This is a genomic window from Methanohalophilus sp. DAL1, assembly GCF_001683555.1.
GTDB classification, from domain to species: domain Archaea; phylum Halobacteriota; class Methanosarcinia; order Methanosarcinales; family Methanosarcinaceae; genus Methanohalophilus; species Methanohalophilus euhalobius.
The window spans coordinates 1-56772 of sequence record NZ_MAFX01000057.1 but is presented as its reverse complement, the minus strand read 5'-3'; the positions used below and the strand labels follow the sequence as shown (position 1 = coordinate 56772).

Annotated in this window: 64 protein-coding genes, 4 tRNA genes, 1 pseudogene and 1 CRISPR repeat array (1 of these 70 only partly in view); of the genes and pseudogenes, 32 read left to right on the top strand and 37 right to left on the bottom strand. The window is 39.7% G+C overall.

Translation table 11 applies throughout. The features are described 5' to 3' along the window. A CRISPR array of direct repeats spans positions 1–647; the repeat unit is 37 nt; unit sequence GTTTCAATCCTTGTTTTAGTGGATATTGAATTTTGAC; it reaches 566 nt to the left of the window's first position. 106 nt (positions 648–753) lie between these two features. The 10 genes from cas4 to A9957_RS10200 form a co-directional block, all read right to left on the bottom strand. Continuing rightward, the gene (gene cas4 / locus A9957_RS10245) at positions 754–1344 is read right to left on the bottom strand and encodes a CRISPR-associated protein Cas4 (protein WP_096713054.1); all 591 of its coding nucleotides are present in this window, start codon (positions 1342–1344) and stop codon (positions 754–756) included. A 20-nt stretch (positions 1345–1364) separates the two neighbouring features. Next, positions 1365–1655, bottom strand: a complete 291-nt coding sequence (gene cas2, locus A9957_RS10240; RefSeq protein ID WP_096713055.1) for a CRISPR-associated endonuclease Cas2 — start codon at positions 1653–1655, stop codon at positions 1365–1367. A gap of 8 nt (positions 1656–1663) precedes the next feature. Continuing rightward, positions 1664–2620: a CRISPR-associated endonuclease Cas1 gene (gene cas1 / locus A9957_RS10235; protein ID WP_279387842.1), complete on the bottom strand. Its 957-nt coding sequence runs from the start codon at positions 2618–2620 to the stop codon at positions 1664–1666. A gap of 24 nt (positions 2621–2644) precedes the next feature. Beyond that, positions 2645–3295 carry a CRISPR-associated endonuclease Cas6 gene (locus tag A9957_RS10230; RefSeq protein ID WP_096713057.1) on the bottom strand — a complete coding sequence of 217 codons (651 nt, stop codon included), beginning with the start codon at positions 3293–3295 and terminating at the stop codon, positions 2645–2647. Positions 3296–3304: 9 nt separating this feature from the next. Next, positions 3305–5698 (bottom strand): CRISPR-associated helicase Cas3', encoded by a 2394-nt coding sequence (cas3, locus tag A9957_RS10225; RefSeq protein ID WP_292344126.1) that lies wholly within the window; start codon positions 5696–5698, stop codon positions 3305–3307. Further along, positions 5661–6341 carry a type I-B CRISPR-associated protein Cas5b gene (cas5b, locus tag A9957_RS10220; RefSeq protein WP_096713047.1) on the bottom strand — a complete coding sequence of 227 codons (681 nt, stop codon included), beginning with the start codon at positions 6339–6341 and terminating at the stop codon, positions 5661–5663. Before cas5b ends, cas3 begins: the two co-directional genes overlap by 38 nt. Before the next feature lie 17 nt (positions 6342–6358). Further along, positions 6359–7237: a type I-B CRISPR-associated protein Cas7/Csh2 gene (gene cas7b / locus A9957_RS10215; protein WP_241645968.1), complete on the bottom strand. Its 879-nt coding sequence runs from the start codon at positions 7235–7237 to the stop codon at positions 6359–6361. After that, positions 7234–8877, bottom strand: coding sequence for a TIGR02556 family CRISPR-associated protein (locus tag A9957_RS10210; protein WP_096713046.1), 1644 nt, complete (start codon positions 8875–8877; stop codon positions 7234–7236). The genes cas7b and A9957_RS10210 overlap by 4 nt, the downstream gene beginning before the upstream one ends. A gap of 503 nt (positions 8878–9380) precedes the next feature. Next, the gene (locus A9957_RS10205; RefSeq protein ID WP_096713045.1) at positions 9381–9803 is read right to left on the bottom strand and encodes a phosphate-starvation-inducible PsiE family protein; all 423 of its coding nucleotides are present in this window, start codon (positions 9801–9803) and stop codon (positions 9381–9383) included. Between the two features lie 310 nt (positions 9804–10113). Beyond that, positions 10114–10187: transfer RNA gene (locus A9957_RS10200), tRNA-Thr, on the bottom strand. Between the two features lie 91 nt (positions 10188–10278). On the opposite strand from A9957_RS10200, the gene A9957_RS10195 reads away from it, so the two are divergent. The 8 genes from A9957_RS10195 (at position 10279) to hisC (ending at position 17332) form a co-directional block, all read left to right on the top strand. Beyond that, the gene (locus A9957_RS10195) at positions 10279–10824 is read left to right on the top strand and encodes an aldolase (protein ID WP_241645970.1); all 546 of its coding nucleotides are present in this window, start codon (positions 10279–10281) and stop codon (positions 10822–10824) included. A 46-nt stretch (positions 10825–10870) separates the two neighbouring features. Further along, positions 10871–11482 (top strand): CDP-alcohol phosphatidyltransferase family protein, encoded by a 612-nt coding sequence (locus A9957_RS10190; RefSeq protein ID WP_105460385.1) that lies wholly within the window; start codon positions 10871–10873, stop codon positions 11480–11482. Between the two features lie 44 nt (positions 11483–11526). Then, positions 11527–11955 carry an archease gene (locus A9957_RS10185; protein ID WP_096713042.1) on the top strand — a complete coding sequence of 143 codons (429 nt, stop codon included), beginning with the start codon at positions 11527–11529 and terminating at the stop codon, positions 11953–11955. 17 nt (positions 11956–11972) lie between these two features. Continuing rightward, a complete protein-coding gene (locus A9957_RS10180) occupies positions 11973–13433 on the top strand; it encodes an RtcB family protein (RefSeq protein WP_292344124.1) in 1461 nt (486 codons plus the stop codon). Between the two features lie 198 nt (positions 13434–13631). Next, entirely contained in the window at positions 13632–14105 is a 474-nt protein-coding gene (locus A9957_RS10175; RefSeq protein ID WP_096713049.1) for a PUA domain-containing protein, read from the top strand. Positions 14106–14236: 131 nt separating this feature from the next. Next, positions 14237–15082 carry an acyltransferase gene (locus tag A9957_RS10170; RefSeq protein ID WP_096713040.1) on the top strand — a complete coding sequence of 282 codons (846 nt, stop codon included), beginning with the start codon at positions 14237–14239 and terminating at the stop codon, positions 15080–15082. 71 nt (positions 15083–15153) lie between these two features. Further along, positions 15154–16260: an acetylornithine transaminase gene (locus A9957_RS10165; protein ID WP_243641557.1), complete on the top strand. Its 1107-nt coding sequence runs from the start codon at positions 15154–15156 to the stop codon at positions 16258–16260. Then, entirely contained in the window at positions 16247–17332 is a 1086-nt protein-coding gene (gene hisC, locus A9957_RS10160; protein WP_128754500.1) for a histidinol-phosphate transaminase, read from the top strand. The genes A9957_RS10165 and hisC overlap by 14 nt, the downstream gene beginning before the upstream one ends. Here the strand turns inward: hisC and A9957_RS10155 are convergent. Continuing rightward, positions 17327–17689, bottom strand: a complete 363-nt coding sequence (locus A9957_RS10155; RefSeq protein ID WP_096713037.1) for a dihydroneopterin aldolase family protein — start codon at positions 17687–17689, stop codon at positions 17327–17329. The two genes, hisC and A9957_RS10155, sit on opposite strands and share 6 nt — an antisense overlap. A gap of 103 nt (positions 17690–17792) precedes the next feature. Here A9957_RS10155 and A9957_RS10150 point away from each other — a divergent pair, with 103 nt between their 5' ends. Next, entirely contained in the window at positions 17793–18284 is a 492-nt protein-coding gene (locus A9957_RS10150; protein WP_105460381.1) for a rubrerythrin family protein, read from the top strand. A gap of 215 nt (positions 18285–18499) precedes the next feature. Here the strand turns inward: A9957_RS10150 and A9957_RS10145 are convergent. Both A9957_RS10145 and A9957_RS10140 read right to left on the bottom strand, forming a co-directional pair. Then, positions 18500–18574 (bottom strand) — tRNA-Glu (locus A9957_RS10145). A gap of 71 nt (positions 18575–18645) precedes the next feature. Beyond that, a complete protein-coding gene (locus A9957_RS10140; protein ID WP_128754501.1) occupies positions 18646–19872 on the bottom strand; it encodes a proteasome-activating nucleotidase in 1227 nt (408 codons plus the stop codon). A gap of 504 nt (positions 19873–20376) precedes the next feature. On the opposite strand from A9957_RS10140, the gene A9957_RS10135 reads away from it, so the two are divergent. From A9957_RS10135 to A9957_RS10105, 7 genes are all read left to right on the top strand, one after another. Next, on the top strand, positions 20377–21126 hold the full coding sequence (locus A9957_RS10135) for a hypothetical protein (protein WP_128754502.1): 750 nt from the start codon (positions 20377–20379) through the stop codon (positions 21124–21126). Positions 21127–21149: 23 nt separating this feature from the next. Continuing rightward, positions 21150–21398, top strand: a complete 249-nt coding sequence (locus tag A9957_RS10130; protein WP_096712800.1) for a DUF131 domain-containing protein — start codon at positions 21150–21152, stop codon at positions 21396–21398. Positions 21399–21424: 26 nt separating this feature from the next. Beyond that, positions 21425–21706, top strand: coding sequence for a TIGR00304 family protein (locus A9957_RS10125; protein WP_292344122.1), 282 nt, complete (start codon positions 21425–21427; stop codon positions 21704–21706). Between the two features lie 33 nt (positions 21707–21739). Continuing rightward, positions 21740–23716, top strand: a complete 1977-nt coding sequence (gene uvrB / locus A9957_RS10120; RefSeq protein ID WP_292344120.1) for an excinuclease ABC subunit UvrB — start codon at positions 21740–21742, stop codon at positions 23714–23716. A gap of 85 nt (positions 23717–23801) precedes the next feature. After that, a tRNA-Gly gene (locus A9957_RS10115) sits at positions 23802–23873 on the top strand. Between the two features lie 127 nt (positions 23874–24000). After that, entirely contained in the window at positions 24001–24189 is a 189-nt protein-coding gene (locus A9957_RS10110) for a hypothetical protein (protein ID WP_292344119.1), read from the top strand. A 174-nt stretch (positions 24190–24363) separates the two neighbouring features. Next, positions 24364–24448, top strand: a tRNA-Leu gene (locus tag A9957_RS10105). Positions 24449–24865: 417 nt separating this feature from the next. Here the strand turns inward: A9957_RS10105 and A9957_RS10100 are convergent. Together A9957_RS10100 and A9957_RS10095 are read right to left on the bottom strand one after the other, a co-directional pair. After that, entirely contained in the window at positions 24866–25582 is a 717-nt protein-coding gene (locus tag A9957_RS10100) for a flavodoxin family protein (protein WP_096712801.1), read from the bottom strand. 166 nt (positions 25583–25748) lie between these two features. Next, entirely contained in the window at positions 25749–26501 is a 753-nt protein-coding gene (locus tag A9957_RS10095; RefSeq protein WP_096712802.1) for a winged helix-turn-helix domain-containing protein, read from the bottom strand. A 142-nt stretch (positions 26502–26643) separates the two neighbouring features. Here A9957_RS10095 and A9957_RS10090 point away from each other — a divergent pair, with 142 nt between their 5' ends. From A9957_RS10090 to A9957_RS10085, 3 genes are all read left to right on the top strand, one after another. Next, positions 26644–26796 carry a hypothetical protein gene (locus A9957_RS10090; protein WP_164909049.1) on the top strand — a complete coding sequence of 51 codons (153 nt, stop codon included), beginning with the start codon at positions 26644–26646 and terminating at the stop codon, positions 26794–26796. A gap of 115 nt (positions 26797–26911) precedes the next feature. Beyond that, a complete protein-coding gene (nrtS, locus tag A9957_RS10610) occupies positions 26912–27181 on the top strand; it encodes a nitrate/nitrite transporter NrtS (protein WP_096712803.1) in 270 nt (89 codons plus the stop codon). 160 nt (positions 27182–27341) lie between these two features. After that, a complete protein-coding gene (locus tag A9957_RS10085) occupies positions 27342–28193 on the top strand; it encodes a DUF1638 domain-containing protein (RefSeq protein ID WP_096712804.1) in 852 nt (283 codons plus the stop codon). Positions 28194–28361: 168 nt separating this feature from the next. Here the strand turns inward: A9957_RS10085 and A9957_RS10080 are convergent, their stop codons facing one another. Next, complete coding sequence (locus A9957_RS10080; protein WP_096712805.1) at positions 28362–28766, bottom strand: DUF2115 family protein; 405 nt, start codon at positions 28764–28766, stop codon at positions 28362–28364. A gap of 161 nt (positions 28767–28927) precedes the next feature. Continuing rightward, positions 28928–29140: a hypothetical protein gene (locus A9957_RS10075; RefSeq protein ID WP_241645971.1), complete on the bottom strand. Its 213-nt coding sequence runs from the start codon at positions 29138–29140 to the stop codon at positions 28928–28930. Between the two features lie 215 nt (positions 29141–29355). On the opposite strand from A9957_RS10075, the gene A9957_RS10070 reads away from it, so the two are divergent. Further along, a complete protein-coding gene (locus A9957_RS10070; RefSeq protein ID WP_128754799.1) occupies positions 29356–29853 on the top strand; it encodes a flavodoxin family protein in 498 nt (165 codons plus the stop codon). Between the two features lie 114 nt (positions 29854–29967). Here the strand turns inward: A9957_RS10070 and A9957_RS10065 are convergent, their stop codons facing one another. From A9957_RS10065 to A9957_RS10050, 4 genes and pseudogenes are all read right to left on the bottom strand, one after another. Next, on the bottom strand, positions 29968–30663 hold the full coding sequence (locus A9957_RS10065) for a 4Fe-4S binding protein (RefSeq protein ID WP_292344118.1): 696 nt from the start codon (positions 30661–30663) through the stop codon (positions 29968–29970). A gap of 102 nt (positions 30664–30765) precedes the next feature. Then, positions 30766–31422, bottom strand: a complete 657-nt coding sequence (locus tag A9957_RS10060) for a flavodoxin family protein (RefSeq protein ID WP_292344116.1) — start codon at positions 31420–31422, stop codon at positions 30766–30768. 96 nt (positions 31423–31518) lie between these two features. Continuing rightward, on the bottom strand, positions 31519–31683 hold the full coding sequence (locus A9957_RS10055; protein WP_128754800.1) for an MTH865 family protein: 165 nt from the start codon (positions 31681–31683) through the stop codon (positions 31519–31521). Continuing rightward, positions 31683–32044, bottom strand: a pseudogene (locus A9957_RS10050) (ISH3 family transposase); the annotation flags it as partial. The gene A9957_RS10055 and the pseudogene A9957_RS10050, both read right to left, overlap by 1 nt. A 277-nt stretch (positions 32045–32321) precedes the next feature. Here A9957_RS10050 and A9957_RS10045 point away from each other — a divergent pair. The 3 genes from A9957_RS10045 to A9957_RS10035 all read left to right on the top strand — a co-directional run bounded on the left by A9957_RS10045 (position 32322) and on the right by A9957_RS10035 (position 33089). Continuing rightward, positions 32322–32522, top strand: a complete 201-nt coding sequence (locus A9957_RS10045; protein ID WP_292344115.1) for a hypothetical protein — start codon at positions 32322–32324, stop codon at positions 32520–32522. Positions 32523–32737: 215 nt separating this feature from the next. Then, entirely contained in the window at positions 32738–32863 is a 126-nt protein-coding gene (locus tag A9957_RS10040; RefSeq protein ID WP_258082633.1) for a hypothetical protein, read from the top strand. Next, positions 32835–33089 (top strand): hypothetical protein, encoded by a 255-nt coding sequence (locus A9957_RS10035; RefSeq protein ID WP_128754707.1) that lies wholly within the window; start codon positions 32835–32837, stop codon positions 33087–33089. Before A9957_RS10040 ends, A9957_RS10035 begins: the two co-directional genes overlap by 29 nt. A 369-nt stretch (positions 33090–33458) precedes the next feature. Here A9957_RS10035 and A9957_RS10030 read toward each other — a convergent pair whose 3' ends face one another. The 4 genes from A9957_RS10030 to A9957_RS10015 form a co-directional block, all read right to left on the bottom strand. Continuing rightward, the gene (locus A9957_RS10030) at positions 33459–34184 is read right to left on the bottom strand and encodes a hypothetical protein (RefSeq protein WP_096712813.1); all 726 of its coding nucleotides are present in this window, start codon (positions 34182–34184) and stop codon (positions 33459–33461) included. Continuing rightward, positions 34181–34474 carry a hypothetical protein gene (locus A9957_RS10025; RefSeq protein WP_096712814.1) on the bottom strand — a complete coding sequence of 98 codons (294 nt, stop codon included), beginning with the start codon at positions 34472–34474 and terminating at the stop codon, positions 34181–34183. Before A9957_RS10025 ends, A9957_RS10030 begins: the two co-directional genes overlap by 4 nt. Before the next feature lie 81 nt (positions 34475–34555). Next, positions 34556–35299, bottom strand: coding sequence for a hypothetical protein (locus tag A9957_RS10020; RefSeq protein WP_128754709.1), 744 nt, complete (start codon positions 35297–35299; stop codon positions 34556–34558). Continuing rightward, on the bottom strand, positions 35296–35727 hold the full coding sequence (locus A9957_RS10015) for a UDP-N-acetylglucosamine 2-epimerase (protein ID WP_292344113.1): 432 nt from the start codon (positions 35725–35727) through the stop codon (positions 35296–35298). The genes A9957_RS10020 and A9957_RS10015 overlap by 4 nt, the downstream gene beginning before the upstream one ends. Before the next feature lie 134 nt (positions 35728–35861). On the opposite strand from A9957_RS10015, the gene A9957_RS10010 reads away from it, so the two are divergent. From A9957_RS10010 to A9957_RS09985, 6 genes are all read left to right on the top strand, one after another. Beyond that, complete coding sequence (locus A9957_RS10010; RefSeq protein ID WP_128754710.1) at positions 35862–36821, top strand: NAD-dependent epimerase/dehydratase family protein; 960 nt, start codon at positions 35862–35864, stop codon at positions 36819–36821. Between the two features lie 124 nt (positions 36822–36945). Continuing rightward, on the top strand, positions 36946–38313 hold the full coding sequence (locus A9957_RS10005; RefSeq protein ID WP_292344112.1) for a mannose-1-phosphate guanylyltransferase/mannose-6-phosphate isomerase: 1368 nt from the start codon (positions 36946–36948) through the stop codon (positions 38311–38313). A 32-nt stretch (positions 38314–38345) separates the two neighbouring features. Then, positions 38346–39014 (top strand): acyltransferase, encoded by a 669-nt coding sequence (locus A9957_RS10000; RefSeq protein WP_292344110.1) that lies wholly within the window; start codon positions 38346–38348, stop codon positions 39012–39014. Positions 39015–39067: 53 nt separating this feature from the next. Then, a complete protein-coding gene (locus A9957_RS09995; protein ID WP_292344109.1) occupies positions 39068–40141 on the top strand; it encodes a DegT/DnrJ/EryC1/StrS aminotransferase family protein in 1074 nt (357 codons plus the stop codon). A 4-nt stretch (positions 40142–40145) separates the two neighbouring features. After that, on the top strand, positions 40146–41084 hold the full coding sequence (locus A9957_RS09990; RefSeq protein WP_292344108.1) for a UDP-N-acetylglucosamine 3-dehydrogenase: 939 nt from the start codon (positions 40146–40148) through the stop codon (positions 41082–41084). Positions 41085–41104: 20 nt separating this feature from the next. Continuing rightward, positions 41105–42535 carry a nucleotide sugar dehydrogenase gene (locus A9957_RS09985; protein WP_292344106.1) on the top strand — a complete coding sequence of 477 codons (1431 nt, stop codon included), beginning with the start codon at positions 41105–41107 and terminating at the stop codon, positions 42533–42535. A 71-nt stretch (positions 42536–42606) separates the two neighbouring features. Here A9957_RS09985 and A9957_RS09980 read toward each other — a convergent pair whose 3' ends face one another. Next, the gene (locus tag A9957_RS09980; protein WP_292344105.1) at positions 42607–44091 is read right to left on the bottom strand and encodes an oligosaccharide flippase family protein; all 1485 of its coding nucleotides are present in this window, start codon (positions 44089–44091) and stop codon (positions 42607–42609) included. A 300-nt stretch (positions 44092–44391) separates the two neighbouring features. Here A9957_RS09980 and A9957_RS09975 point away from each other — a divergent pair, with 300 nt between their 5' ends. The 3 genes from A9957_RS09975 (at position 44392) to A9957_RS09965 (ending at position 47318) form a co-directional block, all read left to right on the top strand. Further along, positions 44392–45009, top strand: a complete 618-nt coding sequence (locus A9957_RS09975; protein WP_292344104.1) for a bifunctional 2-polyprenyl-6-hydroxyphenol methylase/3-demethylubiquinol 3-O-methyltransferase UbiG — start codon at positions 44392–44394, stop codon at positions 45007–45009. 623 nt (positions 45010–45632) lie between these two features. After that, positions 45633–45761, top strand: a complete 129-nt coding sequence (locus tag A9957_RS09970) for a hypothetical protein (protein WP_292344103.1) — start codon at positions 45633–45635, stop codon at positions 45759–45761. Between the two features lie 585 nt (positions 45762–46346). Beyond that, positions 46347–47318, top strand: a complete 972-nt coding sequence (locus A9957_RS09965) for a glycosyltransferase family 2 protein (RefSeq protein WP_292344102.1) — start codon at positions 46347–46349, stop codon at positions 47316–47318. 62 nt (positions 47319–47380) lie between these two features. On the opposite strand, the gene A9957_RS09960 is transcribed toward A9957_RS09965, so the two are convergent. The 11 genes from A9957_RS09960 to A9957_RS09910 all read right to left on the bottom strand — a co-directional run. Continuing rightward, on the bottom strand, positions 47381–49279 hold the full coding sequence (locus A9957_RS09960) for a glycosyltransferase family 39 protein (protein ID WP_292344101.1): 1899 nt from the start codon (positions 49277–49279) through the stop codon (positions 47381–47383). A 27-nt stretch (positions 49280–49306) separates the two neighbouring features. Continuing rightward, the gene (locus A9957_RS09955) at positions 49307–50296 is read right to left on the bottom strand and encodes a glycosyltransferase family 4 protein (RefSeq protein ID WP_292344099.1); all 990 of its coding nucleotides are present in this window, start codon (positions 50294–50296) and stop codon (positions 49307–49309) included. 143 nt (positions 50297–50439) lie between these two features. Next, complete coding sequence (locus A9957_RS09950; protein WP_292344097.1) at positions 50440–51081, bottom strand: PHP domain-containing protein; 642 nt, start codon at positions 51079–51081, stop codon at positions 50440–50442. Further along, positions 51071–52279 (bottom strand): ATP-grasp domain-containing protein, encoded by a 1209-nt coding sequence (locus A9957_RS09945; protein WP_292344095.1) that lies wholly within the window; start codon positions 52277–52279, stop codon positions 51071–51073. Before A9957_RS09945 ends, A9957_RS09950 begins: the two co-directional genes overlap by 11 nt. Continuing rightward, the gene (locus A9957_RS09940) at positions 52254–53303 is read right to left on the bottom strand and encodes a polysaccharide deacetylase family protein (protein ID WP_367121914.1); all 1050 of its coding nucleotides are present in this window, start codon (positions 53301–53303) and stop codon (positions 52254–52256) included. Before A9957_RS09940 ends, A9957_RS09945 begins: the two co-directional genes overlap by 26 nt. Positions 53304–53321: 18 nt before the next feature. Then, positions 53322–53507 (bottom strand): hypothetical protein, encoded by a 186-nt coding sequence (locus A9957_RS09935; RefSeq protein ID WP_292344091.1) that lies wholly within the window; start codon positions 53505–53507, stop codon positions 53322–53324. Continuing rightward, positions 53507–54577 carry a non-hydrolyzing UDP-N-acetylglucosamine 2-epimerase gene (gene wecB, locus A9957_RS09930; protein ID WP_292344089.1) on the bottom strand — a complete coding sequence of 357 codons (1071 nt, stop codon included), beginning with the start codon at positions 54575–54577 and terminating at the stop codon, positions 53507–53509. Before wecB ends, A9957_RS09935 begins: the two co-directional genes overlap by 1 nt. Beyond that, positions 54574–55692: a DUF354 domain-containing protein gene (locus A9957_RS09925; protein WP_292344087.1), complete on the bottom strand. Its 1119-nt coding sequence runs from the start codon at positions 55690–55692 to the stop codon at positions 54574–54576. The genes wecB and A9957_RS09925 overlap by 4 nt, the downstream gene beginning before the upstream one ends. Then, a complete protein-coding gene (locus A9957_RS09920) occupies positions 55689–55937 on the bottom strand; it encodes a hypothetical protein (RefSeq protein WP_292344086.1) in 249 nt (82 codons plus the stop codon). Before A9957_RS09920 ends, A9957_RS09925 begins: the two co-directional genes overlap by 4 nt. A gap of 2 nt (positions 55938–55939) precedes the next feature. Continuing rightward, positions 55940–56311 (bottom strand): acyltransferase, encoded by a 372-nt coding sequence (locus tag A9957_RS09915; protein WP_292344083.1) that lies wholly within the window; start codon positions 56309–56311, stop codon positions 55940–55942. 173 nt (positions 56312–56484) lie between these two features. Beyond that, on the bottom strand, positions 56485–56772 hold a 288-nt coding region (locus A9957_RS09910; RefSeq protein WP_292344081.1), incomplete at its 5' end, for an SDR family oxidoreductase.

Genomic DNA, 56772 nt, shown 5'->3' with positions numbered 1-56772 from the left:
GATATCCTTCCTCTACGGCCTGGTTTCAATCCTTGTTTTAGTGGATATTGAATTTTGACTATTGAAGGATTTAAGTCATTTAGTGCTACATCCCTGTTTCAATCCTTGTTTTAGTGGATATTGAATTTTGACAAGCGGTCACAATCCTGCCGGATGGCAATGGTGGGCTGTTTCAATCCTTGTTTTAGTGGATATTGAATTTTGACTGATATGTGATTCCCACAAATTGACATGCCAAAGTAGTTTCAATCCTTGTTTTAGTGGATATTGAATTTTGACGGTAGAGTATTTCCCCAAAAAGCGCAATGTAGAACAGTTTCAATCCTTGTTTTAGTGGATATTGAATTTTGACCAAATATTAATTCTTTCTTTTTTGTGACTGTGATATTGTTTCAATCCTTGTTTTAGTGGATATTGAATTTTGACTCACATTTAATCCGGTTGATGCATATCACTGGATCAGTTTCAATCCTTGTTTTAGTGGATATTGAATTTTGACTATCAATTTCATCAACAACCCTATAGTCGCCAATCGGTTTCAATCCTTGTTTTAGTGGATATTGAATTTTGACCTCCTGTTGTCGGAATCTGTTAGATTATTCTAAATCAAGTTTCAATCCTTGTTTTAGTGGATATTGAATTTTGACAGCACAAATTTCACCCTCTTTTGTCCAAAAGAAGCCCTAATATCCCTCCTTTTCAAGTATCTCAATTCTTGAACCATTTCTATCAGATCCCTTATAAATACAAGAATTATACGCAAATATTTCTATAACAACAATCAATGCATTTGGATTTATACTTTGTTGCCTTTGGATATACTCCCTTTTCTATTATATCAATTGTCTTTTTGGCAACTTTTATAGCCTCATCCACATCCTCAGGTTCAATTTTAATAGACTTGACCATATTATTACTTCGTGTATAACAAATATAAGCTCTATTGACTTCTACATCATAATTCTCAGAAATCATCAATGCCTGCAAATAAAGCTGATATTTATGAGTCATATAAATTTTGTCTTTATATTCTGCAAACTTATATTCAAGAGGAGCAGCGGTCCCGTCTTCGAGAAACAATACTTCATCAACAATTCCTTTAATGTGATTTACTTTTGAGGCAACAAAAACATTTCTTTCTTTAGATATACAGCCAAGTTTCTTTCTCATATAAGATGTATTGGTAATTCGACGTATTTCATGTACATCTCTTCCTCTTAAAACTTTAAACCGCTTTTCTTCATGCTGCGGGATACCAAGGCAATAAATAAAATAAATAAAACGGGGACAGAAAAGATATTCAATCACATCAGAAATTGTAATTATGACACTACTATCTCTCATTGTACCCCAAATATTTCTTCTTAAAAGAAAGTAGTTAAAACTTCGTCACTCACCAGATTTTTATCAAAAGCCTGCCCCAGCAATTTAACTTTTTTGAATGACTGGTCATCCATTGGAAAAATATATACAGAATCTACATCTTCATCAATTTCTTCTTCACACTCGATTGCAAGAGAATCTCTTTCATTTGCGTTCAATTCCCCCAGGAAAACACTTTTTTGAACCCTGTAGAGTCCATAATTCTTACACGCATCACTCACATGTTTTCTGCAGGTATTATCTGATATATCATATACCACCCAGGCAAGCATAAAATTCCTCACTTAATCAAACTATTAGCAATTTTATGACAGTCATATTGCATGGTGTTTTTCAATTTAATATTTCTGCCATTATAGGATATCTTCTTTTCCATTGTTTCATTGAAAACCTGCAAAAGGACAGCTTTTCCCTCTTTATTTAAAGTAAGCCCGTTTGGAATAGAATCAAACATTTCATCATTGACTTTCCTTTTTGAAAATAAGTTCACTACTGTCCTGTCCGCATGTATTCTGTACAGTTCAATAAGATCAAAAACAAGGGATTTCTTATTGTAATTGTCAGTATGCAAAAAACCCACATATGGATCAAGGCCCGATATAATACAGGCTTTTTCAACCATTGAATAAAGGACGCCATACCCATAGTTGAGCAGGCAATTAAATCCATCAACTGCAGGGTTGCGACTTCTGCCGCTAAATTGCCATTTATCAGGCATTATTAGATTGATAGCTTCAAAATAGTTTCTGGAAGCCATTCCTTCAATTCCCATGATGGTTCCCCTTACTTCTTCAAGATCGCCTTTGACTTCCTGAAGCTGGGACTTCAGGTTTTCAATATTATCTACATATTCCTGTAAGTCAGCTTTCAATTCAGGCCTGTTTTTCTTAAGATCTTTGAGAAAATCTACCTGATTATTGATTTTTTCGTTAACCCATCCTTTTGCCATTCTGGCACCCTTTGTATTATCCGAATATTCAAGCTGGCGCCTTCTTATTAAAACAGTACTTCCGAGTTTTGAATGCCATACTCTGCCATAAGGGTAACCAAAATGGTCCAGAAAAATGATATCGATATTGTTTTCCACAGCGAATTTGATTGCATCGGTGCTTATTGTAGCTGCCGTGGTAATCATTATACTTTCAACTTTACCGGCGGCTACTTCGAATTTTTTATCATCGTTTTTAACAAGAAAACAGTTCTTGCTTTTTTTCAGGTAGGAGCCGTAACTGTTGATTACAATTTGTATTTCATCATCCCCTCATTGTTTTTCAATCGAACCATAGCCTCTGGATACGGATTTCCCTACTCCTAAGTAATCAGGAATATCAAAATTTGCTTTGAATCCTCCTTTGAAAGCAATCATACTTTTTCCTTTAAAATTAACTTTGATCGGTATTACATTTAATTTTATGCGGATTTCGTCATTCACCCAACAATCAAGGCTTTTTGCCATTGAAAGTAAGTTGCCAATTAAAATTTTAGATAATAGGGAATCCTTTGCTAGTTCGTCTGCATTTCTATATTTTTCACTGTTATTTTGATTTAAAGCAAGCCAGGGTGTCTTGAAAATATATTTATGTATATCGTTGCATGTTCCAAATGAGGCCGAATTTGTGTTAATTTCTGCTCTCTCCAAACAAAATCGTGTATTTTCAATATTAATCTCTTCTGTACATATTCCCACGTCTAATATCAAATTAGCACCATCAGCAACACCTACCAGAGTAGGAATACCTTCGATTACTTTATACTGCACAACCGGGTACCTATAAATTGGCCCTGTATCGGTGTGATTATGCATACGGTCCTCTGAAGAATATGTCTTAGCAAAAAACCCTCGAATTTTGGCTCCGTCTCGCATACGAAGGCGGACATCAGGATATTGTACACATGTATAGTTTATATGCAAGTTTACTCCTCAAAAAATTTCAATTTGTGAGTTATCTAAAATGATACCTCTTTCTTCAGAATATAGTTGAGTTGAATCGCAATTCTTCGGGAGATATTCTACATCAAAGCCTTTTATTTCTTGAAGACTATCATGTAACGAAGAATAGGTTTTATTATTGATTGATATTTTATATTGGTTCAAACGCCTAAATAAATTTTTGATTTCGAAGTTATATTCCCATTGTGTTTTATTTTCTTTCCAGTTATTGTGCAAATGAACTAGACTATTAATTATACTAGAACATGTGGAATCAGCTTCAATTATAACATCATGCTTTGGAATATCTTTGTTATCAATAAGCTCGAATGAATTCCTTAATTTCTTAAAATCAAGAACTTGTATATGCTTGGATATTTCTGTCGATATGTCATGGCTCACTTTTTTCATTATATTTTGAGCATATTTCTCATTTAATGAATAGATGTCCTTTTCTTCAACTATATTCTTATCTTTAAGGATGTCTTGTGTAATATCTATCAAAAATGGGGGATAAATATAGTTGTGATAATAATATCCGGTATTTTCATCTTTCAGTCTATATAAATGAACTTCACTTGGTTCTTCACTCTTTCCATTTCTATTAGCACGCCCTGAGGTTTGATTTATAGAATCAAGTGGACAAAAATCCCGATATATAACATCCATATCAATGTCTACACCGGCTTCAATTAATTGTGTCGACACAACTACTAAATTTTCTTCACTTCTTTTAATAAAATCGATTTTTTCAAGTCTGGCCTTTGGGTAAATTTCGGTGGACAAATAAACACACTGTCTGTCTGTATTTTCCTGTAGTAGTTCAAATATATCCTTTGAAGTTTTGATTGTGTTCAAAACAATTAAAAAACTCTTATCTGGTCTTTTTTCAATATCTTCAAGCAATAAATCCCCAAAATTATCCAGAGAAGAACTTTCAGATAAATGATTGCATATTTTTATTCGATTTAAATCTTCAAAATATGTTTTTTTATTTGGTACAAGTTCATGGCTATCAATTAGTATTGGCATTGTAGCAGTAACAAAAATAAATTTTACATTGTATTCACTGGCCAATTTATTGAAAAATTGCCTTATTATTGGATAATATTTTTCGTCTACTTCTTGTATTTCATCAAGAATAATTATGGAATTAACTATTCTATGGAAACGATGGCCTATCGAATGGTTGCCAATCTTAAATATAGTATTGAATAGTTGCACGAATGTAGTGGTTACTATTTTACTTTGCCAGTTATCAAAGCAAAATCTGGCATCATAGTTCTCATAATATTTATCTTCGGATTCATATTTTATTTCTGAAAGTGAATGGTACTTTAAGATTTCCGTATCTTTTGGTTCTGAATTTTGATTATATTTAACTATGTTAGCCAGTTCTCTGTAATTTTGATCTATGATACTTAAGAACGGAAGGGTATAAACGATATCAGGAGCATATCCATATTTTTTCTCAAGTTTGTTTGCCATGTAAAGAGCTGAATAATAAGCAAGGAAAGTTTTACCTGAACCAGTAGGGATATTTATGGAAAAAAAACTTTCAGATTTCAGATCAATTGATTGAAGCTCTTTTTTCAGTTCATCAAATATTTGTTCACGTATATTGAATATGTGTGATTTTTCAAGAAGGGGATTTTTTGACAACAATTCTTCACGTACATGATTTTTATATTTCTCAACGGCAAAACTTGGTTTTTGAGATGGTAAATCCGGCGTTTCGTCTATGAGCTGCATTTTGTCTGCCGTTAAAAGTAATGAGTAAAAATAGCTGAATTCTAAAATGTAGTCAATCGTATAACCATTATTTGTCCGCTTTTCTTGACTCCAATTTTTCCTAATTTGACGGATGTTGCCTCGATTAGCAAACTTCAAGAAATCATCTAATTTCATATCATAGATGCGTTCCAGTTCACATTGACTATTTTCTTTTATATCTGCAAGTTGTTTTTCCAAAATATCGTATTCGTCTAATAATTCAGTTTCATCTTTAGTATTTTTGATACTTCCATGATGTCTCTTTATAGCCAGATAACCCATTAGTTTGTAAGGTTCTGGAAGCCACCAGTATGCGAAAATAGCAGATAGTAAGGAGTGATTTTTCTCAGTTCCAAATTTTCTGGATTGTCTTGATGATTTTTCATCATAAGTTATATAGTCCTGGAAAAATGAAGTTGCTTTACCAAAATCATGTGCCATACATATCTTTTTTATGGCCTCTCTTTTCTCGGAGTTTTCCGTTTGCTTATCGAATATACCTAAAGCAATTGATGTAACACCCTCAAGATGCTCTTTTAAAGACTGGTGAGGGTGTGATTTCAAATTGAAATCTTCATTGGAAAAAGAAAACGTTTTGTCCGACAACTTCATGGAGTTCTCCTGTAGCATTTCCTTTCAATGCACATGGCCTATCATTCTTGAAACCAAACATTATTTTTTCATATTTAGTGTATTCCCGTTTTTCATTATTTGAAACTGGAATATTGTCAGTAAATATTTTTAAATCGCAATGATCAAGATCAAAACAATTAATTGGAATTATACTATCCACATTGTTTCGGGTTTGTGTACGTATACTTTCACACCGGGTTTCAAAAATAATTTTAGCTACATGTTCACTTACACCAAGATAAGGAGTAAAAACTGGTTTCTGATTTTTCAGATGGTCTTCCAGTTCATCAAGTTTCTCTGGTCTCCATGATACAAAAATTCTATATTCAGGGTTTCTCAGGAATTCGGCATTAACTGGAAAGCTAAAAAGGTCATTTTCATTTTTCATGCTAACTAACTTTATTGTCTGCATATCTTTATGAATTGGAGACAGTACCTGAATACCAATCCTCATATCTTTTGTACTTTCATAAAGATCGCCCCTATCTATACCAACAATTGCTCCAATCAGCCCTTTTATTGCTGGTGGATGAATGCATAAAAAAGTAAGAGCAGAAGTAGTGGTATATGGTTTTCTGAATTTTGCATATCCACTTTTCACTCTAAATACCAAGCAGTCCATAAGGAACCTCCATCTCATTAGAAATTAATTACTTCAAATTCTTCTGGGAGGTTGACAATTTTGGCCGTATTGTGCTTATAAATGACAATCTTATCGATGAACTCTTTCTTGGACTCATAATATTCATTTAACTTTTGAAGATCAAGAGTTGTCTGGGAAATATCTCTGACCTCATCTTTAGATGTATCAAAATTGACATCTACGTAATTAAGTTCTCCATCTATTCTATGTTCCTTATATATCACTTCCACCAGTAAACGTGGCATCTGGTTTTTTGAAGTACTCCTGTAATTTATAAGGCCATTAATCAACGCCGTAGTAAATTCACTCAGGTCATTTTCACTTACTTCAATTCCTTGTTTTCTTGCAACATTGTCATTATAAACTGCATATGTTTTAAACAAAGCATAAGGTGTTACATATTTGGACCAAATCGTTGATTGACTTTTATCTTCCCCACCCGCATAAGCAGAATTTCCTTGCATGAATTTTATTTCCGCAGGATTTACGGATTTGCTCCACATGACCTGCAAAGGACCTGTAATGTCATATTTTGGTTTGGTTATGACTGCACCAAAAAGTCTTACATCAATATATTGCTTCAAAATGTATTCTGGTAAATCATTTTCTTTTAGATCAGCATTTTTCATTATCTCTTTGATCAAATTGGTGCAGGACATTACTTTTCCTTTGTCATCCTTTTTTGTTCTTACCAGTACATTGTGGCCCGTAGATTGCCATTCATCACGAATAAACCGCTTTATTCTGACATCTGAGACTTCAAGTTGCCCTGTTATTTCATCATGTCTTGGCTTATTGTCGTTAAGCATATCCCCATTAGGATTTGCCATTGTGCTATCCCATACCAGTAAGTATTCTCGTGTGTTTGCCATCATTCATCCACTCCTTCAACTTTTAGATTATCCTTGGGTTTTCCGATCCACTGCTGCATTCCCCAGAAGAAAATATATTTCGCTTCATCATTTGGAATTTTTTCATCCCCTGCTCCCATAAGCTCTTTTGATGAAGAAAGATAATTATTCAGATATTTTTTGTTTTGAACTCCGTACTTATACATTAATTCTGAACATTGATTTGCAATATATACAAAAGTCTTGAAATCGAATTTCCTTCCAAAGAAAAAGTTCTTTTCAAGATGGGATGTTGCATTCTGCAGATCATCACCACTTTTGTATTTTTTTGACTCGTATATCATGGCATTGTACAAGTGCCCTAACAAGAACCATGCCTTTTTAACAGAGTTGTCAAAGAATTCTGAATTTTCTTCGAAAAACTGGTCTTCAGTTTCATATTCTGCCATTTCATAAACTCCTTTCTTTTTCTCAACTAATTTCCATCCATTACTCAAACATCCACAATCAACAAGGAAATTATACACCCGATGAATTGAAGAGATTTGTTTGTAGCCTTCATAATAATCATGTCTGTATTTTTTCATGGCTCTGGAAAAGAATATTCTTCGATTGATTTTATTGCCATGAAAAATATCACGAAGGTAATTTTTAGCTTCATTAGTTCCAAATATTTCATTAATCTTGGAATTCCCGCCCAAAAGATAAAGTAAAATCTGCCACAATTGAAGGTTGTAACCTGAAGCCGCATATTTATGCTCAAGTTCTGCAATTTTTGTAAAACAAGAAGGCATTACATCTCTTATATGGTATGTGATTTTCCATTCTGATTTTTGTGAAGAGAAAAATATAATGTCTACATTGGTGTGGGATTTACCAATTTGTTTCATCACCAAATCTTCATGATAACGGATATTATTAAGGAGGTTTCGATCCTCTAAATCACCGATATCCGCGTCCTCAAATATCTCTTTTATGTCTTTGTTATAATCGTGAGGCAAGAACAACATTTTACTTCCGCCCCACCATGTTTCCAGATAATTATGGATATATTTGCGACCCGCTAAAATGTTGATTAAGCAATCATAGCAGATGCCATAAGATAAACCGTCGGTGTTTGAAAAGATATTTTTGTCATTGGTATAGCACTTATAAATAATACTGTCATATAATGTATCAGCAAATTGGTTGCACATTTGGCAATATCCGGAATAGTTGACTTTTTTCAGGCCATTTTTTTCAATTTCTTCCAAAAACTTGCCCTTTGCTATATCTACTGGAGTTTTTCCATCCTTCTTGAAAAGAATCACAAAATTTGACCCTTTGTACTCTTCTATTTTTTGATCAAGAGTGTCTTTTATATCATCATACTTTTCTTCAGGGATATCGAGAAAATCAAGAGATTTTTTTATATTTTTTTCTTTGTAAGAATCTTTTTTCACAAGAGCTCCAACAAACCAATTTCCTTGTGTATAAAGCAATCCATCTCTGAAGACCTTCTTTTCAAAATCTCTAGAATCTACCGAAATTGAGTCACCAGAAACATCTATTTCAAGGATTAAATCATAATCTGCACCTTCTTCTTTTTGCCACAAATCAATTATATCCTGTTCCCCATCAATATTCTGGACTGTTTTTCCAATATTACATATGGTTTCTATCATTTTGACATATACCCCAACATAATGATTTTGGCAAGAGATATCCTCCTGTCAATATATATTATATCCCCTATGCATTGAATATTTAGTAAGAGTAAAAAGGTAATGGACTAAAAAAGTTTTTCGGTATGATTACATTATAGCATAATGTTTCATGACTTCAGATTCTTAATATCTGAAATAAACAAGAATATAGTTGATTTTAAATCTGCAAAAAAAGAACTAATCCCCAGCGAGAGACCTGCTTTCAGATGTCGTGGCAATTAATGTTATATTTTTCATTTAAAGGCACCTTTGTCAGGTGAGAGTGTAGTTGACATACAGTACTTAATTGTTAATGGTCCTTTCAGTAGAATCGTTGTAAGTAAAATGGCTACTCTTTTTTTAAGTAAAGACATTTATAATTTTAAAAATTCTTCTTAGAATTTATTATTTGCCCGTATGTGAAACATTATATCAAAAAGCCCTATACTTGCTAATGCACTGCAAATAACAAGGACAGAAACTTATACTTTATCAGCAGGATATTTTATAGCTAGAATTCTTATTAGGCCCAATACAAGTAGTAAGATTGATAAACTTAAAATAAATTCATATTGGATTCGATTTACATAAACTCCAGCTGCTATTTCACGCATAACTATCAAAATAGTAGCATCCGTTATATAGACAATTCTAATGCGTTTATGCTCACGATAATCAACGAAAGTCCTGAAAAGGTCAATAAGAATAAAAATTGTAAGAACGCCAACAACTACGTCGATGAAATTTATATGGATGAAATTACCGCCAAGAAGTTCATATATAATATATCCAACATCATATATAATTTTTAGTAATCCTACAATTATTGCTATTATTAGTATATAAAGGACGGAAAAAGTGACATACCTTATAACTGTATCAAATACTTCATCATGATCTATCATGTTTCCCTTCACGCCCAAATTAGACTATTAGTAATTGGAATGGCATCGATATAACATGTTTGCTCTAAAATATCAATGTTAGCTATTAAGAGAAAGAAAAGGTGCCTTTGTAAAATTCCTCATAGAATAATTTCTAAAGAAATATGCCTGTCCATATTGAATTAGTAACTTGAATCTGGTCCTTTAACCTAATGCAGTTTCAACTTGTTTTTCATGGTCGTATAAGTCCAGATCTAATACCTTAATCTTGTATGGGTAAATAATCAAAAAACCTATATAAAAGGATTAAGGCCTATTACTTGTAGTAGAAAGCCCCGGGCGTGATTTGAACACGCGACCTAGTGATTACAAGTCACTCGCTCTGCCAGGCTGAGCCACCGAGGCGCTTATGGTATCGAATGCAACCCATAGATACCATAATGGCACATAAATTTTATGGCTGGTTGCACTATATCTAACTCTTATGTGGCAGGAAATGGCAAGAATCGGGAAAAAACTCGTGGATCACGGGCTTGTTGAGTCTCATTTTGGAAATATAAGTGTACGTCGGGGCAACAGCATGTTGATAACCCGCAGCGGTTGTCCGCTTGATGAGATCTGTGCGGAGAATGTGGTGGAAGTTCCCATCCATACCTCATGTGAATTTGACAGTCTCGCGTCGTCGGAAACCCGGGTTCATCGGCGTATCTATCAGGAAACTGATGCCGGATGCATCGTGCATGGGCACTGCCCCTTTGCAGTAGTTATGTCACTGCTGGATGAATCTGGCAGCATTGAGCCACTGGATAGTGAAGGTGTGTGCTTCCTCGGGCCCGTGCCGATTGTTGAAGGCAGCATAGGCAGTGAAGAACTTGCCGCAAACTCCGCTGAGGCCTTGGCAGAATCCGACGGGGTTATCGTCAAAAGCCACGGCACCATATCTACAGGGAAGACTCTGGCCCATGCCTACATCAATACTACCCAGATTGAACACACCTGTAAGGTGCGTTATTACTATGATCTTGCTAAAAGTTCATTATGAAAGTAAAAGATTAAATCATGGAAGGAACAACTAAGGGGACTATACAATGACCCTGGACCGTTTCAGGCCTGTTTTTGCAGGTCCCATATCAAGACTCGCAAAGATATTTGCAGACATGGGCATAACCCCCAACCAGGTAACACTTGCTTCCCTGCTTTTTTCTGCAGCCGCAGGATTGTGCTATGCCCTGGGAGCGTCCAACATTTTTATGATAGGGGCGGCACTTATATTTGTGGTCCTCAACTCCCTGTTTGACGCGCTGGATGGCAGCATGGCCCGCTATCTCCTCATAAACGACAAGGCCGGGGATTTCCTTGATCATCTGGTCGATCGCTATGCAGATGTTTTTATTGTCGGCGGCATGATCTTCGGGGGATACGCAGGCTGGGGTATTGGCCTGTTCACAATGGTAGGCATTCTGCTGACAAGTTATCTCGGTACACAGGCCCAGGCATTATCTATCGGTCGATTCTATGGTGGAATTATGGGCAGGGCGGACCGTCTTGTACTGATCATGGCAGCGTCGCTGTTACACATAATATATCCACAGGCTATATTTGGCTACACCCTGCTTGGCTGGTCCCTTATCCTTATGGGTATTGCTTCCCATGTAACCGCCCTGCAGCGTATACATTTTATCCACACACACCTGGGCTGAAACAGACGCATGATTTAAATTACTCCCCGTAATTGGTTGTCTTCATGAAAAAATACGAATTCATCGAACATACCGCAGATGCGAGGTTCAAAGCCTTTGGGGCCACCGCAGAAGAAGCCTTCGCAAATGCTGCCCAGGCAATGTTTAACGTTATGATCGATACTTCCGACATTAATCCCCAGATTACCGAATATATTGAATTGCAGGCACCTGATCTGGAAAACCTCCTTGTGGACTGGCTTTCTGAACTTCTTTATCTCTTTGAGGTTAATATGGTTGTATTCAGTAGATTTGAAGTGTTTGCGATTGAGAAAAAAGGCCTTGAATACCTACTTTCAGCAAAAGCAGAGGGTGAACCTCTGGATCTTGAAAAACACGTATTTGACACCGAAGTCAAAGCAGTAACATATAATGACCTTGGTGTACAAATCACATCACAAGGAGTTACGGTACGCATTACAGTGGATACATGAAAAGGGGATTCGATAGGATGGATACAGAAGGACCGGAAATAGAAGGACTTGAACGGATAGATGATGATATATGGGAAGTTCCCATGGGATATAAGCCCGGGATGAGGGTACCGGGCAGGATATATCTTTCAGATAAATTGTTCACCAATCTGGAAAAGGAAGCAGTGGACCAGGTAGCCAATGTGGCCACGCTGCCAGGAATACAGAAATTCTCAATGGCAATGCCCGATGCTCATGTAGGATATGGTTTCCCAATAGGGGGAGTTGCCGCTTTTGATGCCGAGGAAGGTGTCATCAGTCCCGGTGGTGTGGGATTTGACATCAACTGCGGTGTACGTCTGATCAGGTCCAATCTGGTAAAATCCGATGTGGACGGTAAAATCAATGCCCTGCTGGATTCCCTATTCAAGGCCGTACCTTCGGGTGTGGGTTCCAAAAGCCGAATACGGGCATCGGAAAGTGAACTTGAAGCAATCTTCACCCAAGGCTCCCGCTGGGCTGTGGAGCAGGGGTATGGTGTAGAAGCTGATCTCACCCACTGTGAGGGTGAAGGCTGCATTGAAGGAGGCGACCCTGCACAGGTCAGCGCCAAAGCCCGCAAAAGAGGCAGGCCGCAGCTTGGAACCCTGGGAAGCGGCAATCATTTCCTGGAATTACAGTATGTGGATGAGATATATGATCCGGTCGCGGCTGAAGCTTTTAATCTCAAACAGGGCCAGCTTACTTTCATGATCCATTGCGGATCACGGGGTGCGGGTCATCAGGTATGCACCGACCACCTGCGCAATCTCACCCGTGCAGTGGAGAAATACAAAATTAACCTGCCTGACAAACAGCTTGCCTGTGCACCGGCACAATCAGAAGAAGCACAGGCCTATTTCTGTGCAATGGCCTCAGCAGCCAACTATGCCTGGACCAACCGCCAAATCATAATGCACCACTGTCGTGAAGTGTTCGAACAACAAATGAATATGGATGCAGATGAATTGGGTCTGAATCTGGTCTATGATGTGGCCCACAATGTCGCCAAACTGGAAGAACATGATGTAGACGGTGGAAAAAAACAGGTTTATGTACATCGCAAGGGTGCCACCCGTGCTTTTCCTGCAGGCCATCCCGATGTTCCACAGGCATACAGGGATGTAGGTCAGCCGGTGCTTATCCCGGGCAGTATGGGTACCCCCTCCTATGTGCTCTGCGGTAAGCAGGCAGCAATGGATGTATCCTTTGGAAGCGCCTGTCATGGTGCCGGCAGGATAATGAGTCGCTCCGGTGCGAAACGCACTTTCAGGGGAGAACAGATTCAAAAAGACCTCAGTGGCCAGGGCATCTCTGTCAGGGCAGCCCACCCGTCGGTCATTGCCGAAGAAGCACCCGGGGTTTACAAATCCAGCAGTGAGGTGGTGGATGTTGTTGACAGGCTTGGTATTGCAGGCAAGGTCGCCAAACTCATGCCTCTGGGTGTTGTAAAAGGTTAAAATTGAGAGAATATGAGGAAGGGAACACATTGTTTGAGGGGATGAATGGTTTTGCTTGGTTACAGTAATTCTGTATTAAACCATATGACAGGTTCCGCTTCCTCATATTCCAATGGGTGACTATAATATTTAAAATGTTTGATTAATCCTCGTGTATTCACCGCTACTCATTTAATGTCCTAGTACTTTTTTATGGCCATGACAAAAGAGGTATCACGTATTAAACAGGTCCGCATTATGGCTGATTACCAGTTCGGGAAGGGGTGTGGGAACATTCTCTTTGCCGGTGACATCACATTCAAGTTATCCCGTACCAAAAGAATCAGGCAGATATTTTCCGAAGGGAAACGTATGGCCACGGTACGTGCGAGAGACGGAATGTTCACTTTAAGTATTGAGGGGGCCTCATTGATTCATTCCCATCTTCCAACACCGGGCTATCGCGTGATGATGTGTGAGGATGCGATCCCCTTTGTCTCAAAAGGCAAAACTGCCTTTGCCAAGCATGTGGAGAACATAGACCCCGATCTGAGGGCTGGAGATGAAGTTTTGCTTGTGGATAAACAGGACAATCTTATTGCTACAGGGCAGTTATTACTTGCCCCTGAAGAAGTTCTTGCCATGCAGAACGGCCCGGCTGTTGATGTCAGGGTTGGGGTTAATAGCAGCTGATATGTAGCTGCAATCAAAATCTAAATATATATTCAAAATAAGCATGTAAATTATATTGTACTTCCTCAGAAGGTGAAACTATCGAAGACGACCAGCTCCTGAAAACCTTTGTAATTCCTCCAAATACGAAAATGGAAGAACATAATATTGTTCTGGATGAGGATATCATAGTAGGGAACCATTCCGATATACGCTACGGTATAATTGCTGATTCGGTTATAATCGGAGAAAGGGTATCAGTATCAGGTGATGTACTTGCCAGGTCTGATATTCGCATAGATATCTGGTCAAAAATCGGTGGCAATGTGCGCTGTGGCGAAAATGGCTATATTGGCGAGTTTGTGAATATAGATGGCAAACTTTTCGTTAATGGAGATCTTGATGTTGGTAATGATGTGAAGATCAACAGAGGGTTTGAAGCTCATGGCTGGATAGTTGTTCGTAATCCTGTGCCTGTAATCACTTACATTTTCCTCTATATCTCCGAACTTCTACGTATGGGTAAGGGTGAAGAAGTAGAAAAGGCTATGAGTGAATTCTTTGAAGAGGAAGCAAAAGAGATCAGTTATGGTGCTATGGTAGTTCCCAACGGATCCCGTATATCTGCAGACTCTATCAGGGTACCCGGGGCAGCTACCATAGGAGATAACTGCAGGCTCGTAGGTAATATAAGGGCTGAATCACTGGAAATGGGCGATGCTACTACTTTGTATGGAAGTATCCGGACAGCCAGTGATATCGAGATCGGTGAAAATAATGCCATCCACGGTAACATTGTCTCCCGGGGCAGGGTTGTAGTGGGTAAAGGCACCCATATACTGGGAGAGATCAATGCTTACTCTATCAGGATTCATGAGGATTCAAGGGTCGATGGTGTTATGCGAGCCACCGGTGGCACCACTTTCATACGTGAAGAAGAAGAGGTCGCCCGGGACAGGGAACTGATAAAACTGGACATAGCAGACCAACCACAATAAAAAGGTGTTCTTTTTTGAGTGAAACTACTGAGATTTATAACTCTATTGTAGAGAAAGATTCAAAATACGTTATGCAAAACTACGGTCGTTATCCTATTGCACTGGAAAAAGGAGCCGGCGCTCTTGTATGGGATATTGCCGGCAAACAGTACATCGATTGCGTTGCAGGAATAGCCGTAAACAATGTGGGACATTGCCACCCCAAAGTTGTTAAAGCAATACAGGAACAGGCAGGCAAACTCATCCATGTATCCAATCTCTATTATACCGATGTACAGGCTGACCTTGCAGAAAAGCTGTCACAGGTTACCGGCATGGATCGCCTGTTCTTCTGCAATTCCGGCACCGAGGCCGTAGAAGCTGCTATGAAACTGGCCCGTGCCTATTCTGGGAAAAAGAACTTCGTGGCCGCAGAAGGCTCATTCCACGGCAGGACAATGGGGGCACTTGCGGTAACTTCCAAAGAAGCCTACAGGAAACCCTTTGAACCCCTTCCCGGCAGGGTTGATTTTGTACCTTACGATAATTCCCCGGCAATTGCAGATGCCATTGATTCGGATACAGCAGCTGTAATTGTGGAGCCCATCCAGGGAGAGGGTGGTGTCAATGTTCCTTCCTCAAATTTCCTTAAAGAGGTCAGGGAAATCTGTGATGAGACCGGTACCCTGTTAATATTCGATGAGGTCCAAACTGGTTTCGGGCGTACGGGCAAGTGGTTCTGTAAGGATTATTTCAATGTGGCTCCGGATATAATGACAATGGCCAAAGCACTGGGTGGCGGATTTCCCATGGGTGCCATTGCAAGCAGGGGAGATATTGTTTTCCAGAAGGGCCAGCATGCCGCAACCTTTGGTGGAGGTCCCCTTGCCTGTGCAGCAGCCCTGGCATCCATTAATGCAATTGAAAAAGAAGGACTCGTGGAACGCTCCCGCATTATGGGTGAGTATTTCGTGCAGAAACTGGAAGGTTTAAACCGTGAGGATTTCCTGGAAATCCGGGGTAAAGGATTGATGATAGGCGTACGTGTGAAGGACTCATGTACGGAGATGGTAACTGCGGGCCTTGGGAAAGGTGTGCTGCTCAATTGCACAGCAGGCAATATCCTGCGTATGGTGCCTCCTCTTGTCATAACCGAAGAACAGGTAGATTCGGTGGTGGATATAATTGGCAATTTATGAACTGGTAAAACCTGAGATCAGGTCGATAGCTCCCTATGTGCCGGGCAAATCGGTTGCCGAGATCGCTGAAAAATATAATCTGGAACCCGATTCAATCATCAAATTAGGGTCAAATGAAAATCCTCTGGGTCCTTCTCCGGCAGCAGTCAGAGCTCTGCAGGAAGCTGCCGGTAATGTGAATATTTACCCTTCGGCAGATGCCAGAGAACTTGTGGATGCGATCTCTGCTTATGTTGGTATGCCCCAGGCCAATATTGTGGCATCCGGTCCGGGTATGGATGGTTTACTTGACGGCCTGATGAGAATGCTCATATCTGCAGACTCGGAAGTTGTGATTACAACTCCCACCTTTTCCTATTACGAGATATCTGCAACTGCATGTGGTGCACAACCGGTATTTGTGAAACGCAATGAAAAATTTGATGTGGATATTGACAGGGTCATTGCTGCTGTAAATGAGAACACAAAAGTAGTCTTCATTTGTTCCCCAAACAATCCCACGGGTAATATCACTGCTGAAAAAGAACTGCGCAGGTTGCTGGATTCTGTTGAGTGCCTGGTCTTTGTGGATGAGGCCTATGTGGAATTTGCAGACTCAGATATTGTATCTCTTGTAGGGGAATATGATAATCTTGTTGTTGGAAGGACCTTTTCCAAAGCCTTCGGACTGGCAGGTTTAAGACTTGGTTACGGTATAATGCCTGCCTGGCTTAAGGTCGAATACATGAAAGCTGCTACTCCCTTCAATGTAAGTGCACCGGCTGTTGCAGCAGGTATTGCTGCCCTTTCGGACAAAAAGCATCGGGAGGCCAGCCAACAAATGGTAATCGATGGTCGTGATTATTTGAAGGTAAATATGCCTTTCAATGTATATGAATCCCAAGCTAATTTTATGCTTGTGGACGTTGCCCCCCATGGTGCAAAGGATGTATGCGACCACCTGTTGCGCAGGGGAGTAATTGTCAGGGATTGCACTTCATTCCGTGATGCAGGGGATTCCTTTATCAGAGTCACAGTAGGTACAAGAGAACAAAATGAAAGAGTAGTGGAAGGCTTTTCGACCTATTTATGAGAGGCTTTCGATCTCATTTATTTTCATGAGTGGGTAATCCAGTTCTTTGTTGTATTTCATAGATGCCCGGATTCTGATATCTCCGTGAATTACTACCAGATGCACTGTCAACATTTTTCCTTCAAGTTCGCAGTATCCGAATTCACCATTTAATTCTTCGGCTATAATGTCCCTGTTTATAGTTACGTTGATCTCTTCAACAAACGGCTGTACAGAAATACTTTCAGCAATGGCTTTTTCCAGGCTATCCACATTTTGCAGGTTAAGGGGTGAACCCGTGAACTGGTGATAGAGGGCTCCCAGTTTGATCCCCGCTTCAAAAGCGGCCATTTGCGCATCATCAGGTCTCTTTTCCATGATTGGTGGGATGGCAGAGTGCTATTTATATTTGTGGATGGGGTACATTTTTACATAGTATCAGGTATAAGGTGGTATGGTTACAAAATAAGGAGTATATTCTATGAGTACACTTGAAAACCTTGAAGGAGCATTTGCCGGTGAGTCCATGGCAAACCGGAAGTATCTGGCCTTTGCAAAAAAAGCTGATGAAGAAGGCTATTCCCAGATAGCGAAACTGTTCAGGGCTGCCGCAGCAGCTGAGACCATTCATGCTCACAACCATCTGGGAATTATGAATGGTATTAAGAGTACTGAGGAAAACCTCAGGGAGGCCATTGAGGGAGAAACCTATGAATTTGAGGAAATGTATCCAGAATTCATAACACAGGCAAAAGAGGAAGGTAACGGTAAGGCTGTCTGGAGTTTTGATGTTGCCAATCAGGTAGAAGCAATTCATGCCGAACTTTACAAAAAAGCCCTTGATAATGCAGGCAACAATGAAGAAGTTGCGTATTACGTATGTGAAGTTTGTGGCAATACTGTAGAAAATGGTGCACCGGACGTATGTCCAATTTGTGGTGCCCCAGCTTCTAAGTTCAAGAAAATTGATTAAAGTGTCCTGTTGATTGGGACATGTTCTTCTATTTTTTATTTATTGCTGCTACCTGTTGGTTAAAGTGCTGTCATTTTATTTGTTCCAATTAATATTTAGGGCATTTATAAATATGTTTATTGTACAAAAAGGACAAAAAACGCTTTCTTTGTAAATTATATTTTACACTAAGGGGTTAGTGTATATATAGAAAAGAGTATGAAAACGGGAAAAAATGCTCCGATCGGGATTCGAACCCGAGTCACAGGAGTGAGAGTCCTGTATGATTGGCCGTGCTACACTATCGGAGCGCATTGGCATGTGGGCACAATTCTAAAGCAATTTATGCTATATTAAGCTTTTGTAAAAACAAGAAGCGGGGTTAGGCAAACATCCCGCTTGCTGTGTTCTGTTCTTCTTCAGTTGTGACTTTGTTGAAGGCCTCAGTCAGATCCTTCATGGTGATCTGTTCGCCTCTGCGACGCAGGACAAACATCCCTGCCTCTTTGACAATGATCTTGAGGTCTGCTCCGCTCAGGCCGTTGGCCATCTTAGCAAGTTTGGTCATATCCACATCATCTGCAAGATTCATATGGCGAGTATGGATCCTGAAGATATCCTCGCGAGCTTTTTCATCGGGTATTGGGACCTCGATCACCCTGTCAAACCTTCCCGGGCGAAGAAGTGCCGGGTCAAGCAGGTCTATACGATTTGTGGCCGCTATGATCTTAACTTGGCCGCGTGGCTCGAATCCATCCATCTCGGACAACAGTTGCAGCATTGTACGATTTACTTCTGCAGAACCTGTGGTGCCGTCATGGGTACGCATTCCGCCCACGGCATCGATTTCATCAATAAACAGTATGCACGGGGATTTGTCCCGGGCCATCTGGAATACATCTTTTACAAGCCTTGCTCCTTCTCCGATGAATTTCTGGACCAGGTCCGAACCGGACATACGTATGAAACTTGCATGTGCACGGGATGCCACTGCTTTGGCAATCAGTGTTTTTCCTGTGCCGGGGTCACCGTACATAAGGACACCGGATGGGGGTTCGATACCGATCTTATCGAATAGTTCGGGTTCGGTAAGAGGCATCTCTACGGATTCGATAACCTCGTTGAGGACGTCATCCAGCCCGCCTATCATATCATAATCTACATCAGGGGAACTGATAACTTCCATTATCTGGGCGCGCATGTCGGTTGCTTTGCGCATTACTGATACAATGGAAAATGCAGCATTGATGGATACTCGCACACCTGGTTCGATTTCATCCTTGAATTCTGCGGGGATCTGTGTAACGACTTCCTGGTTGTTGCCATGCTGACGGATAAGCGCCATATCATCTTCTGTTTCCACGACAGTTGCAATGAAAAGGGGGGGTGATGTAATACGCTCGAGTTGTTCCTTGAGTTTTTCCATTTCCTCGAGGTAGTTGTTTGCCAGCATATTTGCTTCAAGAAGCTTTGCTCTCATAGATTCACTCTGGACTCGTAGTTCTTCATTTTCCTTTTTGAGTGATTCGATCTCAGAGTCCATCTCCTCTGCAGTATCAACAGTGTTATTGGTATTTTCAATAGGAGTATTTGCAGTTGCATCGGACATAATGCGTCCCTATGCATATCATCGAATATAAATCCACTCCTGTTTTCAGGTATTATCTGGGCGTGTATTATGTATTTTCATCTATGTTTTTATGATTCTTATCTGTGTTTTTGCGCATATTGTCTTCCTATATGACCTGTTTCACACTTCTATACAGATAAAAACAACCCCTTTATTTCCATTGGAGCAAAAGGCAAGATATGATAATATTTATATCACATTGTTCTCTTTGCTTGTTATGAATAAAGAGAAAAATGGGTCTTTAAATTGTTTAGTTTCATTTTATTGTTATTCACAAGTAAAAAACAGTTTAAAACAAATATATAACAAAAGACTTATATACGATCTTATCATACCAACTATTGCATATAATGGATATGTGTGAAACTGTAATAACGCTTCACAAATCAATCTAAACAATGCAGACCATAAATCTGAGGGGATGAATGGCTTTGCACTCCATTACATCTGAGGGGATGGATGGACTTATGCAGAGGCTGAAAGATGAAGATTCGACTCGAGTTATTCGATGATGATGACAACGAGGTTGCCAGAGTCCAATTTGAAGGGGATACTTGGCAGAATCGCTCGATCCAGTTTATCAACATGTTCGGAGAGGCGCAACCTCCATCGGAAGAATCTTCATCTTTTAACCTTTCTTCACAATCACAAAACAGTAATGAAGTAAATACTCCTTCACATTCCGGTGTTCAATATCCACCACAGCATCAACAGGTTCCGCCACAGATGGTACCTCCAAATTATCCGCCTGTGCCTGCACAACATTACTATAATCCAATGTATTACCCACCGGTTTACTACCCGTCGATGATGCCACAACCATTACCTCCCATGCAACCCACCACCCAGGCACCATCGATGTCCCAGCCACCTCATGTCCAGCAGGGACAGCAAGGTGGTAGTGTAAACCGGTCCTTTCCTTCTCAACAGGTGAATAAATCAAAATCAGATCCCTCGTTGACAATAAGTGAAAGACTTGAATTGTTCCTGAAATACGAGTTTCCACGTATGTGGGGTACTTCTCAGGAAATACAGCATCAGTATGAGCAAGTGTATGGCCCAATCAAACTGAGCACTGTGTCCACATACCTTTCCCGGATGTATCGTAAAGGTCTCCTCCAGAGACGGGGCAATCGCACCAATCGGGAGTATCTTTATGTGGGCGATATGGAAGAGCAATCTTCAGTTCATCAGTCTTTTTCTCCGGGTTACATCCAGAGGAATGATATTTAATATCTGAAACCTAATCTTTTCTCATGAACTCAGCAGAAAATTCTATAATAAAGGGTTTCGTGCTGGTTGCAATCGGCTTTTTTCTATTGTCCTTAGGTCTTATTATAAAAGCGATTTATGAAAATGCAGGTCACGCAGAATTTGGCGGGCTTGTGCTTATAGGTCCTATCCCCATTGTGATAGGGTCTTCTGAAGGTGTTTCCTATTCAATGCTTCTATTAGGACTTTTAATATTTGGGATTTACATTTTGTTATGGAGGACTAACCGTTGATCGGGAATATACTAGTTTACGGAGGTATGGTTCTTATTGGGTTTGGCATTTTCCTGATAATACGGGGTATCAGTGAACAAAATGTATTTCACAAAAAACAGTCGTTATCACAGGCACATGGTACTGTGAATGGAGTTCAAAAAGATGACAAGGGGGATTATTTTCGCTCCAATGTCAAAAGTGGAGGAGTGATCATGATCGGCCCCCTGCCGATAATTTTTGGCTCAGACAGCAATGCTTCTAAAAAGGCGATGGTGCTTGCCATCATTCTGATGCTGATTTACCTTTTGGTGGTAATATTGGTATAATTATATACGTTTTCACAACAGACAGGATGTAGTATGCCGGAGTTTGAACTTGTATCAAACTACAGTCCGCGTGGTGACCAGCCACAGGCGATCGAAAACCTCTCGAATGGTATAAACGATGGTTTCACACACCAGACACTGCTGGGTGTGACCGGTTCAGGTAAAACCTTCACAATGGCAAATGTCATTCAAAATGTGCAGAGGCCTACCCTTGTAATTGCTCATAACAAAACCCTTGCAGCCCAGTTGTTTTCAGAATTCCGCGACTTTTTCCCGGACAACGCGGTGGAATATTTTGTCAGTTATTACGATTATTACCAGCCTGAGGCCTATCTTCCCACAACTGATACCTACATTGAAAAGGATTCTTCCATCAATGAAGAGATAGACAGGTTGAGGCTGTCTGCCACCAAGTCGCTTATGGAGCGCAGGGATGTGATTGTTGTATCCAGTGTGTCATGCATCTACAATCTGGGTTCTCCCAGGGAATGGCAGGAAATGTCCCTTTTTATGAAACCGGGGGATGAGGTTGACAGGAGCTGGATATTCAGTAAACTTGTAGATATCCAGTATGAAAGGAATGATGTGGAATTCACCCAGGGTACTTTTCGTGCCCGTGGGGACACTGTTGAGATTTTCCCGGCGCAGGATAATGTAGCAGTGCGGGTAGAGATGTTCGGGGATGAGATTGACAGGATATCCTATTTTGAACCACTTACCGGCAAGGTTGTACGTGAAGTGGAAGACGATATGCAGGTTGTGATATATCCTGCCAAGCATTTTGTTATGCCCCAGTCACAGATTGATCGTGCCCTCGTATCTATTGAAGAGGAATTGAAGGATACAGTTGCCGAATTTGAAAAACAGGGTCAATTACTGGAAGCCCAGCGTATCATGCAACGCACAAGGTTTGATATCGAAATGATAGAAGAGCTTGGGTATTGCAGTGGTATTGAAAATTATTCCCGTCATTTTGATGGCCGCAAACCAGGTGAGGCTCCTTCTTCACTGCTGGATTTCTTTCCGGATGATTATTTGCTCATCATCGATGAATCCCATGTGACTATCCCGCAGATAGGGGGGATGCATAACGGGGATCGGGCACGCAAAAAATCTCTCATTGAATATGGGTTCCGTTTGCCTTCTGCCTATGACAACCGCCCTCTGAATTACAGGGAATTCGAGGAGAGAATCAATCAGGCTGTTTATGTTTCCGCCACACCTGCGGATTATGAGCTGGGATTGAGTGATCAGGTAGTGGAGCAGATCATTCGTCCGACAGGGCTGGTTGACCCACCGGTCCAGGTCAGGCCTGTGGCAAATCAAATCGATGACCTGATGGAAGAAGTCCGGAAGGTATCGGAAAGCGGTTACAGGACTCTTGTGACAACTCTGACAAAGAAAATGGCTGAGGATCTGACTGACTACCTGCTGGAGATGGGTATCAGGGTGCGCTATATGCATTCGGATATTGATACCCTGGAGCGGGCTGAGATCGTGCGGGAATTGCGTAAGGGCACCTTTGATGTGCTTGTGGGGATTAACCTGTTACGTGAAGGATTGGACATTCCCGAGGTCGCTCTTGTGGCAATACTTGATGCAGATAAGGAAGGTTTTCTCAGGTCGGAACGCTCTCTTATCCAGACGATTGGCCGGGCTTCTCGGAATGTGGATGCTTATGCTATTATGTATGCGGACAGGATTACCGGTTCAATGTCCCGTGCAATGAGTGAGATGGAAAGGAGGCGTAATCTGCAACTGGAATTCAATCGCAAGCATAACATCACACCGACCAGTATCATGAAGGAAATTCAGCGTGAAATTGTGGAGGCTGAAGAGGTATCCACTCCTGCTACCGGAGTTGACATGGGTCTTTCCAAAATGGAGGCCAATAGCATGCTTATTGATATGGAGGCGGAGATGCATGAGGCTGCCCGCAACCTGGAATTCGAGGAAGCAGCCCGGCTGAGGGATGCTATCAGGGAAATGAGGGAAACCTATTCCCTGTAATTGTATTCTGTTGCTGGCAAAACCATGTGTTGTGGCATGGCCGAAAGGGTTATATCTAAAAAATACTATCAAGAGGTTGCAGTGAGCGTTGATGGTCTAGTGGCTATGACTGGGGCCTTCCAAGCCCTAAACCCGGGTTCGAATCCCGGTCGACGCACTTTTTCTTACAATCCTGTTTTGGACAAAGATTTTTATTAGTAAGTATTTGATGTCTTTTCATTACAATAACAGATACCATTCTTGAAAAGTTGCATGAGAATGCAAATCCAACTGCTGTGGATGGTATGGAAAAGTATGGTATTACACCAGAAGCAGTGGGAATTTCAATACCGGTTCTGCGCAGCATTGCAAAGGAGATCGGAAATAATCATGAACTGGCCCTTAAGCTGTGGGAAATCGATTTGCGGGATACTCGCATCCTTGCCAGTATTGGTGGACGAACGCAAAGGTACTTTCTTCCGGCTGGGCTATGACCCGCATGAGTTGCCGGATTCCCTGAAACGTCATGAAATTGCCACAAGGATTGAATGATATTTTTGCGCAACATTAATATCTATGTGTGCCCATGTAAGACCACTTTCCACACAGTCGTAAGATAAGTACAGGTTGTAGATATGGAAATATGTGCAATACTTTTCAATCTTTTTGCGGGGGTTGCCCAGCCAGGCCAAAGGCGCAGGGCTTAGGACCCTGTCTTGTAGAAGTTCGTGGGTTCGAATCCCACTCCCCGCATCTGTTTTTTTTGGGTTACAGGTATCCTGAAAAATAGATACTCAGAATCTTAGAAAGTTAGTAGTTCAAATTTAAGTTCCTTCAAGATTGTTAGGAGACATTCTAAAATAATTATTTTTTTGCAAATCTAACAATTAGAAAATTATTATAACCAATACATCAGAAAATAAAAATAATGATTTGTTTTAATAAGGGTATAATTTGTTATTTGAAAAAGATGCGATAAAAGGTTTCTATGACCTTTTACTTTTTAGTACTTATTTTGGAATTGGCTGGTCAGGCGTGACACCATAGTAATTAGTTCTAGCCTTACCCCATGGACAACCATTTGGACCTGTTATCTTCAGTTCAATGTTCTGTAGTGTTTTACATAGACTGTTGCCAGCACGTGCACCTTTGCAGATGGGGCAGAGCTTTTCACAGAATATTGGAGCGTTCTGCTTTCATGGCTTCCATCATTTGCATTAGTTCCTGTACGGTTTTCCCACGGCTGTAATCAGGTGAACGGAGCATATCGCCAAGTTTCTTCCCTGCATCTTCGGCTGCCTGCATTAATTCTTCATCTTTTGTAACATCGGGAGTTGTTTCCAGGGTGATAGGGGCAACATCAGGTCCTTGTAGAAGGTAGGGTATGCCAACCTTGCAGGTTTCACCGTATCCGCAATAGTGGCAGCCAGCAGCACCTATTCCCTGAACATTGTCTACGACTTTAATCACGTTAGCGAAACAGATTTTATTTAGAACATCAGTAGCTGGTGCAGGATTATGGCCACCAAGACTCATAGTAACTGCAAGTTTTCCCCAAAGGATATCAGCTTCACGGTGCCTGAACTGATACCATCTTTCCATGAAAGAAAGCATCGCTGCGTTCAATGTGTCAAAATAGTTGACACCACCCAAAACATATGCGTCGGCTTCAACAATTTTATCACGCAGGGTTTCCATGTCATCATGTACTTTACATACGTTGTCCTCAACGCATGCCATACATGCGATGCATCCACCTATGTTTTTACCGTGCAGTGAAATAAGTTCATATTCACATCCTGTATTCTCCACGATCTTCTTTACAACTTTAATAGAGCCTGAGCGTGATTCTGCCCTTGGGCTTCCTGATATTCCGAGTATTTTCATCTTTTAAACTCCTTATCTATGAATTATTTTACCGATGAATAAAATGCAACAACGCATCGAATTAACTATATGATAATTAACTTGAACATTAAAAAAGATTCGGGGCACTGTTAAGTAGTTAGTATAATATAGTGACCTTAAAAGTTATACTATGGAAAATTGGAAATCAGTTTTCTCCTGGAGCGAGAGAAGAATAAATGTCACCGATACCTTCCATCACCTTGAATCCTTTACTGGTGATCATATAATCACCCCTTTCATGCTGTTGGAGGATCATGCCGCTATCAGTAAGTTTCTGAAGATGGAACAAAAGGTTCCCTCCACGAAGGTCTGTAAGTTTGGAAAGAGCAGAGAAACTCATCGTTTGACCAGAAATAGCTTTTAAGATCTCGAAACGTTTTGCATGACATAAAGATTCCAGCATGTCATCGACTACATCTTCTGTTGGAAGCTGTGATATATACTGCTTCTTATCCTTGTTTACTTCATAGATTCTCATGGACTTCATGAGATTGACCTGTTTTTCAAAAAGGTCGCCTGTCTCGGCGAGACAGATGTCACATTTCTTGTAAGGCAGGATTTCTCTCATGTGTTTAATTTCCGCACGGTTGCTATCAATAGTTTCACTGTCAACCGAATCCTGTTTGATAAGAGCTGCATTCTTTTGCAACATACCTGTAAAGTACGGTCTGCATACTTCGAGCCTTTCACATTTTTCGACCATATTCTTTGCAAGGCCTTCTTTTATATCGTTAGAGAGGTGTTTTTCCAGGGCATTGGAATAGTCATTTCGGACAAAAGCCAGAATGGTTTCGAGGTGTTCCCTGTTGGAATCTTCAATGAATGCCTTCATATCATTCTGTATCTCATCGAGTTTTTCCTTGATGTCATTTAATTCGGACTCTGATCTTTTGCTCATAATAGTGATTTAGGCGCATCGTTAATAAGAGTTTTCAGTGAAACTTTAAGAGTTATTCAAGTTACCTGAATATACTATGTATAGTGCAGTGCCGATTAAGTATATATGAATAACTTGCATATAGCATATTGAGGTAAAATATATGCCAACGTGGAAATATACAGATAAAACAGTTACTAAGGAAGAGCTTGAAAAGTCATTAGAAAGTGTGAAAGGTGCATGCTTTGCATGTGAGACACATAGCGATGATTGCCCCATTGCAAAACTTGGTGGAGAGATTGCATCACTTATGTAAACAGAAAAATGCTGTGGCTGTAATTGCTGAAAGGACAAGGTTCTGAAACCTTTTCCTTTTTCCCCTCTCTTCTGAAAAACTATTTAAATTATGCGATTGAAGTTAGCAAGTTCTATTGGAGGATTTTTTGAAAGGTACCGAATGGAAAGCATGGATCGAAGCATTTCGACTATTTTTTAATGGAGAAGCTCTGCGCTTCTGCATCCCGGTAGTACTTGTTGTTGGCTTACTATTGTCAGCCATTAATCAAGGTGATGTCATTGCAAGTGGAGCGGCAACTACTTTTACATGGTTCAAAGTCGGGATGAACTTTGTAATACCATTTTGTGTTTCCAGCTATGGATATCTTAGAGCGTGTCGGTCAAAAACTCCAATAACTTATTGATAGTGTGGAATTTCATAAAAGTAACAGAGAATTGCATAAATAAATTCGGAGAAAAATATGTCTGCATTAAGTGTATTGGCCTGTAAAATACTCTAGGATGAACTTGTCTAGATCCTGAAGAATGAAATAAGTAGCAGCAATTAATAAAACTGATCTAATCATGCCTGTTCTGAGTATAGTTGCATGTGAAATGCTTGAAGATGAACTTGTACATGTCCTCTCAATTGATCATGACATCAGACAATTGTATTTAGTTGAAGATACGAACAGTTTCAGATTGACGAGGAAACTGAAGTCCAGAGGCATGCGACCTTTCATATTTCCTTTTGATAGGTTATCTGCTATTGTTATGGAAAATAGTAGAAATCTGTTCTCTGAAGGCATTTTGCGTTTTCCAAAGTTTTCTATTTTCAAGAAGATACACTATGCTCTTAAAGCAGGAAAATGTGATCATCTCATTATTGTAGTGAATCTCCTTCCAAAAGACCTGCATGCTGATACGGATCGTCTGCATTCTGAAGTATACCGCAATGCCAGAGATATGGCAAAGTTTTCGGATGGAATCCTGCTTTTCTACGGGAAATGCGCTTACAGTTATGAATCCAAGACCAAGTTAAAGTCACTTGATTGTCCTGTTTATTTCCTGAAAGACAATAACAGTGAGGTTGTGGAAGATTGCATCAGTACCGCACTTGGTGGCAACGATGCGTACACGAAAACCGATCAACTAGGAAAAGGTGTCTTCTATGCAACCCCGATGTGGATTACTTACATGAAAGAGAGGATAAAGCCGGATAGACCATCCAATGATTACAACTATCTGAATGATCCAAATTACAGCCATCTCTTCAAGATAAACAGACTGGATTCTGACAATGCTGACTTTTCCATAAACGCATCGGAGTTCGCAAAAACCTTTGACATGGATATCATCAATATTAACGGCACTATGAAAATAGCAATTGACTCCTATATGAATGCGAAACTTGCGGTATGTAAAGACTCAGATTGATATTGTTTTTAACATAGTTGGAGTTACCCAAGTGAATTAAGTATAGTGCTGATTAAGTATGTACTAAATAGCTACCTATAGACAGGCAATAGTTATGTTGCTCTGCAAACACAGTATTTGCACAGGGACATTTCCTCTAATATATGCTCACTCTTTGCAGGACAGTAATTAAATGCCATCGTTTTCAAAAACCGTCTGATTTTCATCCATGTACATTCCTGGCGGATGAAGTGGTTCTTTCACTATAAAAGTCAGATATGTGGAAATAATACGGGTATATTCCTTCAAATACCTTTGATCGGGAGCATACTCATCCATATACTTGTTAATCCTGAAACTAAAATCTTCAAGCTTTCCAGTATCAATCTCCTCGGACAAATCTGTGCAATTTCTTTCTTTTAATTCATAAAATTTCTTACGGTTATATTTTGCAAGATATTCAATATTATACTGAAGACTCCCACGAGGACCCTGAATATCCCCTGTTTCTTTTTTATTAACCCTTGCTAGATACCCTGAAGATAAATTGGAAGCTTCTTTTTGTAATAAAAATAATAGTTCACATGAATTCATATGAAATCCCTCCTCATTTTTTTATATGAAACATCTTTCAAGCTATAGTTTCGCTTAGTTTGTCTTTTGTGTCCGTCTGTTCTGTCTCTTGTCTGTCGCCTACATTTGTCTCCTGAATTCCCACTCAAAGAGACAAAAAGGACAGCTAAGCGACACCAAATTCAAGCATTTGCAACAAGTTTTTCCCATTGTTCTAAACGTTCTCTTACATGAGCATTAAGTTTAAAAGGCTTGTCTGCTTTTGCATTTTGTTTCATGTAATGCAATGTTCCTTTTGAAAAACCTAGATTTTTCCACTCAACATAGGATATATCAAGAATCAACTTCCTTATTTCCATATTGTCCTGTCTTTCAATTTCATATCCTTGTGACACAAAATCAACGGTTTTCTTTTTACCAACAAGGTATTGAGCCAGTTATCTTGTCTCAATCCCCATAAGGCCTCTAATTGTACCTGATTTCATAAATCTACATTCTCATCTATACTTGAGTTGCCATACTGTACCGAAAACGAAAAAAGGCATTTCACTAACCCATATCTATATAAGATAGGAACAAGTAATTTTTAAGTAATTATAGGAGGGATTATATGAAAACATTAGTAACATATATGTCACAGACAGGAAATACAAAGAAAATAGCTGAAGCAATATATGAGGAAATTACCGGTGAGAAGGATATCAAAGACATCAAAGATGTAAGCAACTTCGAAGGTTATGATCTCGTGTTTGTGGGTTTTCCGGTCCAGCAATTCAACATTCCAGAAAATGTCTCTGAAGTTGTAAAAGAGAATGTAGCTGGTAAGAATATAGCATTTTTCATGACCCATGCTGTTCCCGAAGGAACCGAAGCCATTCATTCATGGACCGGCTCCTGCAAGGATATCGCAGCCACTGGAAATTATCTTGGTACATTTGATTGTCAGGGTGAGTTGGCACAACCTCTAATCGACAGGTTGCTGGAATCCGATGATCCACAAATGAGAGAGTTTGCTCAGATGGGTCCTTCCACAAAGGGTCAGCCTGACGAATCTCGTGTACAGAAGGCAAGGGAATTCGCAAAAGAAATTCAGGCAAAGGTTCAGTGACTGGATATTTCTGATTTCCTGCAATTCATCGGGGGTTCAAGTGCTATTAACAAAGATTAATCACAACTCAGTTTGAGCTTATTTTATCTTTTATTTTTCCCATACTTGAATCAATTAGAAATTGTTCAAAGGGCACACTTTAATGCATAGTCCGCATCGAAGTCCGCCAAGAACATTAAACATATACTCAGCGCATTTTTCTCTATGAATGACCCCTTCTGATGTAAGAGCATCAACCGGACACACTTCGATACACTTCATGCATTCACTGCATGCATCATTTATAAATGGCAAATCGGTTTTTTCTTCTGTATCCAATGGTGCATCCGTCAGTATAGCAGCCATACGTACTTTAGATCCAAAGTCCTTTGTTATCAGAAGATGATTCATACCAAAGTTCCCCACGCCTGCACGATAAGCAGCATATTTGAAAGATAAATCTGCTTTAAGTGTCTCACGATTGGCATACCAGTAACCGTACTCACTTCCTTCACTTGGAGCAATCGTTGCCATATAACCTTCTTTTTCAATAAGTTTGGCTAACTTGAATGCAATGACTCTCAATGTAGTTGTAGCTGCCATAAGTGTATTTGTATATTCGCCTCTGCCCTCTGGTAACGTTTCAAATGCTCCTCGTGGTACAGAAACCCCCAGGATTATTACTGATTGTAAATTTTCCATTACATCCTGGGGTTTGTTTCCAGTATAATCTGAATCTTCAAAGCAGGATTTATTGGTTATACTGATAAAATCTACACCTAACTCAGAGGCCATGTTTCTCAAATCTTCTGTAATATTGTTTTCTGTCATTTTTATCTCCTTTTGACAAGAACTATTTATGATACTATTCAAAAATACCACAGTAAAACATTGTACACAGCGTTTAAAAAATATACTGTAAGCATTTCTGGTTTATTCTTTTGACTTCAGGTATTCTGCAATATTCTTGCCCAGTTCTTTTGCGGCATTGACAGCTTCAGGTTGGTCCTCAAATTTGTTTATTCCTACAGACTCTTTTGTTGCATCTGGACCAAACATCATCTTGATACCGCTCATGTCACATTCGTCTCCAAATCTGCATCGAACACATGGATTATTGCCAAGGATCCTAACAGAGCCTACAGCCTCCATCCCTTCTTCCATCATGTAATATGTAATTGCATTGATACCGTTATCAGAGGCGGGTGGCATCATCTCAAAATCCTTCGGGATTGCAGATGTGATTATTGCTCCCCCGGGTTTTCCTTGCATGAATCCATATTGATGGCGGAGTGGATACAGTCGTTCAATAAATGCTTTTGTGCGCGAATCAAGGGTGGAATATGGTGTAAAACCTGCAATAATAAGAGCATCTGCTTCTTTAGCTTTTTCTGCCAAAGCAATGCCGTCGTCTTTAATTACACAGACATTCGTTTTTACACAGCCCAGGCAAGCCTTACAGGGAGCAACAGTATAATCAATAAGCTTGACAAATTCGTATTCCATGCCTGTTGCTTCAAGGGCTGCTTTTAGAGCACGATCCGCATTACTGTCTTTGATAGGGGAACCTGATACACCAAGAATTTTCATTATTATTCCCTCCTATTGACAATCAGTTTGTAAACATCTTAAGTGTTGTGTGCAAAAGGGTGTGGTTATTACAACCCAGCCCTTTCAACGAGGGTGTCAGCGACCTGCTTCTCCTGCGGTAATCTCGACATCTCCTGCTTTACATTTAGTGTCTGCACCAGCAGGCATTGCTGCAAGAAGCTCTTCAGGTGAGTTTATAGGGAATGATGCATCTGCCAGTGCTCCAACAATCTGGGAATGGATTTCTTCTTTTACGCTCATTTTGTTTTATTCCTTTCAACAGGAAGAACTGCAAGAGTAAATCTCTCGTTCTTGTTTATAATGGACAGTGATACATATGAATAAAAAGAGTTTGTTGATTTCTTGGCCTGACTACGTATAACGTAGTCTTGATTGAATGAATCAACTTTTCCATAATATGGATCATTTGTAAAATCGATAGCAAACTCATACTTTTTTTCTGGTTTCAGAGTACCGACAGAACTGTGAAGAAGAATGCTTTGATTTGTCAGGATAAGTTCTTCAAGACTTAGTTTCCTGAGATGATATCTCAAAGATGTTTCACATGGAATCTCTTGATAGTGTTTTGATGCGAATGAACCGAACTCTTATCCACTGCCATACACATGGCAGTGTAAAATAGATCTTTAGAGGTAAGTGAACCGTTTATCCTGAGATCGATATTCTTTAAAAGTGGTTTAAGAGCAGCATCAATACACTGTTTTGGTCTTAATTCAACCTTCTCACATGTCCTTGAATTGGATGGTGGAAATGACATATGGCGGCGTTCTCGCCACATATAAAGCTATCGGGAGGTGTTGTTAAGTTCAGGTGCTCAAAATTAGCTAAGTACTGTATGTATATATTCAACTTTTAGAGCAGGAGTATCCTTTCGTAATGTGTGTGGACATAGCGTGATCTTTGCAGGCCACAGGCCGTATTATTCTCTGTATCCCGGGCAGTTGCAGGAGTTGTCCGGACAGACACATCCTGTTATCGTGGATGGCAGGAATGTGGGGGAGCCGGATGCTTTCATTGATGCAGGGTTTGTGTATAAGGGGATTGGCAGAGGAGATAAGAACGGGCATGAAATATTTTGATTAATTTAGTGTTATCAACACCTCAAATTGTGGCTATCATATCTGAGCCACAAATCAAATTTTATTTTTATTTCGAGGTTAAAAAGGCCCGCGCCGAGGCCATAGCGCGCAATGTTGCCATTATCTAAAGGGCCGCGGCTAAAAACTGGCGGGCGGCTGCCTGGTGGCTGGAGCGCAGTTGTCCGGAACTTAGTGAAAAGGGTGTGGAGGTCAATGTGAACCAGAACGTTTCCCGCACGCAGGTAAATCTTGCCAAAATCGCCAATTCACCGGAGGTGCTGGAGAAGGCCAACGAGTTGTCCAGAGAACTGAATGAACTATACGAGGAGGACAAGGACTGATCTTCTTGCAGGAGGTGGCTTTCTGAGGGCAATTATCCATACAACCGTGGATAAAAATACTCTTTCGGTAATCCACAGGGTGATGAAGGAGAGGAAGTGCAAGAAAAGTGCGGCAGTTGATCATATTGTTGGAGAGTATGAGAGACGTAAACGGAAAGGTCGGATCGATGAGGTTGCGGAGAGGGTTATTGAGAAACTTGCGGATAGGGGAGGGACGAGGGTATGAGTTTTGTCGGACAGCCTGTTTAGTTATGGAGTTATGTCAGACAAGAGCATTAGACATCTGTATTCTATTTGCACAATTAATATATTATATCAGGGTTTTGTTTAACAAGACCTGGGCAAACAACGACTACAAAAAGAACAATCCATCTCTCCTCCAAAATATACGACTCTTCAGATGTAGGTTCTGGTTCCATTATTCTTGAAAACACAACCTACGGCTATCCCGAACAGTGCATCCTGGTGAAGATCAGGGCTGAACTACTATTTTGTCCGAAAATTCGATTTGACCGATAATTCACATCGCTGACCAAAAAATAATTCAAAATGATATTTTCATATCATCAGTATCAATTTTATGAAACAGGATAAATTAAGATTCAAGTTTCGAAAAAAGATATGTAACAACCCAGCGTGGTAACTGATTTTCAGTTTTTATCAAAATTGTTCCATCAACATCTTTTTCTGCAATTAAGACAGCTGAACCTTCAGTTGAATTGTCGAATACATATGCTCTTCTGCATAGCTTTGATGCGTCATATAAAAAGTTATTTGATTTTATATATCGATCTATTATTTTTTGATCAGGAACACTATGCTCTCCTTTCTCAGCACGTTCTTTCACTCGATCTTGATTAATTGTAATATCTGATGTACTTACAAAATAAAGGTATAGGCTCCAACCTTTTTGCTTAGCTCGTTCCATGAATTCAAGTTTAGATTCATGTGAAAATACTGTTTCAAATGAAAATAAATTGATATCTGACTCAACTAGCTGATCTCTAATGAAATCTGCTACCAGTGAACCAACATATGGATTGTTTAGATCATTGATAAGACAATTGTTTCCAAATTTGATATCTTCAATATCAATATTACTTTTTGGGAATAGGGTTGATTTTAAAAGATGGTCTTTGAATTCGGATATATTTGTTTGTATCCCAAATTTTCCAAAATCAATAGTGTCTGTGATATTAAGTTTGTCAGGATCAACATGCAATTGTTTATTTAGTAACCAGGGCTTACCTTCAGTAAATTGTTTGACCAGGGTAGATTTGCCTGATCCATTTGGACCCGCGATTATTCGAATCCGTTTCATATCTTATAAACACGTTTTTTTGGGGTTACAAATGCATTTTCAAGTGTTTTTAGTACTTCAATCCTACCATCCGGATGTTTCCTGACAATAGCATTACCCTGTTGGAATGTAATAGACCTGCCATTTTCGAGAGCATCCTTTGCTGCACGGGTTGTTGCCTTCCGTGCCATTTCTTCAAGGCGTTTAGATTGTTCATCCCGTGGCAAATCCGCGAAGTCTTTACATGTTGGTGCACCGATTTGTCCATCAAAGATAGAATGAACAGTTGGTAGTTTGCTTGTGTTTGACATGTAATTTCCTCATTGCTTTGGTATACTCAAATATGTCGTTAGGCTATAAATAAATTGGTTTTTATTGCAATTTGTCCGAAATCAGATTTTTCCATGGCGGATTGCACTCAGGAGGGACATGAGCTGCATCGAGTCTCTACCAGGATGCCCTTTTGATGTAATATGGGGTTCAAATTCCCCATGGGAATCTGCATATCCCCCGCCAGAGATATATCTCAATTCATTACGGTTCCATGTCCACCTGTTCTCCAGAAGGTGACACCCGAGACTGTCCTCAATCTCCGCCAGAGCGAACGAGAGTACCACCCGGACTCCCTGAAGGATATTCTCAACAGCCTTTTCTTCCCGCATACCACCAGGCGGGATACAGTCTACATATCCATCAGAGGGATGGGCATCTCGTGGGATCAGAAACCGTGTCACACTCCCCATCTTTGTATGGCTTTTATCAGAGAGAGCCGCATAGATCTCGTTTCGGTCTTTGATGGTGATTCTCTCCGTATTCCCGAGGTTCTTTCTGATCTCGAATGGTCGTTCCAGCTGGATCAGTTGTTTTTGTGTGGCATCGTTTCCTACACCAAAAGCCCAGAAGAGCCCCATCTCACGGTTTCTTGTGAGGATAATTCCAATCCACTCGCTTTCCAGTCCCATCCTCAGACAGTTAAATGACGGGGTGTTCAGCCCCTTCTCAGCCAATATGGTTCCTGCGAGGAACTGATTATAGGCGTTCACAAAGAGACATCGTATGATCTTCGGGTTGAACTCCGTGGTTTCAATGAATTTTTGATATTTAAGAAGACATTCATTCGTTGTTGTTGATGTCAAGTATCATCTCTCCTTCCCATAGAAAATAATTGGATAATCGGGATAATTTTAACAATCTTCTCACAAGCATCTCCACACCCAAATGCATCCGTCTTCACAGCAGCGCCTTCAAATTCCCTGATCTGCTTGAAAATCTCCCCATACTCCGCTCCCACCAGCACATTCCAGCCGGCTTCCACGGTCTCCACCCACTCGGTATTCTCCCGCAGGGTAATGCAGGGCACACCCAGCATGCAGGCCTCCTTCTGCAACCCTCCGGAGTCGGTCAGCACCTTCTTTGCATTACCCGTGAGTTTGAGCATGTCCAGATAGCCCACGGGTTCTGTGAGCACCAGATTTGCACTGGCTTTTTCCCACAGGCCGTACTGCTTCATGTATTTGGCCGTCCTGGGATGTACCGGAAACACTATTTTTTCTCCGCAGTCCACAAAAGCATTATAATATACTAAGGATGCATATTTTAATTCAAACGTTTTATGTCCAATAACACCTCTTCCGAATACATCTTATACTATAAAAAAATATTATAAGCAGCATTCATCATTGTTGTGAGGCTCAAATAGTGGCGGAGAAACAGATACAAAAGATACTGATAACAGGCGGTGCAGGTTTTATCGGCAGCCATCTGGTAGACAGTCTAGTCTCTGAAGGCTATGAAGTCACAGTGATTGACAATTTAAGTTCAGGTAACAAGGAATACATAGGACCCCATCTCGACAAACCAAATTTCACATTTCTGGAAGCAGACCTGCTTGACGAACCCGCTATCAATGAAGCCTGCAGTGAAATTGATCTGATATATCATGTGGCTGCCAACCCCGATGTCCGGCTGGGTGCGGAAAATACAAAGGTACACTTCGACCAGAACATTCTTACTACCTATAATCTGCTGGAGGCCATGCGTAAGAATAATGTAGAGAATATTGCTTTCACCTCTACATCCACGGTGTACGGGGAGGCAAAAGTTATTCCCACGCCCGAAGATTATGGGCCACTTGTCCCAATTTCCCTTTACGGAGCATCCAAACTTGCAAGTGAGGCGCTGATCACATCATACTGCCATACGTTTGATATGAACTGCTGGCTATTTCGTTTTGCCAATATCATTGGAAGCCGTAGTAATCACGGTATAATCTTTGATTTTATCAGAAAACTAAAAGACAATCCAGAAATACTGGAGATCCTTGGAGACGGTAAACAATCCAAATCCTATCTCCATGTTAGGCAATGTGTAGAAGCCATTCTTTTCGTGGTGGAATATGCAAAAGGTGTAGATTCTGAAAACGTGAACATCTTCAATATTGGTTCAGAGGATACCATCAGTGCCACTGAGATAGGTGAGGCCGTGGTAAAAGAAATGGGCCTGGCAGATGTTACATTCAATTATACCGGAGGCTCCCGCGGCTGGAAAGGCGATGTACCGAAAATGCGCCTTGCTGTGGAGAAACTTAAGAATCTGGGCTGGAAGCCCGAAATAGATTCTGGGAAAAGTGTCAGGCAAACTGTGCGAGAATTACTTTGAATGCTTAGTTCCGATACATAATTCCAATATTTATGTGTATAACATTTGCAAATGATTCTTATTATATAACAAAATATAGGGAACTATTTCCCTAATTCCCACTCAATAATTTTGGTGAAACAACATGAAGTCCATCATTCTTGCAGGAGGCTGCGGCACCCGTCTATGGCCGCTCAGCAGAGAGCATTATCCGAAACAGTTCCTGAAAATCGGGGAACATTCTCTCTTCCAGCAAACTTTCCTGCGCTGCTGTGAAGTATCTGATGTATCGGAAATATTCGTGGTTACCAATGCGGAACAGAAATTCTATGTCATCGGCCAGATACAGGAATTGGGTTACGATTTTCCCAGAGAGAATGTACTCATCGAGCCTGAAGGCAAAAACACCTTACCTGCAATCTGTTTCGGGATGAAAGAGATTCGAAACCTGTTCGGGCCGTCCAATGTAGGCATTTTCTCTTCTGATCATGTACTGGATTCCGGGGCCATGCAAACGATCTCAGATGCCGAATCCCTGGCAGATGATGGCTATCTTCTAACTTTTGGTATTCAACCCACATCCCCGAATACCGGTTATGGGTACATTAAACCCGCTGAAAGTCTCAGTATCGGCATGAGAGTTTCCGAATTCAGGGAGAAACCCGATGAAGAAACGGCTTGCAAATACATTGAGGAAGGCTGTCTATGGAACAGCGGGATGTTCCTGTTCAATACGGAAACCTTCTTCAGTGAACTGGCAATGGCTACACCTGAAATCTATGAGTCATTTGAACAAAACGAGGATATAAACCAGGTTTATACAGAGATTCCTTCCATATCTGTGGATTACGGTACCATGGAAAAATCGCAGAAAGTGGCCGTAGTCCCCCTGCAATACAAATGGAGTGACCTGGGTAATTTTGCTGCGCTTTACGATGAACTGGATAAAGATTCTGATGACAATGTGGTGTATGACTGCGAACTTCTGCCTCTGGATTCACAGAAGAATCTGGTACATTCCAGAACAGGCAAACTTGTCTCCCTTATCGATGTAAATGATATGGTAGTCGTGGATACTCCGGATGCTTTGCTGATAAGCCCTAAAGAGAGCAGCCAGAAGGTCAAGCAGATTGTGAATCAGCTTAAAGAAAAAGATGATCCACGTGCCAAAATCGGACAGACGGTGTATCGCCCCTGGGGTTCCTATACAGTCCTCGAATCTTCCGATAACCACGTGATCAAAAAAATAATGGTTATGCCAGAGCAGAAACTCAGTCTCCAGTTGCATTACCACAGGAGTGAACACTGGGTGGTTGTAACAGGTATGGCAGAGGTTCACGTCAATGGCGACGATTATTTTGTCAGACCCGGGGAAAGTACCTTTATCCGTGCAGGGGAGAGGCACAGGTTGGGTAACCCGAGCAGGATTCCACTGGAAATCATTGAGGTGCAGCTGGGGGAATATGTGGCAGAGGATGATATTGTCAGATTTGATGATGTGTATGGTAGGTAAATTAATAAATCTCTATTTTGTAGATATATAATATGGTTTCATGTAATAATATAATTCTTTCATCTTCCAAAATATATGGTTCTTCCACGATTGGTGAAAATTCCATCGTTCTTGAAAACACTATTCTCGGCTATCCCGAACACAGCATCCTGATGGAAATCCTGGACAATGACCGCCGAATAGAGGATGCTGATTTTACAGGCTGCAGTATTGGTCCTGAATCCATAATCAGACCGGGAACCACCATCTTCAGCAATGTTTCCACGGGTAGTAAATTCAAGACGGGTCATAACGTGATAATCCGGGAAAATACCACTATCGGGGATAATGTGCTGATTGGTACCAATGTTATTATCGATGGCAATGTAACGATAGGTAATAATGTGAGTATCCAGGGTAATGTTTACATTCCCACGGATGTTGTGATCGAGGATAATGTCTTTATCGGGCCATGTGCAGTGCTTGCCAATGATAAGTATCCCATACGCAAACAATTTGAGAATAAGGGTCCTGTGCTGCGAAAAGGAGCATCCATAGGTGCCAATGCCACCCTGATGCCGGCAGTGGAAGTTGGAGAAGGGGCAATGGTCGCAGGGGGTGCGCTTGTCACAAAGGACGTTCCTCCCTGGAAACTTGCCATGGGTGCACCGGCTACAATTACAGATTTGTCCGATGATTTGAAAACTTTAAATAATATTTGAATTGTCTAATACAACAGTACCTGTAAACTCACTCATGAAGGCATGATATTCTAATGATCCCCATAGCAAAACCCCTGATTGGAGAGGCAGAAGTTGACGCTGTCTCTTCTGTATTACGGTCCGGAATGATCGCGCAAGGCCCCAAAGTAGTGGAATTTGAAGAGGCGTTTGCCAGATATACAGGGGTGGAGCATGCCATTGCTGTGAATTCAGGGACTGCCGCCCTGCATGTATCCTTATTGGCTAATGGTATTGGTCAGGGGGATGAGGTGATAACATCTTCTTTTTCTTTCATTGCAACCGGTAACTCCATCCTTGCCACAGGTGCAACACCTGTTTTTGCGGATATCCGGCCGGATACGTTCAATATAGACCCTGATTCGATCCTGGAAAAGATCACTCCTAAAACAAAAGCCATCATGCCGGTTCATCTGTATGGGCAATCTGCTGACATGCAGGCAATTATGGAAATTGCAGAAGATCATGATCTTGCAGTTATCGAGGACGCATGCCAGGCACATGGGGCTGGTTTTAATGGGAAAAGGGTAGGTTCTTTTGGTACAGGGGCTTTCAGTTTCTATCCCACCAAGAATATGACTACCAGTGAAGGTGGTATGATCACCACCGATGACGTGCAGGTGGCAGAGAAGGCACGAATGATCAGGGCGCATGGCTCAAAACAGCGTTATATGCATGAACTTTTGGGGTATAATTACCGGATGACCGATATTGCCGCAGCCATCGGCCTGGTTCAACTTGACAGAATTGATGAATTCAATTCCGCCCGTCAAAAGAATGCGTCTGTGCTTACAGATGGTTTGCAAGATCTCGACTATATCACTACCCCTGTTGTAAGGCAAGGGTGTGAACATGTCTATCATCAGTATACTGTCAGGACGGAGAATCGGGACACTCTGGCAGACTACCTGAAGGATAATGGCGTGGGTTGCGGTATCTACTATCCAATCCCCATTCATCAGCAGCCCCTGTACAGGAACTTAAGTTATACGGATAATCTGCCGGAAACTGAAAAGGCTGCTGAAGAAGTACTGTCCCTGCCGGTGCATCCGGCAGTGGAAAAGGCAGATATTGAACACATAATTACAACTATTAGAAACTGGGAATGATTCGATGTTACGAGTAGGTGTTGTGGGTACAGGTGCCATGGGGCAGAACCATGTGCGTATCTACCATGAGATGGAGGGTGTGGAACTTGCCGGGATTGCGGATGTGGATGAGCAACGAGTGAATTCTCTTGCAAAACAGTATAATACTGCAGGATTTACCGATTATAAGGAATTATTTGCTCAGGATCTGGATGCCGTGAGTATCGTTGTGCCCACCAAGTTACACCGTCAGGTGGTATTTGAGGCACTGGAAGCGGGGCTGGATGTGCTTGTGGAAAAACCCATTGCGGATACCATTGAGAATGCCAATGCCATGATCGCAAAGGCAAAGGAAGTAAATAAGAATCTCATGGTGGGTCATATCGAGCGATTCAATCCGGCAGTAATGCGGCTGAAGGAAATAATTGAATCGGGTATCCTGGGCAAGATCGTATCAATATCCACACGCAGAGTGGGTCCCTATAATCCGCGTATCAGGGATGTGGGTGTTATCCTGGATATCGGGGTGCATGATATCGATATAATTTGCCATCTTTATGATAGGAATGTCAATCAGGTGCATGCGGTGGCAGGGGCAAATATCCATCCTTTCGAGGACCATGCCAGTGTACATTTGCGCCTGGATCATGATCTGACAGGGCTGGTGGAGGTCAACTGGCTGACTCCCCACAAGGTACGTAAATTGACCGTGGTGGGACTGGAAGGTGTGGCCTATCTGGATTATATCGACCAGACCGTGGAGATCCATGATAAAGGCTGGATTAGGTATGCGAAAGTGGAAAAGGCCGAACCCCTGAAAAACGAATTGAGTCATTTCATTCATTGCGTGGCAAACGGAGAACCTGCTCATCCCTGCGGAGAGGAAGGCAGGCATGCGCTGGAAGTGTGCCTGGGTGCCATCCGTTCTTATACTGAGGAGAAATTGGTGCAGATCGAATACTGAAATTTTAATGGAGATTCATCATGACCGACAAATTACAATCATTACTTGAAGAACGTGGGCCGATCAAAAAAATAGGAGTTATCGGGATGGGTTACGTGGGTATTCCCGCAGCAGCCCTGTTTGCCGATTCCCCGAAGTTCGATAAAGTGCTGGGCTTCCAGCGCAATTCTGCCACTTCCGGTTACAAGATCGATATGCTCAACCGCGGGGAAAGCCCGCTGAAAGGTGAGGAACCGGGCCTGGAGGATTTATTGGAGAAGGTAGTTGAAAAAGATAAATTCGAATGCACTCCCGATTTTTCCCGGATCACTGAGATGGATGCTGTAACCCTGGCCATACAGACCCCGTTCAAGGACCCGAAGGATCTGCTGCCGGATTTCTCGGCACTTGAGGCCGGGATTCGCCATGTAGGCCAGTATCTGCAACCCGGTATGCTGGTGGTACTTGAATCCACCATCACTCCCGGAACCACTACAGGGATGGCCAGAGAAATTCTGGAAGAGGAATCCGGCCTGAAGGCGGGTGAGAATTTCGCCCTGGCCCATGCACCGGAGCGTGTCATGGTGGGCCGTCTGTTGCAGAATATTCAGGAGCATGATCGTATCGTGGGCGGCATCGATGATGTCAGTACCCGGAGGGCTGTGGACCTGTACGAGCCGGTGCTCACAAAGGGTCGTGTTATCCCGATGTCCGCCACTGCAGCCGAGGTCACCAAGACGTCCGAGAATACGTTCCGGGACCTGCAGATCGCCGCAGTCAACCAGCTGGCCCTGTACTGTGAAGCCATGGGAATCAATGTTTATGATGTCCGGGAAGGGGTGGCGAGTCTCAAAGGCGAAGGCATCACCCGGGCCATCCTGTACCCGGGAGCCGGTGTGGGCGGCCACTGCCTGACCAAGGATACCTATCATCTGGAACGCGGCCTGCAGATAGCCAAACAGGCAGACTTGGATTTCCCTGAAGAACCGTCTCTCTACGTCACAGCCCGCCATATCAATGATTTCATGCCAGAGCATATGTACAATCTGACTGTGGAGGCCCTGGAGCGTATCAATAAAGATATCGCAGATGCCAAAGTGGCGATCCTGGGCTGGGCATTCCTCAATGATTCGGATGATGCCAGGAACACTCCGGCTGAGCCCTACCGCGACCTATTGATCGATGCAGGCGCAGAGGTCAAAGTACACGATCCGCATGTGCTGCAGTATCCGGACGTGGAGATCTCCCAGGATATGGAGGAAGTGCTGGACGGTGTGGATGCAGTGGTGGTCTTTGCAGGGCACAGGCAGTATTATTCTCTTAAGCCCCAGAGGTTGCAGGAGTTGTCCGGACAGACTCATCCTGTTATTGTGGATGGCAGGAATGTGGTGGAGCCGGATGCTTTTATTGATGCAGGGTTTGTGTATAAGGGGATTGGTAGGGGAGATAAGAACGGGCATGAGATGATCTGATTAAATTTGTGATACCACTGTATCAAAATGTGGCCATTACATCCGGGCCACAAACCTATTTTTATTAAGTATTATTTTTTCTTTTTCATTGAATCCGGTACCATTGGCAATATTTCCAGTAAGGATTGCAGTTGTGAATCTGTTTTCAAAATGTACAGGTAATAGGTAATACAAAGAGATGCCGCCACTCCTGTAATCAAATAAAGATTATCACTAAATAACCTTAGTACAACAAGTAAAAGTGCAGCCGGGACGAACAACTTAAAACTGGAGAATATTATTTTGGCGGCAGTGGAGTTCTTGACATCCGCATAATGCAGCATCTTCAGGCAAAGGTATCCATACATAAAAATCCCGGATATTGCAAATAATCCTAAAGCCACATATACATCCCCTAAATATCCACCTATCAGAAGGGAGAGTGCTCTTGTTATTAAGTTGAAGGTATTGAACTTTAATCCGAATTCCTGTTTTTCAAAAACCACATAAAGGGTGCTTAAGGGAGATGAGATAAACCATATGAATCCCCAGATACTCAGAATCTGAACATAGATTCCCGCTTCCACCCATTCCATACCCAGAATTACACCGAATATTGCATCTCCTGAAAGAGTAAGAATGAGAATTGGAAACAGTCCGATTAATACCAATATTCTGAATACGTTTTCGACAAGTACATTCAGAGTACCTTCATTTTTAGATTCCGTGGCTCTCTGGTAAAATACCTGGGAGATGGAACTGCCAATGAAACTCATGGGCATCTGCAGCAAGCGAAATCCAAGTGAATAAAAACCTACAATAGCAGAATTGAAAAAGGCTGAAAGCAACAGGACGGGCAATTGCCAGGACAGGGAATTAAGCAGGGTTGACCAGGTGTCTATGAGTGGGAATTTTTTATATCGCCTGATTCCGGCACCAATACTTCTAAAATTCACCTGCCTGACATATACTCCTTTTTTGAAAGCCGAATGGACAAGGGTTATAACGGAAAAAATTTTGCCTACCAGGGATCCGATAATCAGGGAAATGCCACTTACGTAACCGATTCCGCCTGCCCCTACCTGTGTGCCTGCCTTTGAGAGGGATGCAGATATCCTTGCATGGGCCATATTTTTAAATTTCTTATTGCGGGAATTCCAGAAATTCAAGGACAGAAACATGCCCTGCAGAAAAATGAACAGAGGGATGAGATATACATAGTTTCCCAGTTCCTGTGCATTGAATAATTGCAGAATGGGATTTTTGAATAGAAGGAATATAATTGCCGTTATGGTTGAGAAAAGAAGTGCCACTATAATGCTCAATATCAACTGGGTATCTGCCTCTTCTTTTGAATCAGGCAGCATGATACTCATTTCATATCTGAGACATGCAATTGACCCCAGTATCCCGCTCAAAGATACAAATAGTGCAAGAATACCAAAATCAGAAGGAGAATAAATACGACTAAGTATAGGTGAAACCGCAATAGCCACAATCTGGGCAATTCCAGTACCGCCCACAAGGGTCAGGACATCTGATGCAAATCTTTTCTCATTGGTATTTTTGGAAGGCATTATATCGCCAATTATAGCAAACTATTTTCAGGCTGCCTTTTAAAAGGAGAGGGTCTAAATAAGGATATCGATACCGATGGGTTTAGATTTGAGATCCAATATTTCACAGAACCTTGCAATGGCATTAATGTCTCCGAAAATATCTGCTTATGTGAAGTTGACTTGAATATTTGCAATACTCCGCTTCCATCAGTATGTTCCAGCCTTTCTCTACCTTATTATATGATTACTTGCATTTATATGGTAGACATTGTTTAATATGCAAATAAAATTATATCAATATTGGAGAGTGAAAGTTAAATGAATATTCAAGTAAAAAAGGAACATTATTTTAATGGATATGATAATAAAAAACGATGGTTGTCATATTGGTATCAAATAAATGAAGTTCTAAACCTCAACCCTAATAACGTATTAGAAATAGGAAAAGGGAATGGTACAGTATCAAACTATTTGAAGGCAAGGAATATCAACGTGACAACTGTCGATTTTGACAAATCACTTAATCCTGATTATGTATGTGACGTTAAGAGATTAACATCTATGTTCGATGAACATTCTTTTGATGTTGTTTTATGTAGTGAGGTTTTAGAACACATTCCATTTGAACATTTTGAACATTGCTTGGATCAAATTAAACAGGTGTCAAGTAAGAATGTTGTTATTTCTTTACCTGACTCAAGAACAAAGTGTTTGTACTTTAAGTTGCCCTTATTGCAAACTAAACACATATTTTTCCCTCACCCAATTAAAAAAGAACACGATTTTGATGGAGAACATTACTGGGAAATAAACAAACGTGGTTTTGAGGTAGAAAAAGTAGAAAGAGCAATTAAAAAACACTTTAGTATTATTAATTGTTATAATGTTGTAGAAATGCCATACCATAGATTTTATGTTTTGTCAAGAGTAACATAACAGGCTATATGTTTCTACTGTATTCAGTTGATTACGTGTGAAAGAAGTAAAAAAACGTAGAATTGTTTTAACTTTTTTGCTTTAAAGATTGTCGGAAATTCCACATTGTATGATAAACTAACCAATTATAATTTAATTGTTAAAACGACGCCATCAGCATTTTCTTAAATCATGTTATTGCTTATGGTTTTACTTTTATTCATGACTACTTTACTCTGAAACTATTGTAATTTTTCCATGTTGGTAGACTTTTCCGATAGTCTCTACTGGATATTTTGTTAAATTTCCATTCTAAAGATCGATTAACTATACTCATATTCTATCTTCCACATTAATTATCTAAAAATGCATCAAGATGAGTGAGTGTTTGAGTAATCTCAATAAGAACTGCATCTCTTTCAAATCATTTTATAGAAAATCTATTTCCCATTATCTCACAGATACTTCCACATAATACAGATGCCGCCTGTTCGGACAGGACATATACAGTTCGGTTTTCAATCTCTGCACTATATATCACAGCAGTACCTAAAGGTCGCCCTCCTGATTCGTGGCGGGCGGCTGCCTGGTGGCTGGAGCGCAGCTGTCCTGCAGAGTTTGGTAAAAGAGGGGTGGAGGTTAATATGGCCCAGCACAATTCCCATATGCAGGTAAATCTTGAAAAGATTGCAAATTCCCCGAAGATTCTGGAGAAGGCCAATGCACTGTCCAGAGAACTGAATAAGTTATGTGAAGACGCCGACGAGGATTGACCATGAGGCCGATACTACATACAACCATGAGTCCGCGTACGGTAAATTATCCACAGGGTCATGGAGGAGCGGAAATGCAATAAAAGTGCGGCGGTTGATCATATTGTGGCGGAGTATGAGAGACGTAGGAAAGATGTTCAGGTCGATAAGGTTGCTGAGAGGGTGATCGAGAGGCTTGGGGTAGGGAAGCGTTGGAGGTCGTGACCTTTCTATTTCTATAATTGGGCCGGCCTGTTTTCCGGATTAACCGGGGTCATTGCGTGTGCAATAACTCGCAGATTCTTTCACTGGCATTTTGTGGAGTTGCTTTCAAACTCTACAATTGCACAAAATAGATGTCATCAATTCATTAGATGTGCGATTAAATCATGTATCAACATATTCTATATTTATCAAGTCTTTTACAGTGTAAGGCAAACTATAGTTTATATTATTAGGACATGTCATACAACCATTGTCCAAATAAGAGAATTAATAGTAACTCATTTTAATGATTATCTTCAACTTAATCTTATATGGCTTAATCGAAAGACTATAAATAATGCAAGTTCAATTAAAATCTTATAATATATAGAGGTAGCAATTTTGACAAAAAAACCTTTAGTTAGTGTAATAATTCCTAGTTATAAAAGAACTACTACTTTAGGTAGAGCTATAGAGAGTGTGTTAAATCAAACATATAAAAATATTGAAATTATAATAGTAGATGACAATGACGAATATAGTGAATATAGAGAAGAAACAAAAAAGTTTATGCAACCGTATATTGCAAATTATAATATTAAATATTTGAAGCATAAGACAAATAAAAATGGGGCTGCGGCAAGAAATACTGGTATAAAAAATGCGAATGGAGATTATATAGCTTTTCTGGATGATGATGATGAATTTGCACCTAACAAAATTGAATTACAAATTAGTAAAATATCGAAATTAGATGATAGATGGGGCGGCGTTTATACGGGGTATATTTGCAAAAACAAAAACAAGATTGTTATGGAAAGTGGACATTTGACTGAAGGTAATTTTAAAGAAGAATTATTGATGATGAAAGCGGGAATTGGTTCGGGGTCCACTTTATTATTCAAAAAAAAAGTACTCGATGAATTAAATGGTTTCAATGAAACATTTAAAAGACATCAGGATTGGGAATTATTAATTCGATTTTTTCGAAAATACAAAATGGGGGCAGTTGATAAGAAGTTGACAATAATACACAAAGATGACAGTAACAACCGTCCAAAAGCAAAAACTTTAGAAGAACTAAAATACAAGTATTTGTCTTGTTTTGAACAAGATATAATAACATATCCTACAAACATACAGCATGAAATATATAAATGCCATTTTTTAGAAGTTTCTAGAGCATATTTTAAAGAAAAAAAAATTCAAAGAGGATATGATTTTTATAAACGAGCTATAAGTAATTCAAATTCGTCTATTAGAGAAAAACTAATTGTTATTCTGTCCATTATCGATGGATTTGTTCCAATTAAAGATAAATTGAAATCAACAATTAATCAAATGCCCAACAATTATAAAAACAGATATATTTGAAAAGGTATTCATATAAATGGTTCTTTTATAATTCATAAGAGGATTTTTATAGAGACCATAATTTATTTTATTATAAAAAATCCACTAATTTCGCCATTTTCATATATCTTATTTTCTTTTATTAAATTCTTCAGTACTTCAGGCCCAAGTATTTCTTTCTTCACAATTCTGCGATCATAACCTTCTACTTTTGCGAAGGTTCTAATGGGGCGGTCTAACATATAATTTCTCCATAATAATATTTCATTAACTCTGCTACTCATCCTCTGTTTGTTTTGTAATGGAGATTGGTCAAGATTTAAACAGACACCCAAAACAGAAGACCCATATCTACTGTCACTAAAAAGATCATCAGAATATCGACTCATTGTTTCTGCACCCCTTATCTCTGGGGTATTGTAGGTGGTAGATATGGTCGAATCCTCCAGCCACAGAGGACTATCTCCGTTTGGAATAGTACTAGCAGACATGAAAAAAGCCATCATGCAGAGTATAGTGACAAAAAACAATTTTTTCAGAACAACTCGGTTTGTCAGACTTGAAATTTGGATGATTGCAAAAGCTGCAAACATGCTTACAAAGAAATACTCAAAAGCAAACCAGCGGCTTGGTATGATATTCCTCATTCCAAAAACAGGGAATGCAAAGGTTATTCCAAAGAGCACAATCATTACAAGGATGTAGGCAAATCTAATCTGGTCTCTGTGCTTATATGAAAGAGCAAATAATGAACCTATTATTGCAAAGAACAGATACAGCGATAAACCAAACGTATCAGCAAAACGTTCGAAGAAAGGAGGCAATGTTGAACTTACCACTTCTGAAGTTGCTTCCGGCCTATTCAGGAAATCTGCAGCTCCTGTTACGTAATAATGCAGGCCTGATACAATTTGGTCAAAGAAAGGTCTTCCTCCTTTTGAATACAATGCAATGAACCAGTGCTGGAGAAGGGCTACACCCGATATTAGGAACAATCCACCGTAGAGGCCCTTTCTGTTGTTTCCATACCGGTGGCTATAGATCATAGAACCAAACACCAGTGCAAAAATGGTGATTACAAAAATAAACGAAGAGACTGCATGAGTGATAATCAGTACAATAATCAGAAATATGGACATTGATATCCATTTGGGGTTGGATTTATCCTTGAAAACCTGGAATAACACATACATTAACAGGTAATACAATATTATTCCGTAGGATGTGGTCTGGGGAGCCGAACCCCAACTGATATGGAAATCACTGACATTTACAAGCAGCATCGCAAGCAATCCTATTTTTTCACCAAACAAATCTCTTCCGACCATATATACGAAGGATGATGCAATTACAAAGGGAATTATTATGGCAAAATTACTGGCATCTTTAATAGGTACTGCAGAGATCACTTCTGTTACTGCTGTTTGAACATGCATAATAGGAAAATACATCTCTTTTCCCATCAAGACTTCAATGTTTCCTGATTTGGCCAGTAAATCATTCATTTTGGCATGACCATAAGGGTCCACTCCTGGAATGTACCCGGCAAACATGTAGATGGAATACTTGATGTTGAAGGAGAGAAAAATTATTTTTCCATACTGTATGTAATAATCCAGTTTATTATCACTCATGTAAATTGAGAGAGCCAATACTCCTGCACATAGTGAGAATATCAGAAAATAACTGAAAGGCCGGTCTATGGAAGTGTTCCATATTAACAATGAGAGGCTGAATAGGAACAGGTACGCAATATCTAATATCCGTTTTTCATTGATGTTGGCCTTGTAACCTGGGATATCATCATCTATCGATTTTTTAATAATTATATATAATGCACAGCCCAGAGAAAGTGCCAGGCCAATACCAATAAGATGAATGGTAGGACTCAGGGAATACAGGAAAATAATAAATACGCCCAATATCAATCCGGCAGTTGCCAGAATAAAATCAATACTTTTCTCAAATTTCGGCTTAAACATTAAACACGCCCGAATTATTCCTTTCAATCATACCTTATCATAAATATCCTGTATCTGCTCAGCAATATTATCCCATTGGTACTGTTTGGCATAATTTATAATATTTCCTTCATCCCAATCTTTATCCAGAGCAATTTCAATCTTCTCCGCCAGACCCTGCGAGTCATATGGTTCAACCAGCAGCCCGTAATCATCAGAAGTTATAATCTCCGGAACACCACCAACTTTGGTTCCAACGAATGGTTTACCACATCCCAGACATTCAAATAGAACCGTGGGGTTTCCTTCATTCAAACTGGGCAGCACAAAAACATCACAGACATTCATCCAAAGGGGGATTTCAGAATGTGGCTTGGCCCCTGCAAGTTTAACATAATCTGCCAAATTGCTGTCATCAATTTGTTTTTGCAGCTTATTTTCCAGAGCACCTCCGCCCACAATGTAGCAGATGACATCTTTTCGTTTTTTCACCACTTCCTTCATGGCTTCAATGAGGTATTTGTGGCCTTTAATCTCAACCAGATTGCCTACAGTTACTATTATTTTTTTATCATGGGATAAACCGAGTTTGTCCCTGCACTGGATAGCATCTGCTGGATGAAACATATCCGGTCTATATCCGTTTGGAAGAACAGTAACCGGTGTTTTTACATCCAGTCTTTTGATACATTCCAGATTACTCTTACTTACTGTGATTATATGATCTGCAGCGTTAAGGACATATTCGATTTTAGATCTCCATTCTTCATCTTTGAACGGTAATGAATAGATATCATATCCATGAGCCGTAATTATGAAAGGTACATTGTATTTTTCTTTCAGTTTTGCACCTGCATAACCTGCAGACCATGTAAAGTGAGAATGAATTATGTCAAAGTTGATGTTGTGCTTTTTGATCGCTTTTTCAACAGCTCTGAAGTGTTTGTCTCCAAGTTTTTTGTATTGTGAATCTAGAGGTGCATAGAGTATGGGTGTTGTCAATACATTCACATTCATAGGCATATCTGATAAATCCACAAGAGACTTTTTTTTTAGTAAATAATAATAGTTAGTCCTTATAAGTGCGTTAATTTCACTAACGTATTGTGAAATACATTCAAACTGATCTTTAACAAAGGTTAAGTAGTGATGTGAAACAACCAGTATCTTCTTGTTGTGTGTCAATAAAACAACCTCATAAGATGTAATGGAACTTTATGAATCTTTTTGAGTTTTATATCTTTTATAAGATAAGATTCTACTTTCTGCTTTTTAGAAGAATATGTGCATGAGAACTCTTTGTGTTTACCATATAGATCATCAAAGACCATAACAGAATTTCCAATCTCTGAATAAATATGAGCATCACTTCCGGAGACACATGGCTTTTTTAAATTTTTAGCAAGATTTAAAGCTCTATTATTGGCTTCAGCATGGTTGCGAGAATTGAAAGTTTCTATTATATCTATATGTTTAGAAATGTCTTCAATATTTTTATGCCCTCTGTAAGGATGGGGAAAAATACTAATCCCTCCCTGATCTTTTATTTCTTCTAAAACTTCCATGCAATTTCGACCCTTGAGTTTCTCATTCAAATTTAAGCCAATAATATCCCCATAATTGGTTTTCCTCTCTTCTCCAATTAAAACTTCAATTCCAAACTCTTTTTCGTATTTTTTTGCAGCTAATGATCCCTTTATCGTATCATGGTCGGTTATTGAGATTACGTCAAAACCCAATTTCCTACACAATTTTAAAATTTGATAAGGTTTCATTAAAGAATCATATGAGTATTTAGAATGGATGTGCAAATCACCTCTCAAAATTTTCACCTTTATCTATGTTTATATTATTAATAACTCCAACTTTGCCATGAGGAAATTTTCTTTTGTTGCTAAAAAAGATGAGTGGAGCATACAACAATGAACGCATGATTTGTATTATAAAAGGCAAAGGATCATTCCAATAATAATTTGTTTTTGTATTATTATCCGTGGAAAAAAAATCTTTCAAACTATTTAGAGAAATGTCGGAAATTAAAACTTTAAACTCATCTGGAAACAGCCATTTGTATTTTATGTACTTATATTCTGCATTAGATTTTTCAATATTGTGAAGTGCTAAATCAATAATTACTTCAGGTATATTCACTCCTGCTTCGATAGTTAAATCCAACGAACCCCATAATTTTGGGTTTATCTCTATTAATTTATAGTCATCATTTTTAATATCATATTTAAACTCCACCATAATTGGACCGTTCCATTTCAAAGCATCACACAGTTTTTTGCCATAGTTATATAATTTTTCATCATAATATGACTCTGCTACTGCACTAGCACCTCCAGTGATGGGGAACTCTTTTATTCTTCTATGTAAGAAATGTGTAATCAACTTTCCATTCTTATAGACCCCATAAAATCCGCAACCAAATCCTGTTACATATTCTTGAGATATAATATTGGTTTTACTAATAGATTTTAGATACGTGTAATGCTTATAAAGTTCTATTTTATTATTACAATAATATACAAAACTTCCCGCACCATCTGATGATTTAATTACAACAGGAAATTTATTAATTGATTCTAGATCTGATTCCTCATAAAGAACACAAGTTTCTGGAATGGGTATTTCATGTTCATTAGCAAATGCCATAGTTTTGTCTTTATTAGATGCTATTTGCATAACATTCCACTCAGGAACAAGAAGATGTGTTAACTTTTTAAACTTATCTTTATGCTTGGTAACAGCTAAATAACTTGTCAGTCCAACAGGAATTAACATATCATAATTGTCATTCTTTAATATTCCAATGAGTTCCTCTGCATAATCATCAATATTTTGTGATTTACTTTTTAATGTGTGAACCTTATTGCAATATCTTGAGTAAAAAGATAATGTAAAGACCTTAGAATAATTGCTCGTAACATCAATTTTATAGTTAGATTTACCAAGGGCTCTTAGTATTGCGAGTGTGTTTTTATTCGGACCATCAGTAACTAAGACTTTTACTTTCATTATTCCACCACTCAAAAATCTCTTCACCACTTGTCATCCATGCATCTTTTTCATAGCAACATTTCAATATTTTTTCATATAGTTTTTTCCAATCATCCCTAAATGGGCAGTTAAATACATTATTGTGCCATAATAAAGTTATTACTCCATTATATCTCTCAACAGTGTCAATAATATCTTTACTATATTGCCATGCTGTTTCAAAGGTTTTTGAACAAGAAAACATCGCTCCATCCATTATAACCAAAGGAATTTCTAATATGTTACACTCTTCATTTGTATTCAAATTGTAAGGCTTAAAAGGATGACACATTCCATTCCTGAATCCTGGCTTATCACTATAACCCAAAGTGGTGTCATACTTAAATCCTGCTTTTGACAATAGTTCCCAGGTATCCGGCACCTTAAATCTAAGATAGTGATTCCTGTATCCTATCACTTTTTTGCCTAACGTCTTTTCTAATCTTTCTTTTTCTTTTATGATCGTCTCAAGGCTATTATATGCATAATAACCTCCATGTAAACCGACTTCAAATCCATTATCAATAATTTCAGATAATTCGGTTTCTATATCTTCAATATTATATCTAAATCTTACAGGATCTTTTTCAGTTGTAATAAAATAAAATGAGGATTTGGCATCATACTTTTGCTCTAATTCCATTATTTCTCTAAAATTAAGGTAAGGTGAATCTTGCATACCTTTCTTTTTCCATAGAACCTGCTTTTTGAACCGGTCTGCATCCAAAAATTTCATGCAAAATAATGATGAAAGTAAAGTATGTTTTGCTGGAGGAAGAATATCATCAATATCGTGAGTTAAACAAACTGCAAATTTCTTCCCGTCAGGATATTCAGGACTCATACCCTTTTCAATCAAATACTTTGAAACAACTGGGTCTAAAATACTTTGATACTCACTTTGTTTATAAGGAAACCTATCATGGTTATCAAGTTCAGATGCTGAATATTCTTCTTTTCGAGTAAAAATATTCCAATATTCTAGATTGTCTATCTGGTTCATATTTTTCATTTATGAGTTTTATATGTTATTTTGATCACTCGAATAACTTTCTATAAATTCCACCATCTTCCTCAACTGCATCTCCTGGGAGTCCTTCTGCCGGGAATTACTCTGCCATTGGTTTGCAAGCAGCCGCTTGTAGGTGGGATAGAAATTGCGGTCTCCCAGTTGGTGGGCGAGGATGAAGAGGGGTTTGTGGAGCATTAGAGGTCACCTGTATTGATTATTTCAACAATCCTTCCACTCGCATCCCCCAATCCATACCTATCTTCATGCATTTCTAAAGATGGTTTGAACCCATTCACCATTTCTACAATTTTTAATTTATCTGCACCAACCAGAACATTCCATCCATCCTCAATAGTCTCCACCCATTCCGTGTTGTCTCTTAACGTAACGCATGGAACTTTCAACACATAGGCTTCCTTCTGAACTCCGCCGGAATCGGTGAGAATCATCCGGGCATTGTTCATCAGCTTTATAAAATCAAAGAAACCCAGAGGCTGGGTGAGAACTACGGAGTCTTTCAGTCTATCGTATAATCCGTATTGTTTCAGGAATTTCTCGGTACGCGGGTGAAGAGGAAATACAACTTTTTCATCGATTTCAGAGAGGGCATTCACTATATTTGTAAGATTGGCTTTGTTATCGGTATTTGATGCACGATGAATTGTAGCAACCAGATATTGTCCGGATTCAAGGTTCAAATCTTCAAGGATGCGAGATTCCTTTTCTGCTATTTCTTTATTGAATATGAGGGAATCAACCATAACATCGCCTGTAAGATAGACATTTTTTGTGATCCCTTCTTTTTTCAGATTTTCCACAGCATTAGGGGTGGGGCAGAACAAAATGTCAGAACAGTGGTCTGCCAAAATCCGGTTGATTTCCTCGGGCATTGTCCGGTCAAAGCTCCTGAGCCCGGCTTCCACATGTGCGGTCTTTATATGTAATTTTGATGCTGCCAGGGCTCCTGCGAGTGTGGAATTCGTGTCACCGTATGTGAGAACAAGATCGGGTTTTTCTTTAAGCAGAACTTCTTCTATCCTGGTAAGCATTTCTCCGGTCTGCTTACCATGAGAACCAGAACCAATGTTTAGATGATATTCAGGCTCAGGCAGTCCCAATTGATCGAAAAATATCTTGTTCATCTGGTAATCATAGTGCTGTCCGGTATGAATGAGTATTTCTTCATGATGTTGCCTTAACTTTTGGGAAACGACAGATGCCTTCACAAACTGTGGTCGGACGCCTAAGATGCTTGCTATTTTCATTCAGAGCACCTTGATAATTTGTGGATATCCAGACACTCACTACGATAATCAATATACGAATTTTGCATCTCCTTCCCATGATATTTGAAATGATTTTCGGATAACCACATTAAAAATTCAGTGAAATCAATTTTGTCAAACAACATTTTTTTATTTCTTTCTCTATACTCCTTCTTTAAATCAGGATTGCCTAATATGTTGCAACATTTGCTTATTGCTATATCTGAATTACTAAAATTATGAATAAGGTTGTATTTTTTCTCTAATTCTATAAAATTTAACATTTCATTACCTGAATCTACCCAATTATTACAACGGATTGCTGGTGTTCCTAAAACCGCAGCTTCGGTTGTCATTGTTTGTGAATCAGTCACTAACAAATCTGCAAAATATAATGCGTCGTGAATTCTTTCTGGTGGAAACTTCATCTCATATTGTTTTAATTCTTCGGGGAGTTCCCCCTCACAACTGATAATTACGTTAGCGTATTTTTTTATAGCGTTTACCAACCGAATTTTATCTTTGTCATTAAATCCAGATTTATTTGTATCATGAAATGCTTTAAATGATACAAACCGAACGATTGCATATCTGTCTGTTTCTTTAAGATTCATGAGATTATAGATATTTGAATTTGGATCAAATCTATTTGGATGCAAATATGCTAGTTCTTTAAAAGTAGGAACTTTGATTTGTTTTTTCCCCAAATCATGGGTAAAAGAGGTGGGAGTAATTATAGTATCTGCCCATGGATGAGTTAAAATTTTATCATAATTCAGAAAATTATCTGTAAACACAATGGATTTTGCACTAGTGACTCTTGAAACATGGGCAGAGATTGTACTTGCAATACCCATTACGATATCAGGATTATATTTTTTAACAAATTTTAGCATCTGAAAATCTCGTTTTACAATTTCAAACATCAATCTATATCCGGTTGTTCTCTTACAGGTGAAATGATATTTGAAACCATAATTATCAAGTAATTTTAGTGTTACTTCCTTATCTCCTGCTGTAATGATCACTTCGTGACCTCTTTTTTCCATCTCCCATATGAAATTTTTAAAAAAATGAACGTGTGCCGGATGGGCAATGTCTACAATAATTCTCATTCAGGGTCACCTTCAATGTCTAATTCCTTAACAACCTTCGCAGGTACACCTACAGCAACACTATTCTTAGGTACATCCTTATTTACTACAGCACCTGTGCCTATAACTGAATTATCTCCGATTTCAACTCCCTGTATCACGATGCAACCGGGTGCCATCCAGACTCCTTTTCCAATTTTCACAGGTGCCTCGCTGCGAGGATATTTGTCACGAAGAATAGGTGAATCAATTACTATATTTTTCATGATTATGATTCCTTATCTTGTTCTTCCTTGCCTATTTTTTTGATAACTCTTGCAGGATAGCCCATAGCAAGGCTATTTGGTGGAATATCTCTGCTAACTACAGACCCTACACCTATTATGGAATCATTACCTATTGTTACACCTTGAATAATTATACAGCCTGGAGTGATGGATACACCTGATCCGATTTCAATAGGTTCCATTTTTCGTGGATATGCATGCCTGGTGGTCAAAGTGCCCCTTGAATGAGCAGAAATTATGCATTTATCTCCAATTTCGGAATAATCCCCCACAGTGATCAATTCTGGATGAATTCTATCAAATACAACATCATATCCTACATAGACATTATTGCCTATGTTAACTCCTCTCATTTTATGCTATTTTGCTCTCCATGAAGGAATAGGACAACTATTAGCTAATCTTTCTAAAAACCAATTTTTTAAAAATTTAAGGCCAAAGGATAACTTATTGCCACCATAATGCTCTACAACTTCATTATAGGTTTCTTTATCCCGGTTTGATATCATGCTTTCTCCGAATAATTTTAAATCGATTGGTTTCCATCAACACCAATTACTTGCCCACTGACATAATTTCCCATGTCAGAAGATAAAAAGATTATTACATTTGCCACATCTTCTGGTTTGCCCAATCTTTCAAGCGAAATATTTGATTTAAGATTTTCAAGAATTTCGTCATCATAAATCTTTAACATGTCAGTTTCAATAGACCCTGGAGCAACCGCATTTACTTTTATATTATAACTTCCAAGTTCTTTTGCAAGGGATTTGGTAAATCCAACGATAAACGCCTTGCTTCCGGAATATATTGA

Bases quoted from the DNA above. Each gene is read 5' to 3' on its own strand.
- cas4 (WP_096713054.1), bottom strand. From the start codon at position 1,344: ATGAGAGATAGTAGTGTCATAATTACAATTTCTGATGTGATTGAATAT.
- cas2 (WP_096713055.1), bottom strand. From the start codon at position 1,655: ATGCTTGCCTGGGTGGTATATGATATATCAGATAATACCTGCAGAAAA.
- cas3 (WP_292344126.1), bottom strand. From the start codon at position 5,698: ATGAAGTTGTCGGACAAAACGTTTTCTTTTTCCAATGAAGATTTCAAT.
- cas5b (WP_096713047.1), bottom strand. From the start codon at position 6,341: ATGGACTGCTTGGTATTTAGAGTGAAAAGTGGATATGCAAAATTCAGA.
- cas7b (WP_241645968.1), bottom strand. From the start codon at position 7,237: ATGATGGCAAACACACGAGAATACTTACTGGTATGGGATAGCACAATG.
- A9957_RS10210 (WP_096713046.1), bottom strand. From the start codon at position 8,877: ATGATAGAAACCATATGTAATATTGGAAAAACAGTCCAGAATATTGAT.
- A9957_RS10205 (WP_096713045.1), bottom strand. From the start codon at position 9,803: ATGATAGATCATGATGAAGTATTTGATACAGTTATAAGGTATGTCACT.
- A9957_RS10195 (WP_241645970.1), top strand. From the start codon at position 10,279: ATGGCAAGAATCGGGAAAAAACTCGTGGATCACGGGCTTGTTGAGTCT.
- A9957_RS10190 (WP_105460385.1), top strand. From the start codon at position 10,871: ATGACCCTGGACCGTTTCAGGCCTGTTTTTGCAGGTCCCATATCAAGA.
- A9957_RS10185 (WP_096713042.1), top strand. From the start codon at position 11,527: ATGAAAAAATACGAATTCATCGAACATACCGCAGATGCGAGGTTCAAA.
- A9957_RS10180 (WP_292344124.1), top strand. From the start codon at position 11,973: ATGGATACAGAAGGACCGGAAATAGAAGGACTTGAACGGATAGATGAT.
- A9957_RS10175 (WP_096713049.1), top strand. From the start codon at position 13,632: ATGACAAAAGAGGTATCACGTATTAAACAGGTCCGCATTATGGCTGAT.
- A9957_RS10170 (WP_096713040.1), top strand. From the start codon at position 14,237: ATGGAAGAACATAATATTGTTCTGGATGAGGATATCATAGTAGGGAAC.
- A9957_RS10165 (WP_243641557.1), top strand. From the start codon at position 15,154: ATGCAAAACTACGGTCGTTATCCTATTGCACTGGAAAAAGGAGCCGGC.
- A9957_RS10155 (WP_096713037.1), bottom strand. From the start codon at position 17,689: ATGGAAAAGAGACCTGATGATGCGCAAATGGCCGCTTTTGAAGCGGGG.
- A9957_RS10150 (WP_105460381.1), top strand. From the start codon at position 17,793: ATGAGTACACTTGAAAACCTTGAAGGAGCATTTGCCGGTGAGTCCATG.
- A9957_RS10140 (WP_128754501.1), bottom strand. From the start codon at position 19,872: ATGTCCGATGCAACTGCAAATACTCCTATTGAAAATACCAATAACACT.
- A9957_RS10135 (WP_128754502.1), top strand. From the start codon at position 20,377: ATGAAGATTCGACTCGAGTTATTCGATGATGATGACAACGAGGTTGCC.
- A9957_RS10130 (WP_096712800.1), top strand. From the start codon at position 21,150: ATGAACTCAGCAGAAAATTCTATAATAAAGGGTTTCGTGCTGGTTGCA.
- A9957_RS10125 (WP_292344122.1), top strand. From the start codon at position 21,425: ATGGTTCTTATTGGGTTTGGCATTTTCCTGATAATACGGGGTATCAGT.
- uvrB (WP_292344120.1), top strand. From the start codon at position 21,740: ATGCCGGAGTTTGAACTTGTATCAAACTACAGTCCGCGTGGTGACCAG.
- A9957_RS10110 (WP_292344119.1), top strand. From the start codon at position 24,001: ATGGAAAAGTATGGTATTACACCAGAAGCAGTGGGAATTTCAATACCG.
- A9957_RS10100 (WP_096712801.1), bottom strand. From the start codon at position 25,582: ATGAAAATACTCGGAATATCAGGAAGCCCAAGGGCAGAATCACGCTCA.
- A9957_RS10095 (WP_096712802.1), bottom strand. From the start codon at position 26,501: ATGAGCAAAAGATCAGAGTCCGAATTAAATGACATCAAGGAAAAACTC.
- A9957_RS10090 (WP_164909049.1), top strand. From the start codon at position 26,644: ATGCCAACGTGGAAATATACAGATAAAACAGTTACTAAGGAAGAGCTT.
- A9957_RS10085 (WP_096712804.1), top strand. From the start codon at position 27,342: ATGCCTGTTCTGAGTATAGTTGCATGTGAAATGCTTGAAGATGAACTT.
- A9957_RS10080 (WP_096712805.1), bottom strand. From the start codon at position 28,766: ATGAATTCATGTGAACTATTATTTTTATTACAAAAAGAAGCTTCCAAT.
- A9957_RS10070 (WP_128754799.1), top strand. From the start codon at position 29,356: ATGAAAACATTAGTAACATATATGTCACAGACAGGAAATACAAAGAAA.
- A9957_RS10065 (WP_292344118.1), bottom strand. From the start codon at position 30,663: ATGACAGAAAACAATATTACAGAAGATTTGAGAAACATGGCCTCTGAG.
- A9957_RS10060 (WP_292344116.1), bottom strand. From the start codon at position 31,422: ATGAAAATTCTTGGTGTATCAGGTTCCCCTATCAAAGACAGTAATGCG.
- A9957_RS10055 (WP_128754800.1), bottom strand. From the start codon at position 31,683: ATGAGCGTAAAAGAAGAAATCCATTCCCAGATTGTTGGAGCACTGGCA.
- A9957_RS10035 (WP_128754707.1), top strand. From the start codon at position 32,835: ATGAACTATACGAGGAGGACAAGGACTGATCTTCTTGCAGGAGGTGGC.
- A9957_RS10030 (WP_096712813.1), bottom strand. From the start codon at position 34,184: ATGAAACGGATTCGAATAATCGCGGGTCCAAATGGATCAGGCAAATCT.
- A9957_RS10025 (WP_096712814.1), bottom strand. From the start codon at position 34,474: ATGTCAAACACAAGCAAACTACCAACTGTTCATTCTATCTTTGATGGA.
- A9957_RS10005 (WP_292344112.1), top strand. From the start codon at position 36,946: ATGAAGTCCATCATTCTTGCAGGAGGCTGCGGCACCCGTCTATGGCCG.
- A9957_RS10000 (WP_292344110.1), top strand. From the start codon at position 38,346: ATGGTTTCATGTAATAATATAATTCTTTCATCTTCCAAAATATATGGT.
- A9957_RS09995 (WP_292344109.1), top strand. From the start codon at position 39,068: ATGATCCCCATAGCAAAACCCCTGATTGGAGAGGCAGAAGTTGACGCT.
- A9957_RS09990 (WP_292344108.1), top strand. From the start codon at position 40,146: ATGTTACGAGTAGGTGTTGTGGGTACAGGTGCCATGGGGCAGAACCAT.
- A9957_RS09985 (WP_292344106.1), top strand. From the start codon at position 41,105: ATGACCGACAAATTACAATCATTACTTGAAGAACGTGGGCCGATCAAA.
- A9957_RS09980 (WP_292344105.1), bottom strand. From the start codon at position 44,091: ATGCCTTCCAAAAATACCAATGAGAAAAGATTTGCATCAGATGTCCTG.
- A9957_RS09975 (WP_292344104.1), top strand. From the start codon at position 44,392: ATGAATATTCAAGTAAAAAAGGAACATTATTTTAATGGATATGATAAT.
- A9957_RS09970 (WP_292344103.1), top strand. From the start codon at position 45,633: ATGGCCCAGCACAATTCCCATATGCAGGTAAATCTTGAAAAGATTGCA.
- A9957_RS09960 (WP_292344101.1), bottom strand. From the start codon at position 49,279: ATGTTTAAGCCGAAATTTGAGAAAAGTATTGATTTTATTCTGGCAACT.
- A9957_RS09945 (WP_292344095.1), bottom strand. From the start codon at position 52,279: ATGAAAGTAAAAGTCTTAGTTACTGATGGTCCGAATAAAAACACACTC.
- A9957_RS09940 (WP_367121914.1), bottom strand. From the start codon at position 53,303: ATGAACCAGATAGACAATCTAGAATATTGGAATATTTTTACTCGAAAA.
- A9957_RS09935 (WP_292344091.1), bottom strand. From the start codon at position 53,507: ATGCTCCACAAACCCCTCTTCATCCTCGCCCACCAACTGGGAGACCGC.
- wecB (WP_292344089.1), bottom strand. From the start codon at position 54,577: ATGAAAATAGCAAGCATCTTAGGCGTCCGACCACAGTTTGTGAAGGCA.
- A9957_RS09925 (WP_292344087.1), bottom strand. From the start codon at position 55,692: ATGAGAATTATTGTAGACATTGCCCATCCGGCACACGTTCATTTTTTT.
- A9957_RS09920 (WP_292344086.1), bottom strand. From the start codon at position 55,937: ATGAAAAATATAGTAATTGATTCACCTATTCTTCGTGACAAATATCCT.
- A9957_RS09915 (WP_292344083.1), bottom strand. From the start codon at position 56,311: ATGAGAGGAGTTAACATAGGCAATAATGTCTATGTAGGATATGATGTT.